At 48.0% G+C, this 57,671-nt stretch carries 36 protein-coding genes and 3 tRNA genes (2 of these 39 running past the window's edge); 27 read left to right on the top strand and 12 right to left on the bottom strand.

Annotated features, from left to right (window positions below; translation table 11 throughout):
• From HZC01_01405 to HZC01_01350, 12 genes are all read left to right on the top strand, one after another.
• A protein-coding gene (locus HZC01_01405; GenBank protein ID MBI5037352.1) for a hypothetical protein crosses the window boundary here: on the top strand, nt 1–2,064 show its end. 7,200 nt of this gene lie to the left of the window's left edge; 2,064 of the gene's 9,264 nt are visible here — the last part of the coding sequence; the start codon falls outside the window, past its left edge; it ends in the stop codon at nt 2,062–2,064.
• Between the two features lie 35 nt (nt 2,065–2,099).
• Nucleotides 2,100–5,435, top strand: coding sequence for a hypothetical protein (locus HZC01_01400; GenBank protein ID MBI5037351.1), 3,336 nt, complete (start codon nt 2,100–2,102; stop codon nt 5,433–5,435).
• Between the two features lie 2 nt (nt 5,436–5,437).
• A complete protein-coding gene (locus HZC01_01395; GenBank protein ID MBI5037350.1) occupies nt 5,438–6,709 on the top strand; it encodes a hypothetical protein in 1,272 nt (423 codons plus the stop codon).
• 302 nt (nt 6,710–7,011) lie between these two features.
• The gene (locus HZC01_01390; GenBank protein ID MBI5037349.1) at nt 7,012–8,334 is read left to right on the top strand and encodes a hypothetical protein; all 1,323 of its coding nucleotides are present in this window, start codon (nt 7,012–7,014) and stop codon (nt 8,332–8,334) included.
• Nucleotides 8,331–8,942: an HAD-IA family hydrolase gene (locus HZC01_01385; protein ID MBI5037348.1), complete on the top strand. Its 612-nt coding sequence runs from the start codon at nt 8,331–8,333 to the stop codon at nt 8,940–8,942. The genes HZC01_01390 and HZC01_01385 overlap by 4 nt, the downstream gene beginning before the upstream one ends.
• Before the next feature lie 5 nt (nt 8,943–8,947).
• Nucleotides 8,948–10,000 carry a hypothetical protein gene (locus HZC01_01380; GenBank protein MBI5037347.1) on the top strand — a complete coding sequence of 351 codons (1,053 nt, stop codon included), beginning with the start codon at nt 8,948–8,950 and terminating at the stop codon, nt 9,998–10,000.
• 804 nt (nt 10,001–10,804) lie between these two features.
• The gene (locus HZC01_01375) at nt 10,805–11,590 is read left to right on the top strand and encodes a hypothetical protein (protein MBI5037346.1); all 786 of its coding nucleotides are present in this window, start codon (nt 10,805–10,807) and stop codon (nt 11,588–11,590) included.
• Between the two features lie 261 nt (nt 11,591–11,851).
• Entirely contained in the window at nt 11,852–13,171 is a 1,320-nt protein-coding gene (locus tag HZC01_01370) for a hypothetical protein (GenBank protein MBI5037345.1), read from the top strand.
• A 39-nt stretch (nt 13,172–13,210) separates the two neighbouring features.
• Complete coding sequence (locus HZC01_01365; protein ID MBI5037344.1) at nt 13,211–13,795, top strand: hypothetical protein; 585 nt, start codon at nt 13,211–13,213, stop codon at nt 13,793–13,795.
• Nucleotides 13,796–13,974: 179 nt separating this feature from the next.
• A complete protein-coding gene (locus HZC01_01360) occupies nt 13,975–15,225 on the top strand; it encodes a hypothetical protein (protein MBI5037343.1) in 1,251 nt (416 codons plus the stop codon).
• A 2-nt stretch (nt 15,226–15,227) separates the two neighbouring features.
• The gene (locus HZC01_01355; protein MBI5037342.1) at nt 15,228–16,313 is read left to right on the top strand and encodes a hypothetical protein; all 1,086 of its coding nucleotides are present in this window, start codon (nt 15,228–15,230) and stop codon (nt 16,311–16,313) included.
• Nucleotides 16,314–16,735: 422 nt separating this feature from the next.
• A complete protein-coding gene (locus HZC01_01350) occupies nt 16,736–17,836 on the top strand; it encodes a hypothetical protein (GenBank protein MBI5037341.1) in 1,101 nt (366 codons plus the stop codon).
• Nucleotides 17,837–17,876: 40 nt separating this feature from the next.
• Here HZC01_01350 and HZC01_01345 read toward each other — a convergent pair whose 3' ends face one another.
• Nucleotides 17,877–18,704, bottom strand: coding sequence for a hypothetical protein (locus tag HZC01_01345; GenBank protein ID MBI5037340.1), 828 nt, complete (start codon nt 18,702–18,704; stop codon nt 17,877–17,879).
• 157 nt (nt 18,705–18,861) lie between these two features.
• Here HZC01_01345 and HZC01_01340 point away from each other — a divergent pair, with 157 nt between their 5' ends.
• The 10 genes from HZC01_01340 to radA are packed head-to-tail and all read left to right on the top strand — an operon-like array spanning nt 18,862 to nt 30,054.
• A complete protein-coding gene (locus HZC01_01340) occupies nt 18,862–19,815 on the top strand; it encodes a PEP/pyruvate-binding domain-containing protein (protein MBI5037339.1) in 954 nt (317 codons plus the stop codon).
• A gap of 11 nt (nt 19,816–19,826) precedes the next feature.
• A complete protein-coding gene (locus HZC01_01335) occupies nt 19,827–21,158 on the top strand; it encodes a hypothetical protein (GenBank protein MBI5037338.1) in 1,332 nt (443 codons plus the stop codon).
• A 2-nt stretch (nt 21,159–21,160) separates the two neighbouring features.
• Nucleotides 21,161–21,592, top strand: coding sequence for a PrgI family protein (locus HZC01_01330; protein MBI5037337.1), 432 nt, complete (start codon nt 21,161–21,163; stop codon nt 21,590–21,592).
• Nucleotides 21,593–21,597: 5 nt separating this feature from the next.
• Nucleotides 21,598–22,275 carry a hypothetical protein gene (locus HZC01_01325; GenBank protein MBI5037336.1) on the top strand — a complete coding sequence of 226 codons (678 nt, stop codon included), beginning with the start codon at nt 21,598–21,600 and terminating at the stop codon, nt 22,273–22,275.
• Between the two features lies 1 nt (nt 22,276).
• On the top strand, nt 22,277–24,175 hold the full coding sequence (locus HZC01_01320) for an ATP-binding protein (protein ID MBI5037335.1): 1,899 nt from the start codon (nt 22,277–22,279) through the stop codon (nt 24,173–24,175).
• Between the two features lie 31 nt (nt 24,176–24,206).
• Nucleotides 24,207–24,860 (top strand): hypothetical protein, encoded by a 654-nt coding sequence (locus HZC01_01315; GenBank protein ID MBI5037334.1) that lies wholly within the window; start codon nt 24,207–24,209, stop codon nt 24,858–24,860.
• A gap of 15 nt (nt 24,861–24,875) precedes the next feature.
• A complete protein-coding gene (locus HZC01_01310) occupies nt 24,876–25,955 on the top strand; it encodes a hypothetical protein (GenBank protein MBI5037333.1) in 1,080 nt (359 codons plus the stop codon).
• Nucleotides 25,956–25,961: 6 nt separating this feature from the next.
• Nucleotides 25,962–27,227 carry a PD40 domain-containing protein gene (locus tag HZC01_01305; GenBank protein MBI5037332.1) on the top strand — a complete coding sequence of 422 codons (1,266 nt, stop codon included), beginning with the start codon at nt 25,962–25,964 and terminating at the stop codon, nt 27,225–27,227.
• Nucleotides 27,228–27,229: 2 nt separating this feature from the next.
• On the top strand, nt 27,230–28,642 hold the full coding sequence (locus HZC01_01300) for a lytic transglycosylase domain-containing protein (GenBank protein MBI5037331.1): 1,413 nt from the start codon (nt 27,230–27,232) through the stop codon (nt 28,640–28,642).
• A gap of 53 nt (nt 28,643–28,695) precedes the next feature.
• Nucleotides 28,696–30,054, top strand: a complete 1,359-nt coding sequence (gene radA, locus HZC01_01295; protein MBI5037330.1) for a DNA repair protein RadA — start codon at nt 28,696–28,698, stop codon at nt 30,052–30,054.
• Here radA and recG read toward each other — a convergent pair whose 3' ends face one another.
• From recG to HZC01_01240, 11 genes are all read right to left on the bottom strand, one after another.
• Complete coding sequence (gene recG / locus HZC01_01290) at nt 30,055–32,121, bottom strand: ATP-dependent DNA helicase RecG (protein ID MBI5037329.1); 2,067 nt, start codon at nt 32,119–32,121, stop codon at nt 30,055–30,057.
• 55 nt (nt 32,122–32,176) lie between these two features.
• A complete protein-coding gene (locus HZC01_01285) occupies nt 32,177–32,908 on the bottom strand; it encodes a class I SAM-dependent methyltransferase (protein ID MBI5037328.1) in 732 nt (243 codons plus the stop codon).
• A gap of 42 nt (nt 32,909–32,950) precedes the next feature.
• A tRNA-Arg gene (locus HZC01_01280) sits at nt 32,951–33,022 on the bottom strand.
• Nucleotides 33,023–33,063: 41 nt separating this feature from the next.
• Nucleotides 33,064–33,576, bottom strand: coding sequence for a hypothetical protein (locus tag HZC01_01275; GenBank protein ID MBI5037327.1), 513 nt, complete (start codon nt 33,574–33,576; stop codon nt 33,064–33,066).
• A gap of 34 nt (nt 33,577–33,610) precedes the next feature.
• Nucleotides 33,611–33,697 (bottom strand) — tRNA-Ser (locus tag HZC01_01270).
• Between the two features lie 201 nt (nt 33,698–33,898).
• Nucleotides 33,899–33,987: transfer RNA gene (locus tag HZC01_01265), tRNA-Ser, on the bottom strand.
• 34 nt (nt 33,988–34,021) lie between these two features.
• Nucleotides 34,022–34,690, bottom strand: a complete 669-nt coding sequence (locus HZC01_01260) for a ComF family protein (GenBank protein ID MBI5037326.1) — start codon at nt 34,688–34,690, stop codon at nt 34,022–34,024.
• A gap of 54 nt (nt 34,691–34,744) precedes the next feature.
• Nucleotides 34,745–37,249 carry an ATP-dependent Clp protease ATP-binding subunit gene (locus HZC01_01255; protein MBI5037325.1) on the bottom strand — a complete coding sequence of 835 codons (2,505 nt, stop codon included), beginning with the start codon at nt 37,247–37,249 and terminating at the stop codon, nt 34,745–34,747.
• A 208-nt stretch (nt 37,250–37,457) separates the two neighbouring features.
• Nucleotides 37,458–38,342, bottom strand: coding sequence for a M48 family metallopeptidase (locus tag HZC01_01250; protein ID MBI5037324.1), 885 nt, complete (start codon nt 38,340–38,342; stop codon nt 37,458–37,460).
• Nucleotides 38,343–38,406: 64 nt separating this feature from the next.
• Complete coding sequence (locus HZC01_01245; protein ID MBI5037323.1) at nt 38,407–38,964, bottom strand: LemA family protein; 558 nt, start codon at nt 38,962–38,964, stop codon at nt 38,407–38,409.
• 27 nt (nt 38,965–38,991) lie between these two features.
• The gene (locus tag HZC01_01240) at nt 38,992–39,507 is read right to left on the bottom strand and encodes a hypothetical protein (GenBank protein ID MBI5037322.1); all 516 of its coding nucleotides are present in this window, start codon (nt 39,505–39,507) and stop codon (nt 38,992–38,994) included.
• Nucleotides 39,508–39,692: 185 nt separating this feature from the next.
• Here HZC01_01240 and HZC01_01235 point away from each other — a divergent pair, with 185 nt between their 5' ends.
• The 5 genes in view from HZC01_01235 to HZC01_01215 are tightly spaced (at most 8 nt apart) and all read left to right on the top strand, a layout consistent with a single transcriptional unit that may run on beyond the window.
• Nucleotides 39,693–43,649: an exo-alpha-sialidase gene (locus HZC01_01235; GenBank protein MBI5037321.1), complete on the top strand. Its 3,957-nt coding sequence runs from the start codon at nt 39,693–39,695 to the stop codon at nt 43,647–43,649.
• Between the two features lie 3 nt (nt 43,650–43,652).
• On the top strand, nt 43,653–47,345 hold the full coding sequence (locus HZC01_01230) for a hypothetical protein (protein MBI5037320.1): 3,693 nt from the start codon (nt 43,653–43,655) through the stop codon (nt 47,343–47,345).
• An 8-nt stretch (nt 47,346–47,353) separates the two neighbouring features.
• Nucleotides 47,354–49,729 carry a hypothetical protein gene (locus HZC01_01225; GenBank protein ID MBI5037319.1) on the top strand — a complete coding sequence of 792 codons (2,376 nt, stop codon included), beginning with the start codon at nt 47,354–47,356 and terminating at the stop codon, nt 49,727–49,729.
• The gene (locus HZC01_01220) at nt 49,726–51,186 is read left to right on the top strand and encodes a hypothetical protein (protein MBI5037318.1); all 1,461 of its coding nucleotides are present in this window, start codon (nt 49,726–49,728) and stop codon (nt 51,184–51,186) included. The genes HZC01_01225 and HZC01_01220 overlap by 4 nt, the downstream gene beginning before the upstream one ends.
• Nucleotides 51,183–57,671: the 5' portion of a hypothetical protein gene (locus HZC01_01215; GenBank protein MBI5037317.1), read on the top strand. The gene runs 5,316 nt beyond the window's last position; only the first 6,489 of its 11,805 coding nucleotides appear in the window; the start codon lies at nt 51,183–51,185; its stop codon lies off the right edge, out of view. The genes HZC01_01220 and HZC01_01215 overlap by 4 nt, the downstream gene beginning before the upstream one ends.

The following is a 57,671-nucleotide window of genomic DNA, read 5'->3' as shown; positions in this document are numbered from 1 at the left end:
ATGAAGCCAGTTTTGCAAACGAAAGAAAGCGACCAGGGGTTGTTATCGCGAGATTGTCGTTTATTCCCTGGAGTCGATTCGCCCTATTGTACCTACACTGACGAAAATAACACAACCCATAAAGGCTGGGAAGGTTATTGTCTAGAACATGATCCTCGCTATCCGAAATATTGCCTTAATTGGTGGCCGGTTGATTTATTGAAAGGTGATTCAAGCGCATTTAGCTCACTGAAAATTACTGGCTACTCCGGCCGTCGCCCACTCTATATGTGTCTGGGTGCGGAAGGGAATTATTCGACTCCAAAAGATATTCGCGGAGCAAATCAGACAACCTTTTCCGGGGCAACGGTAAATTCAGATAGTGCGGGCACTACCCGGGGTAATTGTGGCATTTCTTTCCCCATCTCCCCCTTACTCAATCTGAGCTATCGGTACCGCGGCCCCATGTCGACCATTATCGTTAATCAGTCTGGTACGGGTGAGTGTGATGAGGCGGGTAATATGGCCGGAACGGTGCCTGCATCAAATTGTCAATTTAAAACGGGAGTTTGTGGCGCGTGCGATGCAGGTGATGGAGGGACGTGCAATGCCATTAATTCGACCTACAATGCCGCAGTGGGGGATCAGTATTATAAATGGGAAGTCCGGGATATAAATTTTGTTATGCAACGATGGGCACATACGGATTGGGATTGCAATACTACGGCTACCGATGAAGGTCGGTCAATCTTTATTCTCAATGCTAGAAATAATTGGGATGCCACTTGGTCGTGCTCGGGTAACAGCATTCGGGTACGGGTAAATTGGGCAGCAAATAATCGATTGCAGTCATATACGGTAACCATGACCGATGGCAATAACGGCGGTGGTGCTTGGGTGCAGGGAATATTTAGACTTAATGAAATGTGTACGTCGATTGCCTCAGTGGTAACCTGGGATGATGACAAAGCGTGGTTTGAGCGCACGAACACGAATTCACCCTATCTATTACCTGATTTACTGTATCGCTATCATCAGCACACGACTCCGTATGGAGGCATCATTCAGCCGAGTCCGGCGATTTCGACACCCTCTGCCTGGCGCTGGGATAATGGGGTAGGCAGCGGACCAATTTATATTGAAAATAAATCTGATGACACGCTGGCACATGGAGGGTCATCCTATAGCTGTCCCAGTGGTGGCTGTGCTGGCCGTATGTGCAGCTGGAATTTAGATAATGACTGTTCGACCCAATCGCTGCAGCGAGCCTGTCTCGAGGGACCCGATCCGGATGATTCGTCAGATGATGGATATTGTCTCGGGTTGGGTGAAGGGTTCTGCTCAAATAATGCAGAAATATATTGTCGGGTTAATTCAGATTGTCTTTCGGGAGTTAATGATTTTGGTCCGTGCCTCTTGGGCGGTGGTGGTGCTTCTCCTATCACTACTATTCCCCAGGGTAATGATCGACTCCGACGGTTATTTGCGCGGCCTTTCCTGGCCTGGCGCTGGGATAACGCAACGGCTGGGTATGTCGAAGATACGACCAATTTAGTTGGTGCAACAAATTTGCCGGCGACCTGGATTGGCCAATATGCGAATATGTCCGTCTGTCCGTATAGTGCGCCTAAGGGTGCCGCTGAGCGTCCGTTGTATCCCAATGATTATTGTGGCGTGCCTCCAGTGATTGATACCGTCTTGTGTGGTGCGGGCGGACAGCCATCAACCAGCGGCTGTCAGAATGTCAGTGTCGGACAATTGGTTCAGCTGACCTTCAATGTCAATGCCGATCCGAATCAGAAGCCGGTTAAATTGATTGAAGTAGACTTCGACAATGACGGTAATGCTGATTATTCCTCAGTGGGAACCTATGATTCTGGCACGGTGTTTGTCACGCATGAATATACCACTGGCGGAGCCTATCCGATCCGTATCAGGGTGATTGATAATTGGGACTGGTGCGGCGTGCTCAAGGGCACCGGTTCGAGCTGTCCAAGCGGTGATTGCCGCTATCAGGTCGATGGCTCGCCATGTGCCAACCAGGGCTGGTTTGCTACCGGCGTGACTGCCAACGTGAATCCCTAAGAAGACTGAAATGATTTTGTTTGAATAATATTCGTATGCGCCAATTCGTGCATACCATCATGAGCTATATATCTACCCGTCCGCGGCTGAAAATTACCTTGGCCATCGCGGCGGTTTTGGTATTTGTGGTTGCCGGAACTTTTGGCATTGGTTGGCAGGCCATCGCGCAGACAAAAGAGCCAACTAATACAACCATTGGCGGTATCGTTACCAGTGCGTTAGCGTCTGCATTTGCTAATGTATTATTGTGGGTCGCGTCACTGCTCGGGAAATTACTGATTGTGATTATCGACATTATTGTTGACATCGCTCAATATAATGATTTTTCGACATCGCCGGTAATTGAACAAGGCTGGACTGTCGTGCGAGACGTGTCGAACATGTTTTTTGTGTTAGTGCTGCTCGTTATTGCTTTTGGTACTATTTTGAAAATTGAGTCATATCGCTATCAGCGATTATTGCCGAAACTCGTCATCATGGCCGTGCTGATTAATTTTTCGAAATTGATCGCTGGTTTCTTTATTGATTTTGGTCAGGTGGTGATGCTGACATTCGTCAATGCATTTGCCGATACTGCCGCGGCTAATTTTACCTCGGTCTTGAAACTGCGGGATATGTTGAATTTTTTGGGTAATAACCCAAATCTTTCAAGTGTTACACCATTTGAAATGGTGGCGGCGCCAGCCCTCGCGGTTATTTTGCTGATTGTGGCACTGATGGTCATGGTGGTCATATTAGTTATGTTACTGATTCGATTGATTGCGCTATGGGTACTCGTTGTCTTATCGCCGCTTGCCTATTTAGCAGCATCGTTCCCCATGACGTCCAAATACAGTAGTCAGTGGTGGAGCACGTTTGGCAAATGGGTGACGACCGGACCAATACTTGCCTTTTTCTTGTGGTTGTCCCTAGCGGTGATGACGGCTCATCCAAACCTTATTGGTTCGACTCAGATTGGGGAAAGCAATGTTATTGATTCGACTTCAACTGTGACCGCCACCATCTCGGATGTTTCAAATTCTCAGAATATGCTCGGGTTTATTCTGGGCATATCTATGTTGGGTATTTCATTGGCAGTTGCCTCAAGTTTGGGTGGAACCGCTGGTCGGATTGCCGGACAGTTTAGCGATAAATTGAAGAAAGCGGGTTCGTCGTCATTGCGCATTGCTGCCGCTCCGGCTAAATGGGCGGGCGACGGGGCAAAAGCGCTTGCTACCAGCCAGGGTCGACGCGTACGGCGCTGGTATGAGGATCGAGCGCCGGCGGTGATGCAGCCGTGGAACATCGTGAAAGGTGCTCGAGAGCGTGGTGAAGAACTTGATCGAATGACTCGTACGGTCGCTCAGGCAAAAGGTCGTCAGTTTTGGGAACGCGTTTCAACTGGCGGCAAAGTAAAGATTCCGCACATAGACCGGGCTGAGGCGGCGCTGGAGTCCCAATTTGCCAAAGATTATCACGGCATGAATAAAGAAGAAAAGGCGGAGTCAGCTCGACTACTGTATGAGGGTTTGCAAAAGGATCCGAAGAAATCGGAATATCAGCGCCGTATGCGCTCATTGATTCGGATTGCAGCTGAAGGAGGGCATTTAGATGACATCATGCAGGATGAATATTTTCAAAAGCACGCGAAGTGGAAGGATGAAAACGGCGTTGAAAAGGTGGGATTTGCAGATGAGAAGGGGTTTTACGGGCGTGAAAAGCTCAATCTATTTTTACGTAATGCTCTCGGTGGTCCGGATGGACACGATGAGCAAGGACATCGTTTGGTGTATGAATTAGAGGAAATTGGTAAGAAGGTCAAGCACGAGGAATATGGAGGGCATAATACCTACGATGCCAAGACTGGTCATTATAAATGGCTGGCCAAAGATGATGTCAGCAAAGCCATGAGTGAATACAAGAAGGGTACGGGCCGTGCTCAGCTTGGCGCATCACCGCATACATTTACTAATTTACGCGAAGTTAAGAAATTCTTAAAGGACGATAAGGGTAATTTTGTTAAAAAGAATGGCCGTTTTGTGGTTGATGAATTCATGAGGGATAAAGATGGCAAGGTTTTGAAAGATGAAAAGACTGGCGAGCTAGTGAAGGATCCAAACGCCAATATACGTCGGATGACAGGGGGCGAGATGGATAGCTTTAATGAAGCGGCGTTTCTCGCCACGTTCCGCTCTCAGCCAGCCAATAAGATCAATGAGCACTCCCAGGTTCGTACTGCCAGCGCCATGATGGGCGGTACTGATGAAGAAATTGACAAAGAAACAGGCGCGATGCTGGGGGATAAGGTTGATAAAGAGCGTATGTTCCATATGATTGATGAGTGGTATCAAGCGCCAGCAGGATTCTGGAAGAAAATGGGCGGTGATGGATTGGTGAAGTTCCAGGAAATAGATTATGAAACTGGTGAGGTAAAGGGTAACGTGCAGAATATTTTTGATTTAATTATTGAAAATGCTCAGAAAAAAGCAAAAGATAAGAATCCTAACGCTGACCTACAAGTTGATAAAGCTACTGGAGTAATCAGCGGGAAAGACGTTTCTGATGAAGAAAAGCAAAAACTCGCCGAGCAACTAAAAGCTGTTGCTGATTTCTATCTCGATGGTAAAGAAGTTGGCAAGCTAGGTGATAGTGAAAAATCAATTGCTAAAGCATTTACCACTGAAAAGTCAGAAGATAAGAAAGCAAAAGATGATAAAGGCAAAAAAGAAGATGGTGGAGATGACGAGACTGATGCAGGCGCTGACAATGAAGAAGGTGAAGATACGAGCGATACTGGCGAAGAAACATCTAAGTCTAAGAAAAAATCTAAAGCCAAACCGAGCGCCCCGCAACCCAAGGTGGAAGTTGTACCCGGCGGCCCTGGCACGAGCGGTTCATCAGCAGAAGGACGTGATCAACTAGTGGCTGATGTACCTACAGAGGATCTCGCATTACCGGATGAGGCGTATGATAATCCTGAAGTTCAAGCAGCTATGTCTCCAATGCAAGCCTTGAACGCTATGGTTTCCCGCATGGATCAGAGTGTGGTGTCACAGGATCAGATGGTGGCAGCATTGGATAAAGCCCAAGAAGCGCTTGAGAATATTTCCAAGACGCTTGGGGATATGGGTACGGAGAAATTTGGTGCCACTGCCAAGCGCATGCAAAATGAAATGATTGACCCGCTGCGGAATAAACTTGATGGGTTAAGCCAAAATGATTTCCAAGCATTCCGCCAAGCGCCCCAAGGTGAACAATTGAAGATTTGGCGCGAAATGAGAGATTTGCTAAGAAAATTGCAGCGTCCTGGTCAAAAAGAGAAGGCAGGGGATGCGACTGAACAAGAAACAGAAGATGAAGACGACGAGGAAACTACATCATCTGAATCCTAAGTATGCTTGAACCGAACGATATATCAGTAAGTTCAATTCAACAGACTGATTTCAGACGGCGATTACGCGCGGCAGTCGACGAGTTTCAGCATAATTATTTGGTTGGTGATGCCCATGATTTATACTTGGCCTTGGATCGGACGCTCAGCAACCCAGCCTTAGCTCGTGCCGAAGAGGTAAAAGAAGCTATTGGCGATGATTTTATCGTACTGATGTATCTTGCTTTCCCCCTCCTTGATGAAGCGCCTGCATTGCGTTTGCTTGAAAAACATTTATTACTCGCTTTACGGAGAGGCGTTATCATTGAAGAATTGATTGGTCGGCGGTTACGGTTGTATCGCGATGTCGAGCTGGATAGTGTTCTGGTCAGAAAGATTGTTGAGACGATATCGCATAATACTGAGGAAGTGCGGACTCATGAGACGAAGGTAGGCGAATCGGTATTGACCGTCGCTGAGTGGATTAAGAAGCTGCTCGGCACTCATAGTTCGACGAAAGCCATTAGCACTCTGGAGATTATCCAATTCCTTGAATCTCAAACTGTATTGAGTCACGCGCCCAACCTCAAAGATATGGTGCGACGTTTACTCATGCTCTTTGCTCGAGTTCAATCGGTGTTTCTCACTGGCTTACTCGATGTTCTCTTTACGCCATTACTTGAGCACTATGCACTCGAGGACGCAGAAAGTGAGCTGATTAAATCTCCTGCCAAAAAGCCAGGGATTAACACCAACGTAGAAACATTATCAATGCTTAAGAATTTGTATGCGCGATATTGGGAATCACGAGCGCCCGTATTGGAGATAGAGGATCGGCTGATGGCCACTACTCAAGGGGATGTGCAAAAAATTAAACGCATACTCTCCGCTGCTTCACGCGAGCGTGACACAAATACCTTGGTTGCTGCATTGAAATTGCTGGCACGGGAGGGGGCGCTGGTGCCAGCGCTCCAGTCTAGTCCCGCCTGGTTGCAGGCAGTGGCAGAGTATGTCGACACAAAATATCGAGGCGCATCTGCTCATAAGGATCGAGCGCGTTGGGTGGCAAGTATCCGGGCTGGGGCAGTCAATATTCCGTTAGTTTCAGAATTTTTGCAATATCTCCTCAAAGAAAAGATAGGCTTGTCAGAAAACGCTTCCGCATTGGTGGGGGTAGAATTGGGCAAATTACTCGGCCATGATTACGAGCCGATTGCCTATGGTAATCAGGAGACCGGAACCTTTATGTGGTCTACGTTTCGTCTCGAAGGGGGAAAGCTGATACCGGAGAAATAGCACTCATGTGAGGTATTAGCGGTGCGAGACCGCGTGTCTGGAGGGCGCTCATGTGCCTTCTTTTTTTATTGAAAAATAAGGGAGAATTTGATACCATGATTGTATAATTGAAATGAGGAGCATCTCATTATTAATGTAATATTATGTCGTCTGCTGTTGCCCGATTTGGTCCATGGAGGATTAAGCCGTCTAGCAAGTTGCCGATTTTTTTGCGTTTCACCATTAATTCTTCTTTTGCCAAGGAGATAGCCCGGCGCGTAGGATTTAGGCATTATCTACTGAATCGCGTGTACCTGCATCATATGATGTATTGGCCGGCAAAGGAATATGATCTATTCGAAAAAGAAGTGATTGGTCATCTGCGGCGTAACGATGGGTGGATTGAGCGCTATTGCCAGCGCGAACTCCGCAAATCTGAGCGACTGTATCGGTGGGGCCACGTTCTTCAAAAAATTAATTGGCAAACCAAGAATACGGAGTATCTGCGGCGCACGCTTGACCGGCTGCTTACCTTTTATCGGGAATTAATGTGTCCGTGGTATGCGCAGTATCCAATTGATATATTTTTTGAGGATGCAATTGAAAGTCAATTAATTCGATATGTACCAGCAACCCATCCAGATTTTCGAAAGATTGTTTTGATCTTTACCGATCCGAAGGCCATGACTGACGTGGCGCAGGAGAAATGGGAGCTGATGAAATTAGCTCAAAAGCTCAAGCAGTCCGGAGAGCGACTGTCAGCATTGTCAGCAGCTGGTCGACGCGCCATTGAGCGACACGTGACGCGCTATGGGTATATTAATCGAGGACTTGCAACGAGTAAGCCGTATACGTCTGCTGATATAGTTAGTCGTATTCGTTCCGCTTGGCAAGACGCCAAAGGTATAGATCAGTTGATACGCGACGCCTCTCCTCGCAAAGCACTGCATGAGTATCGGTGGGCAGTCGGACGGGTGAAGCCCGATGCTGATTTCCGCAAGCTGATTACGCAAGCACGTCTGCATTCCTATACCCGCAATCGCCGTGTTGAAGCATTTTTTCTCGGCGATTATGGTGCCAGTTTCATGTATCATGAAATCGCACGCCGGTCACATTTCAATCCGCATGAGATAATGGAGGTGACGGTGCCTGAAATGTATGACGCCCTATCAGGGAAGCCACTTCCCACGGCTTCGGAAATGAAGCGCCGGCATCGTAATTATGCTATGGTTGTTCGCAATGCTACCACTCGACTTATTGTTGACCCTCAGGCGATAAAGAAACTGGAGAAAAAATATTTTGTGAAAGTTGAGCGTGTCAGGGAGGTGCGCGGTCATATGGCTTGCCTGGGAGGTATTATACGAGGCCGCGCTAAAGTATGTTTGGATAAAAAAGAAATTGGTAAAGTTAAAAAAGGTGACATCTTGGTGGCGCAATTCACCACTCCCGACTTTGTGCCGGCCATGGAACGCGCCGCGGCAATTGTGGCTGACCAGGGAGGGCTTTCCTCTCACGCTTCCATTGTTTCGCGTGAGCTCGGCGTCCCGTGTGTGATCGCTACGGAAAATGGAACCCGTGTTATCAAAGATAATGACCGTTTAGAAATTGACGCACGACACGGTATCGTAAAAATTTTAGGGCGATGATTAAAGTAATTTTTTTTGATGTTGATAATGTTTTGTATCGTAGTGGATGGAGACCGGCAATAGTGGCGAGCGAACGTCGACATAAATATCCACGAGGTCGTTTGTATGCCTCGGCACACGACCGGCCGTATTGGAAGGCTTTTACACTAGGGCGCATCACCGAACGGCAGTATTGGCAATCAGTGGCACGAGATTTTTTTTCGGTCACCGGCCAGCATATCAATCAAGCGGAATTGCAGAGTGATTTTCGGCGACACACTCGGATGATTCCCGGCATGAAAGTATTATTGCAGCGTTTGGCAAAGCATTATAGGGTGGGTATCATCTCAAATTATCCCCGCGAATGGCATGTGTGGGCAATAAAGCATTTTAAGCTTGCACCGTTTGTGTCATGTACTGCGGTATCGGGGGTGCTCCATATCCGAAAACCTGACCAACGCATTTTTAGGAAAGCACTTCGCTTGGCTCGAGTGCGACCAGCCGAAAGCCTCTATATAGATGATCGGCCAGAGCGGGCAATTGGCGCTCATCAGATTGGCATCCCGACTGTCGTATTTCGCACAAGTGCCCAATTAAAGAAAAAATTACATCGCTTACATATTATTTAATGCCTATGAACCGCTTTGAACAGCCTCCCCATGAACCAACTAGTTCGATTGACGCACGAGAAAATGAACGCACACCGCGTTTGGAGATATGGATTACTCGGCATGCCAACCGAACTCCTGAGGGACAATTAACCGATGAGGGCATCGCCGCGACTACTGCTAAGGGCCGCTCATTGGCCCGCTCTGCTGAAGTGGTGAAAGGGCGCTCCAGTAGAGAAAAAACTGACCGAGCTTATAAAACCATTGACATGATTGCTCAAGAAAGCGGCACTCAATCACCATTAACTGAGGAGCGCTACGGTACTCGCCGGCGCGAGGGTTTGTATTATGATGTGGTTGGGCCATTAGAAGATCGTATTGCCGCCCAATCAGCCGCTATTGATTCGGCAATACTACGAGATCGTCCTGACTATGATCCTAAAGATCCGAAGTGGTCAAAAATTCGAGAACAGTATCAGTATATTGGTCTCCATCGGGCACTGCTCGACAAAGAGCTGATGCATCCTATGGCAATGGGAATGGCAAGTGCTATTAACCAGTCAGAAAAGATTGGCACTGAGTACATCCGTCGCCGTACCCAGGCAGTTGCTGAGCATCAGGATCAAGCGCGGCCGATTACTAAAGATGTTGTATTGCCGGTGGGGACGCATGGTGCATTTCCTGAAGCATTGCTACAGAAAGCACTTATTCGAGAAACCACGGATGGAGTACAACGTGGGTTTGCTGTCACCGAGGATGAACAGGGTGTCGTGCATTTAGAGGATGCAATGGGGAGTACTATTGCTCCCACTGAGTCTATTCATTTGGGCCATGATATTAGCGAGCCCACGCCAGAGCGAATACCGATGCAATTCGAAAAAGAACGCTTCGTCGGTGAACAAACGTTCCTGGATATGCCGACCGTCGCCAAGCTCGCTGAACAGTATCAGACGTATCAGGATATGTTGAGACGGTGGCGGGCCGGGGAATTATCAAAAGATGATTTTACTTCGGAATTGCAGACATTGGTTAAAGAATATGAGACGTGGGAGCAGACGGAAGATACGTTAGCTACTTGATACAGACGTCCGCTTTGGTAGATTGTGGAACATACTATTATGCATCGATTGCCCACCTATCCATTCCGAAGAATACCCATGACGTCCCATACGGTCAAGCGTATTTTTTGTGCCACCAAACGATGGGTGATACAGGGTGGGGTTCTGGTACCATTTACCGCCACTTCCCCGGCTCACGCGATTACTTCGCACTTACATACACACTTTCGAGAGTTGGCAGCACGCGTTATTATCAGTATTTATTCAGCAAAAGGGGATAGGTGTTACTGGGTATATGATGAGGATGAGTTTATCCGGAAGGGATATTGGTGTTTTCGTCATCCGCGATATATTACTCGGGCATATCACCAGTGGCGACGGGATGTGCAGGCGTATTATCGTTTTTTGGGGCGCTTAGAACGCCGCGGGATTCAGCGCCTGAGTCACGATTTTGAAAAATTTTATTCACTGTACCTGCGCGAATATTCTATCCCGCTGTGCACCGAGTATTACTCATTGGGTGGCGATGATTTGGTGAGGCGGTTATTAGTTAAGTACGGTGCAACAGCTGAGGTACAACAATGGATTGAGGTATTAACCAGGCCGCCGGAGCTTTCATTTTTGCAGCGGTCTGAATTAGCGTGTTTACGTATAGCACTTCGGTTAGCAAAACAAAAAACAACCATTCATACGATACAGCAATTGCGCAGACGGTTTCCTAATGTATCTCTGCTACTACAAAAGGTTCAACGAGATTTCTTCTGGATACACAACAGTTATCGGGATACCAAACCGTTAACGCAACAATTCTTTTTTGTCAAAGTAATGCGCTTAATTAACAAATATGACAGCGCCAGCATTCAACAACAGATTCGACTTTTGGAGCAGTACCCTCATCGTATTCGCAGTGAACAGAAAATGATACTGCAAAATGTCAGATTAACTCGCCGAGAAATAGAATGGCTACAAGGGGTAGGGTTTGCCGCTTCTTGGCAGGACGATCGTAAGCAAGCAAACTTACTTGGTAATTATTGGGGAAATGCATTTTTACAAGTAGCGAGTAAGAAATTGAGTTGGCCTTTTGCGTCATTACAATTTATTTTACCACAGGAACTTATTGTTTTGCTTTCGGGCGCGACACCGGTGACTCAGTTGGAGGCAGAAAAACGCATGAAGGCAAGTTTTTATGCAGTGTTCCCCACTGGTGAAGAGTCTTTTGTTGCGGGGAAACAAGCTCGACAGCTTATGCGTCGCGTACTCTCGGCAAACGTGCCATCATCGGGAGCGAAAATTCAAGGCATTGGCGCAGCCGTAGGTATCTATCGTGGGAAAGTGCGAAAGATTGAGTCTCCGTCCGCTGATGGGCATAAACTTCGGCCGGGTGATATACTGATGACGTATATGACTCGTCCCGACTTTGTTCCCTTAATGCACCGTGCGGGGGCGATTGTCACTGATGAAGGTGGTCTCACCTCGCATGCTGCCATTATTTCCAGGGAAATGAAGATTCCTTGCGTTGTTGGTACGCGGTTTGCGATGCGTATTTTTAAGGATGGTGACTTTGTGGAAGTAAACGGCGCGACCGGGACGATTAAAAAAGTTACCTCGTGATACGATAGTATGAAAACATTTACTCCTGGACTTATCAAGCGCGATGTTGAACGATTACACAGCAAGGAATGGTATCATCAGCGGTTTGATGGATGTCCGCATTTTATTTATTTCATTTCTATCGGCGAGATACTTCGAGAACAGCGAAAAAATGGTTGGCATGCTACAAGTCATTTTGGCATTTTTGAAAATGACCGTGCGGATTGGTATATTGATCAGGCAGACATTGACCGCGTTTCATCGGGGATTACAGGGGCAGGGATGCGCAAACCACATTTTTCAAAACTGCTCATGAAGCGATGGGCAGAGGATGAACGATGTTTTTTTACATTTTGCCAAAAATTGCATGACCAAGACTTCCAACGCCTAAAGCTGAAACAACTTCGTACGTTGTATCACACCTATGTACAATTAAATGTACGGGCAGTCAGTTCTAGTTTCATTATTGATGGATTTGCATTAGGTACTGACACCATTATTCAGAAAGAGCTACAGAAATTTTTGCGGGGCAAGGGGATGGAACGAGAGTTGTCGCGTTATTTTTCAATCCTTACCGCGCCGGTACACCATTCGTTTGTAAATGAAACTGAAGTTGCCTTATTTCGAATTGCATTCATGATACAACGAAACCGTACGTTGGTCGCCGCTTTCCGCCGATTGCCCGTTCGGCAATTAATTACGCTCGTGAAAAAAAATGCGGTAATTCATTCGTTGTTGCTCCAGCAGGAGCGGCAGTATTTTTGGAGTAAGAATAATTATGTACATGATAATTATTTAGGATTACCGGAATGGATTAATGAACTGAAAGCTATTTTTAAATCCGGCTTTGACATTGTCGAGCGTATTCGGCAAATTACGACCACACCCAGACGCAATCTTCGGGAAAAGAAGAGGCTCATGTCACGGTTACAACTTCCGAAAAAGATACGGGTACTCTTGGAAATATCCGAAGATTTTACCCATTGGCAAGACAGCCGCAAACTACTCACCTACTGGTCCACGCACTATGGTAGTATTTTACTTAAGGAAATCGGTAGTCGTTTTGGTCGTACACTTCACGAAATGAAGTATCATGCTCAACCGGAAATTGAAGCATTATTTAACGGGCTTGCAATTCCGGTGCCCGAGATTCGTCGGCGAATGAAATTTTGTTTATGGTACCAGCATGATAGTAATCAGTATGAAATCGTGACCGGCGCTCCGGCGAGGCGATTATATCGAGAGATTCTCGGCGTCAGTGAACAGAAACTGGTTAATGATTTTCGTGGTTTGTCTGCTTGTCGAGGCGTGGCTCGGGGACGAGTATGCATTGTGAAGTCAGCCACTGAAATCAAAAAGGTTAAAGCAGGCGATATTTTAGTGGCCATTATGACCCGGCCTGATTATATCGCCGGCATGAAACAAGCAGCTGCGATCGTAACTAACGAAGGCGGTGTCACCTGCCATGCGGCGATTGTTTCACGGGAGCTTGATATCCCGTGCGTGATTGGCACAAAAATTGCCACTCAGGTGCTGAAAGACGGCGATATCGTAGAGGTAAACGGTAATCATGGAGTGGTCACGGTTATTAAACGGACGTAAATGGGCAGCGTATTTTATTTATGGGATCTTGCCAACACTTTGTTTCCTGAAGAGTGGGATACTCGTAGCAGCGGCTTCCCGGATTATGATGCGTACCTAGAGTCATTGGGCTATGATCTACGGACTATTTCAGCGTTTGATTATGAACATGCGTATGAGCGGCCATATCGAGAAGGCCTCTTTCGACTTTCATTAGCACCTGGATTTGTCGAGGTGCTTCGCTGGACACGGCACAATGGCTACTTCACTACAGGGAATCATGAGCAGTTGGATTGGCGGGCAGAATACATTCAAAAGCACTATCATTTGGATATACGCGACTATTTTACTTATCGATTTAGCACTTTTGATTACGGAAATACAAACGTTAAGACCAGCACCATGCTGGTAGATGTATTGCGGCGGATCGTAGCAAAAAAATTTTCTGAAGTGGTGTATACTGATGATAGAAAGCAAAATTGCCAGTTTTTTTTGAAAGCGGTTCAACAAGCGCGCCAGCAGGGAGTAGCGGTCCCCGGTCGGGCATACCACTTAACTACAGCCGCTGCGTCGACGCCGCATGCTATTACGCCAGTGCGTGATCTATATGGCGTTAAGGAAGCTGAAAAACACCTAAGAAAGTAGCTCGCATGACTATCACCCAACGATTTCAAATAGCTTTTAAAAAGCGCTGGTACACGCAGGGGTTTACTGGCGTCCCGATTTTTCTCGGCATGGCCGGTTACAGCGGCATGAAAATGAAGGGACACATTGGATTTGGATATTCTTCATTCTTATATCGATATCACGATGGATATGGGGAGATGCATTATTTACAGACGGACCTGGAGCGTATTTGGCGTGAGACTAAGAAGCGACTCAAAAAGAATCCGTTATATTTAAAACAATTAGAACGCCGATCAAACCGTATCATGCAAAAGCACGAGATTTTTAATCGGCGTATATCACTGAAATATCTCCGTACAATTACTGATACTCAATTATTGGCACAGCTAAAGCGTGTGGCTGGCAGCCTCACGGATGCCGTGGGCATTGCTCACATTCTTGAATCAATTTCGATCGGAATTGAGCGAGAGTTTAAACAGGCGATTACGCGGGTGGTACCACCGAATGACGTAAATAAAGTTTTTATGGAGCTCGCTACGCCCACTCAACTTTCTTTCGTTACCCAGGAGGAGCGAGCGCTTTTTAGAATTAAAAAAGATAGCGGTTGGCGTCAGGCAATTGCCCGCCATGCGAAGCGTTATTCATGGATACAAAACAGCTATTCGGGGCCAGTCCTCCCTGCTGTTCAGTGGTTTATGAAGCGGTGGCGAATAGCGCCGGAAAGATATCGATCATTAGCAGAGATTAGGCATACAAAAAATCAGCTTATGCGGCGGTATTATCTCGGACCTGAGATTCAAACAATGGTCAGCGTGATTGATCAGGCCGCCATCTGGCAGGATAACCGAAAACAGCATATTTTAAGAACGATTGGATATGTGGGTCTGGTGATTCATGAGATACACCGTCGGGTATCTATTGATGAGCGTTACTTGTATCAGTTAGGTGTCAGAGAGGTTTTAGAGCTACGCGCTATCCGTGAATTGAAGCGAATTCGCGGGGTACTCATTGAGCGATATCGGTCTGGATGTTTTGTCGTTACTGAGGGTTTACAGGAGTATATTGCGAGCGGTCCGCAGTACCGTCAATTAAATCAGCGCTATCAACATGCGGCAACTACCACAACGAGCAATGACCTTCATGGTTCATCAGCGACAATGGGCACTGCAATTGGGCGGGCAGTCATTTGTCGTAATCTCGCCTCATTAAAGAACGTCCGTCGGGGTGATATTATTATTGCTTCAATGACGCGACCTGAATATATGCCAGCCTTGCGAAAGGCGGTTGGTATCGTTACCGATGAGGGCGGTATTACCTGCCATGCCGCTATTGTTTCCCGCGAGTTGGGGATTCCGTGTATTGTCGGAACGCAGTATGCGACAAAAGTATTCAAGGATGGTGATATGATTGAGGTACGGGCAAATCATGGGATTGTGAGGAAAATATAATTATGAACCCTGCTCAGTCAATTATTCATTATCACCTTTCTGCCGAGGGCGGGGTGCAGAGGAAATTATCTTTGTTTACTTTGAGTTGCGTCAGTAATGGGTATGGCCGGCGGATTAGTCGTTTAGCGGGTATGACGTATGGCTCGTTGGGTGGTATTGGCACGGGTAATCGGTGGACGTCACTACTCAATATCCAATCTGTCATACGACGGATAGCGCAGCAGTTACGGCGCCATCCTGCTTGGCTCAATCAAAGTCGGAGGAAAGCATATGCTCGGTATGAGGACTTTGTACGTGCGTATGATCACCAGGCACCATTCGCCACAGATAATCCGTTTCATTTTTTACAATTTTTGATTCGTCGCTACCCCGATTATTTTGCTGCTATTGGTGTGTATAATTATTTTTGGCGGTATTTAGAGTTTGCAGATCGATTGATGCCGTCTATGCCACACAGCGAACTTCGGCGCCTTGCCCGGGAGCGCAACCGTATCGCCGCGGTATATCCGCGCATTGAAGTGCTGCTTCAGCAGATAGCTCGATTAGTAGCTCGGGCATTAGGAACTACACCGCGATTATTACTTATGATGACTCGGCCAGAATTATCTGCTACTCTGAGGAAGCGGCGGTTAGTTGTCTCACCTCGCACGCTTGAGTCTCGTCGCAAGGGGTATGTGTATTTTTATGGCGTGCGAAGGGAAACAGTAGACGGTCGTACCCAAGAAGTTAGCCGAGTGAAGAAAAGTTGCGTATGGCCTAGGGTAATAGATAGTGCGAGGGTAGTTCGAGGAACGTCAGTATTTCGGGGCAAACGTAATGGCACCGTTATCCGTACGTTACGTCCCGTGCGGTGGCCGAGACATCCTATTTACGTTAGTGTTAATACTCATCCTAATGATGTGCCTTTACTGAAAGAAGTTTCGGCCATTGTGGTTGATGAGGGTGGCGGCGTTCTGAGCCATGCGGCGATTGTCAGTCGTGAGTTAAGAATCCCCAGTATTGCCGGTACAAGAATTGCCACCAAAGTTTTCAAAGACGGCGACCGGGTGGAAGTGGACGCAACAAGCGGAGTTGTTAGAAAAATATGAAACAGTACAGGCGGTTATCTCCATATACTATTCGAACGAGAAATCCTCGTCATTTATGGCTGGAAAAAAATTACCCAGGATTCTTACATACCATTTTTATGCAAGGTACCCATGCCGGGGTATGGTTGCAAAATCAGCGGTATTCACCTGCAATTCGACAAAGCTATTTATTTATCCGCACTATGCCATCTGAGCAAACGGAATTATTTCACTATTGGGATTTGCGAGATTTAGCTTTGGTGCGGGATTATTTCGTGCGTGGTTGCAAACGGAGCTTAGCGATTTTCCGTAAATTTTATCGACGGTGGGAGCGGCATGCTGACGCAAATCTCGCTGCCTATGCTGCGGCAGAAGCAATTGACGTGCGTATACTTACTGATCAGCAGCTTTATGCATTGTATCATAAGCTATATTGGGCAAATATGGACCAGGCCGCTGAAGGATATATGGCTGATTGCTGTTTGACTGCAGGAACTGAAGATTGGTTGAGCCAATTTATTAGTCGCCATATTGCTGATGCGGCCAGGCGCCAAAAGGCTATTACAATTCTGACAGCGCCCACTATCCCTTCATATACCAATGAGGAGGAGATCGCATTACAACGCCTCGCTCGCAAAATTCGGGGACAGTGGCGAACGTTTCCTGATTTTTTTAGATTTCTTCAGCGTACTCCAAGGTTTTGGAAGGCACTTAAGCGACATGCCCGACTGTATTATTGGGTTGAGAATAATTATTACGCTAAGGTGCTCACTGAACGCTATTTTGCATCGAAACTTTTTCGACTCGTTCGGCAGCCATTCATGGGGGATCTGGCTACGGTGTTGAAAAAAAATCGAATAGAGAAAAACAAATTATTACACAGACTCCATAATCCTTGGCTGTCACATGTGGTGTATTTTTCCGAACAAATGACGCACATGCAAGATTATCGCAAGATGTGCCTCATTCGCTTCAGTCACTTTCTCCGATTAATTTTTTCTGAGATGGGCAAGCGGGTTGGCTTGGATTTGAATGAGATGTATAGCGTTGTGGAGCCAGAAGTAGCGAAGGTTTTTTTAGATCGTAATTTTGATCCTCAGGAATTGCGGAGCCGCCGCCTCCGAACGTTTGTTTACGGTACTCGACGTGGGTATGTATTATATCATGGTCGAACTGTGTCGCGGTTTGTACACGAGAAAGATTTCGAACCACGAAACAGTGCTGCGGACTTAATTGCCGGCGTTGCTGCCAGCCCAGGAATAGCGCGAGGGGTCGTTCGGCTCGTACGGAATGCTCATCAGCCTGGCCCCTTTAATAAGGGAGATATTTTGGTAACTAATAATACCACACCTGAGTTTGTCCCACTGATGAAAAAGGCGGCGGCGATTATTACCGACCAGGGTGGGATTACGACCCATGCCGCTATTGTCTCACGTGAATTAGGAATTCCCTGCGTGATCGGTACCATGATTGCCACTCGTGTACTGAAGACCGGCGACCGGGTCGAAGTGGATGCAACTAAAGGAATTGTAAAAAAAATATAGCACTCATAATGTGCTATACGGATATGGGTCACCTAAAATATTAGGCGGCTTGATTGTATTGGGCCTGTTCCCCTGAATCCTCTTCAGCCGCTTTGAGTTCCTCCATATTTTGGTCATGCTGATCTCCAGCCGCTTCCATTTTCTTGAGTCGTTTATCAGCTGCTTGTTTAACTAAGAGTACGCTGATAATCCACCAGGGAAAAAAATTAAGTATAGGAATAAATTCCAGGATGATAGCGCCTAGAAACCTACTCCACATTTTTTTTAGTAACCAGCGACGAAACCAGATTCCTTGAAACATGACCACAAATAGAAGTGCGGTAGTAATCATGATATTGAAGAGTGTGCCAGCGAACCCGATCGTAAACCAAATAGTGCCGAAGTCCCAGAAGTCTTTAATGATCGCCAATGACAAAGCAAATAAAAATCCTTGCATTCCTCCGGCGGCGATGCGGTGGCGGAGGTCTATACCGATTTGTGCACCAGTTTTAATGGCATTTACTTTTGATCCCTTGGTCAGAGAATGCTGCATTTTTTTTAGATATTGGAGATTTTGATTATCTTCCATATCTAAGTCAGGGTTTTCTAAATTACCCAGCATGCGACCGATAGTGCCAGTCATTTTTTTTGACTGTTTGAATTGGTTAACCCGTTCCTGTGATAACGTTTGACTCCACTGGCTTTCTCTTTCGGTTTGTCCCGAAGGCATTGCTACCGGTATTGAGATATTATTGCTGGGCATGCGCAATGGACTCCCCATGGGCTTGGGGGGCTCCGTTGTGGCAGGAGATATTGTTGAACTAAAAGGTGAGGCCACGGTTTCTCTTTGCTGGGCTACTTTGATTTTCTTGACCTCCATATCAGCCATAGTAACGTTATTTTACCATTTTTTTGCGTTTTCTTCAACAATCACTTAGATATTTGCCGATGATTTTCGTGGTTTGATTTTATCGGCAAATTATGCTATAATGTAGCCATGATTTTGAATGCTCATTATATGATTTTTTTAAGCATAATCGATCATCATGAAGTCATCGAAAGCCTTTGTATCCCCCTTCAGCAAGCTCGATAAGAAGAGCGTCAATCTCGCGGGCGGCAAAGGGGCAAATCTTGGCGAGATGACCGCACATCACATCCCGGTACCTCAGGGTTTTGTGGTATTGCGTACCGCATTTGATCAATTTATGCGTGATACGGGGATTGATAGTCTCGCCAGCCGCATGTTACGCACGGTCGATCCGAAAGTTTTAGCCAGTATCAACCGAGCCTCCCGTGAACTACGAAGGAAAATTCAAAACGCATCATTCCCCCCTGAGTTAGCGCGAGAGGTGTTCGCCGCATTTACAAAATTACATAATACTACGGTCGCCGTCCGCTCATCTGCGACAGCCGAGGATTCTTCGACGGCATCATGGGCAGGGGAATTAGAGTCGTATTTATTCATACGAAAACCACAATTACTGAAAACGATACAAACCTGCTGGTCCTCTCTTTTTACGCCACGAGCAATTTTTTATCGTTTTGAGAAGAAATTACATACCATTCCCGTATCAGTCGCCGTGGTGGTGCAGGAAATGATTGATTCTGAAGTGGCGGGTATAACCTTTACGGCGCATCCCGTGACAAAGAATCGCCAGCATATGGTTATCGAGGCTGGCTGGGGGCAGGGAGAGGCGGTTGTTTCCGGACGCATTACGCCCGATACCTACGTCGTCGATCGGAAATCGGATGCTATTCTCGATATTGCTGTCTCACGGCAAGAACGGATGATACAGCGCAAGGGAACGCAGGGAACCCGTGAAGTAATGGTTCCGCTAGCAAAACGCGAGAAACAGAAATTGAAGAGTGCTCAGATTATGAAAATAGCACGATTGTGTGCAACAATCGAGAAGCACTATGGTACGCCACAGGATATCGAATGGGCGTGGTCACACAATAAATTCTATATTACGCAAACTCGTCCAATCACGACGTTATAAAAAAACAAACAATGGCTGATGATCAATTAATGAATGAGTGGCAAGACGGCTTCCTGGTTAAAGACCCAGGAGGCACCTTTTCTCGTGTGCATCATAATGAATCAATTGATGTAGATTCAGGTTCGCTGCCCACCCCACCGCCTCCGGCAGTAGCTCCAAAGCCCGCGTCAGTTTCGCCAACGCCAAAAATCGTTGCTACACCGGTTGCTGCCCAGCCAGCAGCAAAGTCGGTAGTGCCGACTCCCTCACCCACGCCATTTCGCCCGAGTCCGCCGCTTAAAGATTTAGGCCCGGCACCCGCGGCATTTATTGATAAAAGTGATGAAGAGGAGATTAAACGGCATGCCGCTGAATTGCAGAAAATGGTGACGCAGCCCGCCTCAGATCCTGCGCAAACCGTTGACGCAGTCGTTGAACGAGTCATTCGCAAGCACAATCTGACATTTGATAGCGATCTGATGCAAAAACGATTTGCGAAGGTGCTTGAGTCTTTCATCCGTGGTTTGCGCAGCGCCATCGAAGTAGAAGACGTGCTGCAACGGCAGACGAAGATTGGTGGGCTGGGTTTCGCTGCTCCAGTGGCTACTGCGGTTATTGAATCGGTCATGGTTGAGTCAGACACAATGCGCCACGGTAAGCCTGCCGCTCAAACTCCAGTGATTAAAAAACCAGCGTCGCAGCCTGCTCCAGAGCGGGGTATGTATGCGGCTGCTCCACCTGCTTTTGTACCCCGCCCAGGCGGTGCCGCACCTGTCTCGCCGGTTACACCCACCATGCCAGCTGATATGGCGGCTGCATTGGCAGCTATGAAGCCACCCGCCGCGGCGATACCGCCCGCGCCAATCGTATCGCCAGTTCCTCGACCACCAGTTCGTCCGGCTGTACCTATTTCCGAGACACCACGGCCGGTTGCGCCTGCTCATGAATTGTATGGTCAGTCTGATCAGGCGATGCCGCGCATTCGTCAGACGATGCGTCCGGACAAACCACAAATGATTGACATCCGCCAGCCTGCGGGCGTGGTTGGACCTGTTGAAGAAATTCATCAAGTTGATTTGCAGGAATTCCGCCGCTTGGGTACCAATCCCTCAGAATCAGCGGATAAAGTGTATGAAAAAATTGAATTACTGGAGGAGGAGTCGTGGGAAATGCGGATGCAAGCAGTTCAGGCCTGGCGTACTTCGCCTCTTTTTGCACTGTACTTGGCGATTGGCCGAGAAAGCATGGAGCAGAATGTGCCTATTGGTGAGATTGTGAGAAAACGTCGCGAAAGTCAGCAGCCATTTCTCTTGACGGAAGAATTTTTTGCCATTAATGCGCTCAATGCGCGACTCGTCACTTAGGTATGCAGCAATTTATTGTTCCTCAATTCCTCGATGTTGAGAATAAAATTATTGGCCCCTTAACGGTGCGCCAGTTCATCACTTTTTTAATCGGTGCCGGCATGATTTTTATTGTTTTTAAACTCGCCAACTTTTGGGCGGCCGCCATTGAAGGCGTACTCATTTTTGCTCTGACTGGTGTATTTGCTTTTGCGAAAATTAATGGGCGACCGTTTCACCATTTTTTATTAAACATGATGCAAACATTGCGTCGGCCGACCCTGACCATCTGGCATAAGCAGTATGATAATAGCAGTGTTAAAGAGGAGAAGGAAAAGCCCGCACCGCCCCCTCCCTCCAAGAAGCAACGCTTAACTGAATCGCGATTGACCGAGTTATCGCTCGTGGTCGATACAGGCGGGGCGTATCAGGAAGGACTTGAGCCAAATAATTAATCATCATGGCTGAAGAAAAAATCAGTAAAAATAATCTCGCGGCCGCTACTCAGCAATACATGAGCATTCTTGAAATCAAGGATAACACGGTTATCCTGAAAGATGGGACGCTGCGTGCAGTTGTACTCGTTTCGTCGATCAATTTTGCTTTGAAATCTGAAGACGAACAAAATGCGGTTATTCAAGGGTATGTTCAATTTTTGAATACGATAGAATTTCCCCTTCAAATATTGATTCAATCTCGGAAACTAAATATTGACGATTACCTGGAGCGGCTGAAAACGGTTGAGAAAGAGCAGACCAATGAGCTGCTCAAAGTGCAAACCCGGGAGTATCGCCAGTATATTCAGGAATTGGTTTCACTGGCAGACATCATGAGCAAGCGATTTTATATCGTTGTGCCGTACGCCGCCGGCAATATAAAAGCCAAGGGGTTTTTTAGCCGAGTGAAAGAGGTGCTGTCGCCAACAAACGTTATCACCATTAAACAAAAGAAATTCGAGAAAAATCGGATTGAGATGCAGAAGCGCATTGAGTACATTATTGACGGTTTAAGTTCGATTGGTTTGAAAGCGGTCCAGCTAGACACGCAGAGCTTGATCGAATTGTATTATAATACGTACAACCCTGACACATACGACCAGCAACAATTAGTCGACGTGAGCAAACTCAATATCGAATAGTATGGTTGAACTCTATCGTGCTACGCAATCCATCCCAACTGAACGACCACCCGAATTAACTCCTCAGGAAAAGGAGCAGCTGGCGCGCGAACAACTTGAGGAAAAAAAGACACTCCTCGAATCAGAAAAAGCGTATCGGCGCGGCGTGGTGACGGTGCGCGATTTGATTGCGCCGGCATCAATGAGGATTGAATCGCGTTATCTGGAATTGGGCTCCCAGTTTGTCCGGACCATATTTGTTGTGGCATATCCACGCTATATCCGTGTCGGATGGTTTGCGCCGGTGATCAATCTGAACGTTCCACTGGACATTGCCATGTTTTTCTATCCGGTTAATTCGGAAATTATTTTGAAGCAATTGCGCAATAAAGTGGGCGCCCTGGAAGCTCAAATATTAGCCGATGCGGAAAAAGGTGCCCCCCGCGATCCGATCCGTGAAACGGCGCTTCGTGATATTGAAAAGCTACGCGATGACCTGACGCAGGGCATTGAACGGTTTTTCCAGTACGCGCTGTATATTACCATGTACGCACAACAAAAAGATGAGCTGGATAAGATAACGGAAAAAGTTGAATCGCTGTTTGGCTCGCGACTGGTGTATACCAAGCGGGTGCTCTATCAAGCGGAGCAGGGCTTCATGTCCACCTTGCCGCTTGCGACCGATGAATTGAATATCACCTTCAATATGGCCAGTTCGCCGGTTGCCTCATCGTTCCCTTTTATTTCGTCCGAGTTGACCAGCGACAACGGTATCCTGTACGGAATTAATCGTCATAACAATAGCCTTATATTATTTGACCGATTTTCTCTGCAAAATGCGAACTCGGTGGTTTTCGCCACCTCCGGTGCTGGTAAAAGCTACGCCGTTAAGCTGGAAATATTGCGCAGCATGATGCTGGGCACTGACGTCATCGTGATTGATCCAGAAATGGAGTACAAATACTTATCCGATGCCGTGGGCGGTACCTATATTAACATTTCATTGAGTTCAGAGAGTAAGATTAATCCGTTTGATTTGCCGCGGCCGACGCGCAAGGATGAAAAAACGTCGGATATTATTCGGTCGGCGGTCATCACTCTGAAGGGTCTGCTTCGGCTGATGCTGGGTCAATTTTCCCACGAGGAAGACTCCATCATTGATCGAGCTTTGATTGAGACCTATGCCAAGAAAGATATTACGGCAGAAACAGATTTGACTCGCGTCGAACCGCCGCTCTTCCAGGATTTCCAAGAAGTGCTCGAGGGCATGGTCGGTGCTGACCAATTGGTGACCCGCCTCAAGAAATATACGGAAGGAACGTTTGCTGGTTTACTCAATAACCCGACCAACGTGGAAATGAATAACCAGTTAGTGGTGTTCTCAGTGCGTGATCTTGAGGATGAATTGAAGCCCGTCGGTATCCAGTTGATCGTTTCCTATATCTGGAATACGGTACGTTCCCAATTGAAGAAACGCCTGATGGTCATTGATGAAGCGTGGTGGTTGATGCAGCAGGAAGATTCCGCGAAATTTATTTTTGCTCTGGTGAAGCGATGTCGTAAATATTACCTGGGTGTCACGACTATTACCCAGGACGTGAATGACTTTTTGCGATCGCCGTATGGACAGGCAATCGTGAATAACTCCGCGATTCAGTTGCTGATGAAACAGTCACCAGCGGCGATTGATCTGATTGCCAAGACATTCCTGCTGACCGAAGGAGAGAAATATCTCCTGCTTGAGTGCGGGGTGGGTGAAGGCATTTTCTTTGCCGGCTCGAAGCACGCCGCTATAAAAGTGGTTGCTTCATACACGGAGGATCAGATCATTACCTCTGATCCGCGCCAGTTGCTGGAAATAGAGCAGGCCAAACGCGAGTTTGTCGCTTCGCAGCGCGAAGGAGCCGAGGCATCGGCCTAAGTCAATTATTAAAGGTTAATCTATATATTTTATGGCACGAATCAACTTAACTCAGCGCCAGTATCTCTTGATAGCAGGCGGTGCCATCGTGGTGTTACTGGGGGTATTGGCTTGGTTTTATTTTCAGTCGGCCGATGATGCCGTGACGCCGACGAATACGACAAATCAAGCGGCGAATGTGGCAGTGGTCGACGTGACCACGAATGTAAATACCAATCCGGGGACGGCGGTGGATCCGGTGACCGTGGATGCGACACGCTTGGCCCAATTTTTTACTGAGCGGTATGGGAGCTATACCTCAGAATCAGAATTTGTGAATATTACTAATCTGAAGCCGTATATGACCGCTCGGATGCAGCAATCGGCAGATGATTTTGTGCGACGGCAGTCGAGCCAGGCCACCAGCGGGGCATTCACCGAGGTGGTGACTAAAGTGCTGAGCACGTCAATTACCGCTCAGGACAGTGGCAATGCGACTATTCGATTATCCACTCAGCGGATCGAAACTGGTGATACGACGGAAAGTCAGGATATATACTATCAGGATATTATTCTGAGATTAGCCTATGAAGGGGAGGGGTGGCTCGTGGATACTGCTTCATGGCAGGAGAAGGGTATTGCAGCACCGGAATCATCCCCCACGAATAGTGTTGTATCACCCGAGGACTTGATTAATCAATTGTAGTCTCCCTTTTAAGTTATGGTTCGTTGGCTCAAATCACATCGCATTGTTTTCAGGATAGCTATCGTAACCGCGATGGTCATTGTGCCATTGACTACATTTGCCCAAGGAGCCAATCAGACTGATCCATGCGCCATAACTGATTTTACCAAGGCAATTAAGCTCAGTATTGAAATACCCGGAGTGACCGTTAATCATGACGGTGGGCACTACATAAAAAATCTTGGCTGCTACATTGTCGGCATTTATCGGTATTTTGCGGGGGTGGCTGGTATCTTGACCACGGTTTTCGTTATGTATGGAGGATTTCGGTATGTCATATCATTTGGCAATCAGTCACAGATTCAGAGTGCCAAAGAAACGATTTCCAGCGCATTGATTGGGTTATTATTGGTGGTCAGTTCATACACCATACTGTATTTTATCAATCCGAATTTGACTCGTTTTGATGTGATTGATTTTACTCCGATCGCAGAATTTGGAGCGGGTTGGTGCGAGGATCGAGAGGGAACCGCAACGCCGAAAGTTGAGGGCTCGGTGAACTGTGGTGACGTCGGAACCGTCGAACGTACGGGGGTGATTGAGAGCGCAGACAGTAAACAGTGTGTGTATAAGGGCTCAAATTGCACTGACGGGGAAACCTGTCAGGTCATTGCTGATGACGGCCGAGAAAAAACATATGGTTGCGTTTTGAGTTATGGGGATCGTAAAGTTTGCAAGGAGAAATTGTTTCAAACCTGCGGGTTCATTTGGCATGAAGGACAAACGGATGAGTGTATTGGTATTACGTGTGGGGAAAATAAGGTGTGTGCTGCCGTGGAGGAAGATGGCAAGTCTACATTTGAATGCATTGATCAATGGCCGATATTAAATCCTACTGATAATCTTATTTATAATGCGCATATTTTAAACGATCTTGACTGTGGGATGATTAAGGAAAAAACAGTTCCTCATAATTTGCTGATTGGCAAAGTATGTGAAGAGGGGAAATCATGTGTCATTATGCCCCAAGCCAGGTTTAATTTTTTTGGCCCCGGTGATATTCGTCCGCCTGACCAGAGTATCGTGGGCGGATTCGTGCAGTATTTTTGTCAATAAGAAACTATGAATCGACGACTATTATTCATTACGCTCTTTATCTTGATTGTCATCGTGTTTGGCGCGCTGATATATTTTGTTTTTTTGCGCGACATTTTTACCTCGGGAAATGGAAATGATAATGCAAACCAGAATACGAATCAAGTAACGAATGGTGGCGTATTGCCAAACTCTAATGGCGCAGTAAATATTCCTCCTACCAACGTCACAAATACAAATCGCTTCACGAATACCGCACCAGCGGCCAATACGAATACCGGGCCAAGCCCGGTAGCTCAGGGAGGTGAAACTATTGCTGATATTGTGGCGCGAGCCAATGCCCTTGGCGTGAATACGACCCCGGACGGCAACGGGATTCGTTTTTACGATAAAGATACCGGGCAGTTTTTTATGCTTGATGCACTAGGTAAGCAAGTTGCACTCTCCGATCAAATATTCCCCCAGGCCGATACGATTGAGTGGTCACCAGTTGAAAATAAAGCGTTGATTACGTTTCCCGATGACACGAAAATCATCTACGATTTTGATTTGCATAATCAGCTGACGATTCCGCGCACCTGGAATGACGTTGAATTTTCTCCCAATGGCCAGAAATTAGGCTTTAAAAATGAGTCAGACATCGAGGATGAGCGCTGGCTAGCGATTTCCAATTCCGACGGTTCTCAGGTCGAGGCGATTGAACCGCTCGGCGACCAGAGCCAAAACGTTGATATTAATTGGTCTCCCTCGAGCCAAGTGGTAGCTACTTTCCGTGAGGCGCAAAATGGAACTAGTCAGGAAATATTTTTGATTGGCACCCAGGGAGAAAATTTCAAATCAATCACCACCACCGGGCGTGGCTTCGAAGGCACTTGGTCACCCGACGGCAAACAATTACTGTACAGTACCTATAATGCCAGCTCTCGCTATAACCCTGAGTTATTTCTGGTTGATGCGAGTGGGGATACTACGGGAGGCAATACCATTGAATTAGGATTACAAACATGGTCGTCAAAATGTTCATTCACGCATAGCGAGTCATTTGTTTATTGTGCGGTACCAAAATTTTTGCCTGAAGGTACTGGGATAGTCCCATCAGCTGCTACTAATACCAATGACTTAATTTATAAAATAGATACTAACTCAGGCTTGCGCACCCTGGTTGCTTTGCCCACGCTCTCGACTGGCAACAAGGAGTATACCGTTGTGAATTTAGTGGTTTCCAATGATGACAATCGGTTATACTTTACCGACGCCAATACCGGAAACGTGTACACTATCCAATTGCCATAGTTATGCGACGATATCTTTTCACGCTGATAATCATCGGAGCGGGGTTATTTGTTGTGGCTCCGAGTGTAGTCAGCGCTCAAGGGTTGCCTGAAACTGAACGATGCTGTGTCAAAGGTCCAGGTGAATGCTATTCACATACCAATCCAGAGACTGCTCAATGTGAGGCATTTGGTTATGTCATGCAATCTCAGCCCTGTGATCAGATTAGTACTTGTCGGCAAAGGCCGACCGCGACCGTGCGCTGCTGTGTCTGTCCACCGCATGAGGGAATCGAAGGGCAATGTTTTGTCGTCAAACCAGATGAGCCGCAGGGTTGCGCTGCCACGGTGTGCAACGCAAGCGGAGAGGTCTGCACTGAAATTGACCAATGTATTCAGTGGAGAGGCGAAACTCAAACGACACCTGAGGATAATCCTCGTCGACTCGTTTCGTTTATTCCGCAAGTCTCTATTCCATTTTCCAGCATTTTTAACGAGGGGAGGACTGTCGTTATCACGGGTGCGACACTCGGGGAATATATTATTGCACTCTATGTATTTCTGGTGAGCGTGGCTGGTATTCTTTCCACCGTTTTTGTGATGTACGGCGGGTTCCGCTATATTATCTCTTTTGGCAATCAATCGCAGATTCAGAGCGCCAAAGAGACTATTTCCAGTGCGCTGATTGGGCTGCTGATTGCGGTTGCCTCGTATACCATACTTTTGACGATCAATCCAAATTTAGTCAAGTTTGATGGGATTAAAATTGAACGACAATTTCCGATTCGAGAATTTGAAATCAAAGAAACGCCGGAAAAAACTTCAAGTGGGTTTGCCGTAACCGCAAATACCAGTACCTTTGATAATTGTTTGACTGCCGAAGCGGCAAATATCGGCATTGATCGTGATTGGCTCAAGGCGCTGATGCTGGTCGAGTCATCGGGTAACCCAAAGGCAAAATCGTCCGTTGGCGCCTGTGGACTCATTCAATTGATGCCATCTACCGCAGCGAAATATTCAGGCGGGATAACCTGTGAGCAGCTACTCAATCCAGCGACTAATATAAACATTGCCGCACAGTTGTATCGGGATTTGTTGAATGGCACGTGCCCCAAGTCAGCCACCTATAAAAGTGGGAAAAAAGCTTCGTGCTTTCCAGAGCAAACACAGTGTAAAAATGGTGATCATAAATACGCGAACGCGGCCTATAATGGCGGAGTTGGCGCAAATTGTTCGAGTGTGACGTGTCCGGGTCAAACCTGGTGGGAGTGCGTGGAGAATCCTGGCTACGCGGAAACCAGGAATTACGTGGGCAAAGTCCAGGCTGCCTACGAAAAGATTATTCAGTCAAAGAATAATCCTGGCCAATTTCCTGATTATGTCTGGCAAGATGCGACTACGCCAACCTGCGCCGTGCTGCGTACTATGACTTTTTGAGGCATCGCCACCTTGTGTTATGATGGTACTAGCTAATCCAGTATTTTTTTCATATTCCTAAAATAAAAACAATTTATTCCTGCTCAAATTGCGATGCGCAATTCCCCAAGTGGGTGGGGCGTTGTACTGAGTGCGGCCAATGGGGAACAGTACAACAGCAAGTGCAGACTGTGCGTCGATCGATTGCCCGGCCTGGATCGAGCGCTCCGGCAGGCACTGTCCAATCGCTGACCGAAATCAGCGATGTGCATGCGGTTCGGCTCTCAACGGCATTGCCAGAATTTGATCGGGTTTTAGGCGGTGGCATTGTTTTAGGCGGCGTTATTTTACTCGGTGGCGATCCCGGGATTGGCAAATCGACCTTGATACTCCAGATCGGCGGTCGTATCGCCGACCAGAATAAAACAGTACTGTATATTTCCGGCGAAGAATCCGGCAGTCAGGTCAAGGGGAGATTTGAGCGCTTGGGCCTGCGCGCGGCAGGCTTAAAATTTTTAGGCGAAACAGATTTAGATATTATTGAAAGTACGGTGCGTCAGCATACGCCGGGGCTGGTCATTCTGGATTCTATTCAGACCGTGGCCACGCCGGACGTTTCCAGTGAGCCGGGAAGTGTTAGCCAATTGCGCGCCGCGACTGGACGGTTGGTTGCCCTGGCTAAAGAATTGAATATCCCTATCATTGTGATTGGCCATGTGACGAAAGAAGGTTCGGTAGCTGGCCCTCGTTCTCTGGAGCATTTGGTTGATGTCGTGCTGTACCTTGAGGGTGATCGCCACCATGCCTTTCGGGTATTGCGCGCAGTGAAAAACCGCTTTGGTTCAACCAATGAGATTGGAGTTTTTGACATGCATCCTGATGGGTTACATGAAGTGACGAATCCCTCTGCATTATTCCTCGCCGAACGATCAAAGAGCCAACCGGGGTCAGTCGTGACCGCCGTTGTTGAGGGCTCGCGTGCGTTTTTGGTTGAAATACAGGCGTTGGTTACACGCACCAATTTTGGCTACCCTCAGCGTCGCGCAGTTGGTTTTAGTCTGAATCGTTTGCAGGTATTGATAGCAGTTTTAATGAAGAAAGCAGGCCTCTTTCTGGGAAATCAAGATGTCCATGTCAGCGTGGCCGGCGGTTTCCGGGTCAATGAACCAGCGGTTGATCTGGCCGTGTGCATTGCCATAGCTTCAGCATTAAAAAATAAAGCCATTGCTCCAGAGACGATTGTCTTGGGAGAGGTTGGCTTGGGTGGAGAAATACGATCAGTCGCTACGTTGGACAAGCGCTTAGCCGAGGCAGCCAAGCTGGGGTTCCGCGACGTGGTCATGCCCGCCACGCGTGATGCGAGCGCTACGGCGGGATTACAAGTCATCCCTGAGTCATCGGTCAGCGATGCGATTCGGAATATTGTGCTGTAGTTATTCGAGATGGACTGATCGGCTGGATTGTCTGAGCTGCTTCGCGAGCAGCTCATTTTTTGACAAATCTGGGTCATCAGTCAGGATTTCCTCGGCCATTGATTTTGCGAGCATGATGAGTGGTAGGTCGGTCAGGGTGGCAATTTTAAGTTCAGGGAAACCCGACTGCCGTAAACCGTATACTTCACCGGGTCCTCGCATTTCGAGGTCTTTTTCCGCAAGAATAAATCCATTTTGGGTCGTGGTCAGTGCAGTCAGCCGCTCGATCGCTTTATCGTTAGTGGCGTCGGTAAAGACGAGACAGTAGGATTGATGAGCGGCCCGTCCTACTCGTCCGCGGAACTGGTGCAACTGGGCGAGGCCAAATCGATCAGCGCCCTCAATCACCATGACCGAAGCATTGGGCACGTCGATACCCACCTCCACTACCGCAGTTGCTACCAGAATATTGGTTTTGCCAGCACTGAAGTCGTTCATAGCATGTTCTTTTTCCTCAATGTTCATTTTTCCATGGAGCAGGCCAATCTGCAATTCAGGAAAGATGTCTTGTTGCAGTCGTTTGTGTTCGTCCGTTGCCGCTTTCACCCCGAGCTTATCCGATTCTTCGATGAGCGGGCAAATGACAAATGCTTGTCGTCCAGCGCTGATTTCTTTTCGAATAAATTCATTGGCCGCTTCTCTTTTTTCAGGTGGCACAACTTTTGTCATAATTGGTTTGCGACCGGGTGGCATCTGGGTAATAGTGCTGACATCCAGATCGCCATAGACCGTCAGAGCTAGTGATCGAGGAATTGGCGTCGCGGTCATGGACAGTAGGTGCGGTATGGTTCCTGAGTCTGATTTTTGTTTGAGCTGTTTACGCTGGTCCACACCAAACCGATGCTGTTCATCAATAATTATGAAGCCCAGTTGGGCGAATTTCACCTTATCCTGGATCAGGGCATGCGTTCCGACCAAGATGTCTACTTCATGCTGCTCTATGGCGCGATTGAATGTGGCGCTGGTGGCAAGTTTTCCTCGCAGCATTTTTTTTGAGCGGGTCAGCAGGGCAATCCGCGCTTCTTCTGGTGCAATAATCGTGGTGATGGTCGCGTAATGTTGGAGCGCGAGGATTTCCGTGGGTGCCATCAGGGCTGATTGGAAGTGAGCTCGGCTGGCATTGAGCATAGCGATGGCCGCGACCACCGTTTTTCCCGAACCGACATCGCCTTGGAGCAGTCGATTCATTGGCGTGGTTTTCTGTAAATCCTGGAGAATAGTCCAAGCGGCACGGCGCTGGTCGTCGGTGAGGGTAAAGGGGAGTCGGCCAACAAACGTTTTAGTTAGGGTCTCGTCAAATGGTATCACGGGCGCGGTTTTGCTCTGGAGAGCGGCGCGGATCAGCCGCGATTGGAGCTGGAGTAGGAGGAGCTCATTTATCTTGAGTCGCGTCCGCGCTTGCACCAGCGTATTTTTATTAGTTGGGAAATGAATTTCGCGCAGCGCCTGGTGCAGGGGGATGAGTTTATGGGTACGGCGCAAAGATTCCGGCATCCAGTCCGGGATCTGTTCGGCCAATGGCAGGACGAGTTTAATCAAAAACCTGATTTGTTTCTCGGTCAGGCGTTCGGTTAATGAGTACATCGGTACAATCCGGGCGGTATGGGTTTGTTCCTTTTTAATCTTTTCGTACTGTGGACCGACTAGTTGCAATCCAAATTTAGTCATTTCAACGGTTCCAGAAAAATAGGCGAGGTCACCTTGGGCCAGCAGCTTGGTGATAAATGGTTGGTTAAACCAAACTGCTTTGATACTGCCGGTGTCGTCGGTGATGATGCATTCGGTGATGAACATGCGCCGACGGAATACTCGCTTATTGGCAATCAACGTCACCTGCCCCTTAATCGTTACTTTTGTGTCGGTATGAATATCTACGATGGGTGTGATGGTGCTGTAGTCCTCGTAGCGAAATGGATAGTACCATAATAAATCGGCTACAGTTGTGATACCGAGCTTATTGAGGCGTTTGGTGAGGGCGGGACCAACGCGAGGTAATTCTCCAATGGGAGTATTGATGCTAATGCGCATGGGTATATTGTAGCACAAAGCAGTGCCCTCGAGACTTTATTTGTGCTTTTTGTTTCTACTCCTTGGTTACAATTGGCGCGAGCATGGTATCCGCTTTCCAATACTGACAGTCGGCCGGTGGGTGCATCGGGATTACTCTACCATTAATGTCTTTTCTTTTAAAACCTGCCGCAATCAATTTTTTTAGGTGAACAGGATGGTAATCATCAATTTCATCAGAGTAGTAGGTAAATACTCCGCCCGACTTTAATTTTTTAAATGCTGTTCTGAAAAATCCAAAATGATTTTTATGAATTTCAAGCTCAGATAATGGGTAGGTGTCAAATAAAATTCCATCAATGCTATTATCCGCTACTTGATCAATAACTTCTTCCCAGAGACCTTCTAATACCTCTACGGGATGTGGGGCAGTATGCGCAAATTCACGTGCTTTTTCAGCTACCTCGTGGTTTGCTTCGATGACAATATGTTTGAGGATTGCAGCTTGTTGAATAAAGTTTGCCGAGATGCCCATGCCATACCCGAGTTCAAGGATTACGCCGCCATTTTTTGTTGCTATGGTTGCCAACTCTTTCATGTAGGGTGTTTCCCAATCTTCCATGACCGGGTGGCCAAAAATTTTGAGGGTATGTGCATCAAATACTGCAGGAGCATTTTTCCACGTTTGGCGATCCTTGAACCCAATATCAATGCGTGTCTGGTGGGTGGTGTCCCGAATATCTCCCCAGGGCGGCGGCGGTGCAGCAAAATCTTCATTCTGGGGTAAATGATTCTTAGGATCAGTCATATTGGTTTAAGTATTTATTAGTACTTCCCTACATTGTCCTCATGCCCTCGCGTGGAATCGAACCACGATTACAAGATCCGCAATCTTGCGTCCTATCCGTTGAACGACGAGGGCGCGCACGAGGACAGTGTAGGGAAATTTTTTACTGCAATGGTTTATATCTTGAATATCCTGCCAAAACCATCTGAGAATGATTCATTTTCACGTTCGGTATCTTCGATCAGGTGCCCTGCCAGTAGGTTTCGTACCTCTATCGGATTTTGATCTTCAAGCGAAATAGACATAGTTGGCCGCAAACCTTTGAAATCAAGATAGAGGTTTTTTACTTCTGGCGGTTCATAAATAATCCAAAAAGCCTTGAGGTCAGCCCAGCGGTAAGCGTTGCGATCACCTAGTTGAATGCCTCGCTCTTTGATCTGGATTGATAATTCAGCGGGTTCGCGACGATCTCGAAAATATATAATAAATCCAGTCAGCACAATCAGAACCATGAATATGTAATTTTTCGCAACAATTGAATATATGAGTAGACCGATAATAATAATCAAAGCCATGACGTACCACCACATACCACGACGGTATTGGACATACTCAGGGAAATCCCACCTGAGTCTTGTTTCGCCCAGATTCGGCTTGTTGACTGAGGGGCTCAGCTCTTCTTCGTTCATAATGGTAGCTTATTTATTAGGGCTGTTGTTCATTCGGAGGCGGAGGGATTCGAACCCCCGAGACCCTTGCGGGCCTAGCAGTTTTCAAGACTGCCCGATTCAACCACTCTCGCACGCCTCCATGACATTGTTTTGGAAATACTGATCAGGTCGGAGAGTACAGGATTCGGTCACCGATAGAATTCCTGACGGAATTCTTCGTCGACCCCGCCTCGCGGCGCTCGCCTTCTCTTCGGGAAACTCGCGCATCGCTGCGGCTTTCTCATCCTGTCGCGAGCACAGCAGTGTGCTCGCTACTCATCCTCGTTCATAGAATTCACTTCGGAGAGTACAGGATTCGAACCTGTGCGGGGCTTTTTAGACCCCCGCGGTTTAGCAAACCGCTGCCTTAAGCCACTCGGCCAACTCTCCTCGGAATCCCCCATGGGTACTCAATAGTGTGATTTCAACGATTTCCATGTGCGATGACAAACCCCCAAACAGCGCGAGTCCCGTGGGTTTTGAGGATCGTGGCACAGGCCGCGAGCGTCGCCGTAGTAGTGGCAACATCGTCTACGAGTATAACATTTTTGTTGAGTTTTTTAAAGTCCGGTCCGATACTAAAGGCGCCATCGATATTGTGCAGTCGCTCAGCGCGATCAAGTGATGCTTGGGGTACTGTATATTTGCTTCGGATCAGCGCGCCTGGAACTACTGGTATCTGCCGCATATCCCCAACATGCTGGGCAAGTAACAACGATTGATTGTAGCCACGTTCGCGCAATCGCCGGGGGTGCAGAGGAACTGGGATTATCGATGAAGTATGAAGTATAGTGTGCACGGAAGAATTGTCAATGTGTGAGCATAACTCTACGAGTAAAGCGCCTAGATGCATGTGTACGGTCGCAACACCATTATATTTGAGATAGTGTAGCAGGGCGTTGACGATTGGATTGTCATAGTGGGTGATGGCCCAGACACCGTCGAGGGGTGGACGATGTGGCACTGCATGAACCGATCGTGGAATACGTGCTACACAGGTAGGACAGAGCCAGGTGTCTTCTCGGCCGCAGCCAAGGCAATTGAGAGGAAAAATTAATGATAGTATTTCTTTGAGCAATGATTGAATAAACATAAAAACCTTCCCGTTTTGGAGGGAAGGCCATCTGCCAAATAGAATAAAAAAATACTACCCCACTGTCAAGGCACCATTCGTAACTGTAACTTTGACACGCTCGCCGGCGTGGAGGGTGCCGGACAATAGCTTTTCGGCAATGACATTTTCAATATGCTCCTGAATATGGCGACGCACGGCGCGGGCGCCTTGATTTGGTTGGAAGCTTTTTTCCGCAATAAATTTAATCGCTCGCTTCGTAACATTGACCGTGAGTTGTTGGGCGCGCAGCTTTTCCTGGAGCGCAGCGATGTGAAGCGAGACAATCTTTTCAATCGTTTTTTTGGTGAGTGGGCGATAGACAATAGTACTGTCGATACGGTTCAATAATTCAGGACGGAACGTTTTTTCTAAGTCTTGTAGGACACGCTCTTTAATATGTTGATATTGTTTCTCTGCTTCGGCTTTATCAGCGGGGCTGTCAGCAGCAAAACCAATCTCAGCGCCCTTCGTCAGGTTTTGCAATCCAATATTTGACGTCATGATGACAATAGTGTTTTTGAAATTGACTTGTCGGCCCGTGGCGTCAGTTAAATGGCCGTCTTCCATGATTTGTAGCAATACATTGAAAACTTCCGGATGCGCTTTTTCAATCTCATCGAAGAGTACGACTGAATATGGTTTGCGGCGAACGGGCTCGGTAAGTTTATTACCCTCTTTATAACCAACGTATCCAGCCGGAGCGCCTAATAGTTTGGACATATTAAATCCTTCGGCAAATTCAGACATGTCGATGCGGATCAGTGCGTGCTCATCTTCGAAGACCGTGCGAGCTAGCACTTTTGCCGTCTCAGTTTTCCCTACGCCGGATGGTCCGAGAAACATAAATGAAGCAATCGGACGATTTGGATCAGCCAGGCCGACGCGGGATCGGCGAATGGCATTGGCGATAGCTTTGATCGCTTCGTCCTGGCCAATGATTGATTGTGACAGTTCCTCTTCAAGGTTTAGGAGTCTTTCCTTTTCCTCTACCACCAGTTCTTGGAGGGGTATTTTTGTCATCCGGGAAATGACCTCGGCAATGTCCGTTCGCGTTATTTTCCCCACGAATTGCAGGTTGGACTGGGATTGTTTTTGGCGAAGGATGGCTAATCGCTCAAGCAACTTATTTTCCTGCGCTTTATATTGTAAGGCACGTTCAAAATTCTCCTTATTAACTAGGGTGTTTTTTTCTTCACGGACTCGGTTGATTTCTTTTTCTGTTTGATGGATTTCTTTGAGTAAACCGTCGCGCTTCTGGGAAATCTTGATTTTTGAGGCAGCCTCGTCGATCAAGTCGATTGCTTTGTCAGGTAAGAATTTGTCCTGAATGTAGCGCGCGCTCATTTCTACAGCTGCCCGGATAGCGTCATCGGAAATGTGCACCAGGTGATACCGTTCGTAGTTTTCTTTGATGCCACGCAAAACCTCCATTGTTTCTTCGGCGCTTGCCTCCTCAATAATAATAGGTTGAAAGCGTCGTTCAAGGGCTGGATCAGATTCGATGTGTTTGCGGTATTCATCCAGCGTGGTGGCACCAATGGTTCTCAGTTCTCCTTTTGCTAGGGCTGGTTTTAATATATTTGCTGCATCCATAGAGCCCGCGGCTGAACCAGTACCGATAATGGTATGGAGCTCGTCAATAAAGACGATGATATTTGGATCACGCTTAATCTCGTCAATAATTTGTTTGAAACGTCCTTCAAATTCACCACGATAAATCGTCCCTGCAACTACCAAGCTGAGATCAAGTCGAAGGATTTTTTTATTGAGCAGCATATCGGGTACGTCACCCTGCAATATTTTTTTTGCTAAACCTTCAACAATGGCTGTTTTACCTACGCCCGGCTCGCCGATTAACACGGGATTATTTTTTGTACGGCGAGAAAGAATGTGGATGAGACGGTTAATTTCGTCTGTGCGACCGATGACCGGATCAATACTTTTCTGTTGTTTCGGGTCGGTCAGATCAGTGGAGAAGAAATCAAGTGCGGGTGTTTTTGATTCATCTTTCGTTTTCTCTTCTTGTTCAGCCTCTTTTGCTTGCTCAAAAATTTGGGTTAAATCAGGGAAGCGCGAGGTGCTGCGCATGACAGTTTCGAGTTGCTCTTCAATACTATTGAGGTTAACTTTATTTTGCTCCCAGAGCTCGAGCATAGCGGGAGTATTGATCTGCGTTAGACTCATCAGCAGGTGCTCGGTTCCGATATATTTATGGTTGTTATGATGGGCGATCAAAGCAGCTTTTTCGATGGTTTTTTTCGTATGCACCGAAAAAGAGCCTGTGGCCGCCGGCTTGGCTGTGAGCGAATCATCAAGTACGCCCTTATTATTTTTTAGAACGATCGTACGGATACGTTCCGGGGTAAGTCCTGATTTTGTGAGAATTTCGGCGGCGATACTGCCTTTTTGCATGATCAGCCCGTAGGTGATATGTTCGGGATTAATAAAAGTCGTGCCCATGGATGCGCTTAATTCTCGCGCCTTTTTCAGGGCGTTTTTGAGGTGGGTGGTAAATTTATCGGTAATTTTATTATCCATAGCGCTTGTCTAGTATACGGATCCACTAGTATATACGCAAGTGATTTGCTGATTGTGTGCGTCTGTGAACTAATTACTCATCACGAGACCGGTCACAATTGCGATAATCGCGACAACCCCGCTGGTAATGAGGATGCCCAGTGATATTTTTGTTGCCAGACTAGTTTTTGTAGCGACCGTAGTGTCTATTTCTTTTCGTGGCATAGGATTATTGGGTTATGGATCCCATTTGACGGAGGCGCTGAACGCGATCCTCAATGGGCGGATGCGTGGAGAATAATTTTGAGAAGCCGCCACCCAAGGGGTTAGCAATATAGAGATGAGCAGTCGACTTAGTGGCGCGTTCAATTCGTGCACCCTGTGCATTAATTTTTTCAAGAGCGCGGGCTAAGCCCTCGGGGTAGCGAGTCAGTAGCGCGCCTGATGCGTCAGCTAGGTATTCACGTTTGCGCGAGACGGCAAGTTTTATCAGCTCGGCAAACAGCGGCGCGAGTATCAGCATGACGAGACCGATCAATAGGATAAGGCCGCCGCCGTTGTTGCGGTTATTTGAGCGGCCTATAAAACGGGTTCGCCAGAACATGTCAGAGAGTACAATGATAGTTCCAACCACAACAATAACCAGTGTCATATAGCGAATGTCGTAGTTTCCGATATGGGAAAGCTCATGTGCCAGCACACCTTCCAGCTCTTCATTTTCTAATTTTTCAATCGCTCCCTTGGTGACTGCGATTGAGGCGTGCCGTGGGTCTCGTCCAGTGGCAAAGGCATTAATATCATCATCAGGAATGATAAAAACTTTAGGCATTGGCAAGCCCGCGGTAATCGCGAGATTTTCAATCATGCGAATGACGTAGGGGTTTTGTTCTTTAGTGATTGGGATGGCCCCCGAAGTCCAGAGGGCAATTTTATCACCTCGGTAATAGCCGATCAAAGCGCTGATGGTCGCGTAGATGACGGCTACAAACGACCAGCCCCATGAACCATTTCCGTACACCTGGTCGATCAGGTAGCCAATGCCAAATAAAATCATGATGCACAGTCCCATCAATATCCACGATCGACGTTTATTGGCTGCAATATGAGTGTAGATAGTAGGCATAGTTGAAATCGCGCGTCTTACTGGTAAGCCGCGCGATTATTACTGAGTTGACTGCTTAAAATTGAACTTTGACTGGTTCTCGCTCCGCCGCTTCCTCTACCTCAAAAAATTCATACGGCTTAAATCCCATCGTGCTGGCTACCATGTTATTGGGGAAAACTTGCAGCTTCGTGTTGAAGTCACGTACATTGCCGTTGTAAAATCGGCGAGATGCTTGAATCTTATTTTCCGTGTCGGACAATTCATCTTGTAATTTCAAAAAGTTTTGATTTGCCTTCAGATCAGGATAATTTTCAGAAACGGCAAATAAACTCTTCAAAGTTTCCGATAACATGTTTTCCGCTTGGCCTTTTTGAGCAATGCCGGTAGCGCTCATTGCTTGCGAACGCGCCTGAGTCACTTTTTCAAAAAGTTCACGTTCATGCTTGGCGTATCCTTTGACGGTCTCAACTAAATTCGGAATGAGGTCATAACGTCGCTTGAGCTGTACATCGATGTCTGACCAGGCTTCACCTGTTTGGTTACGGAGTCGAATTAAACCGTTGTACACGCCAATCAGCCAAAGTATGGCTACGGCGATGATACCGACTATGATCCAGAGAAAAAGAGGCATAGGATATATACGTTAGTTATTAAAAAATTAATTAGTAAATGGGGTAATCATCTCAGTTATGGCCTGAGCATTTACCTGGGTATTAGTTTGGATGTCGTCTTCTGTTTGAATGGTTACCTGGCTTCCCGCTTGAATATCATTCAATGTTATACGAACGCGTTGTGCACTTTCTGTTTGTCCAGCAGTATCAGTGACATCCCAGCGAATAATTTCAAGATCAGGATCAATGCTGACCGTAATTTGCTTCTGTTGAAGCGCTCCGGTATTATCGCGGTATGTCGTTTGTATAATAAGTTCGTTGTCAGATGAATTGTTTTCGATGACGACACCATTGAGGTTAAAAATTTTAGCTCCCATAACTTGCGGTGACCGATCAGAGAGTTCGATAACTGCGATCGGGGACTGAGCCTGTCTTACATTATGGCGTCCAACAAAATATGCGGTGGAAGCGACACCTAATATGAGCAAAAATGCTACAAAAGCCCCATAGACTGCGTTACGGGACCAGCCAAAGAGGTCTTCTTTATTGGTAATGTTTTTCATTTTTTTATTTTGCCTCATTAGTTGACTGAATGGCAAAATTATGTTACTATTAAATAGAAATAATTTGCACTCAATATCTCTGATTATTGCAAATACTGGTCAAAATGTCAATTTGCTGATTTTTGAGCAGCATTTTAAATAAAACTAGAAAATAAACTTCAAAAGTCCTATACGGGAGGAAATTTGTGAGTATTTTCAATAAGAAAACTAAGCGTCAGTATAATAAATTGGCTAATTTTAGCCTATTTTTTATTTCCTTTGTAATTGCTGGCTGTATTTTCTTTATTAATGGCGGATTTGCCGATGCCTTACCTGACCCTAGTGCTCCGCCGCCTGAAGACAATACCCCAGAATTACTGAGAATTGACGAGTCAAATCAGGTAAAAAGCGGTGCACTACGTTTCGGAACAGATGATCAAACTTCACCATATGCCTATCAGTTAGAGGTGCTCGGCAGTGGCGCTCGTACTACTGAGGGTATCATCGACAATACCTTGAAAGTTAACGATTCTTCTGAAACATTGTTTGTTGACCCTCTCAATAATCGCGTCTGTGTGAATAGCTGCGTGTCGGGAGACTCGGCAATATTGCAAATCCCGAGTGGACGAATGCGCGTGACTGGCTTGGATGAAGCGGGTGTTCGCGCGGTGAGTGCTGATAGTGAGGCACTCTATGGGTATGGAGCGACGTACGGAGTGCAGGGGGTGTCGAGCAGCACGTCGGGCTATGGTATGTGGGCAGTAGCAAGCTTGAGTGCTGCTCTTGAGGGGGCGCATACAGCTGTTACCCCTTTGTATAGTGCGGTAGGTGGATTTAGCTCGACGGGTATCGGTGTCTATGGAACAAGTTTGAACTTGAGCAACCGCTGGGCTGGGTACTTTACTGGGTTGCTCGAGTCCAATGAGATTGTTTCAGCTGCAAAGATTCTTCGAACTACAGAGCCTGAATCGCTGATCCCCTATACCGAAGGTCAAATTGCTGCGCAATTATTTCCTGAATTGTACCCGGCGCGCATGGCCACTGATGGGAAATGGCTTTGGATCGGTCAGGCGGGAAATGGCCATAACGATTTGTTGCGTGTAGACAAAGGAACCGGCGAGGTAACTGCTCGCTACACACTCGGTCCAGCTCAAGATCTCATGTATGATCAGCCGAATGGATATATTTGGCAGGCATCTGATACGTACTCGGGAAAAATCGCTCGCGTCAACATTGCATCGGGGATTGCGGAATCAAGAAGCGTGCTTGATGCGGATGCTCATGGCACATGTCCGTATGGTTTTATTGTTCAGGATCCAAACGATTCTGATATTTTATGGGCGTTGCATGCCGGTGGAGATTGTTTTGGACGAGATTATCACGATCGGCTCGAGCAATTCCGAATTTCCGATTATACAGATGATAGCGTGAACTGGCAGCCGATTGCCCGCTATGATATAGAACATGCTGAATCGATGACCGCGCCGTATTCACAGGGACCTCGCGCCATTACTTTTGATACTACGACTAATAGCTTATGGCTCGCTTTTAGTAATAATGATGCAGTATATCGGATAAACTCAGTCAATCCAGGCGGGGGTGATGCGACCATCAGTGCGTCAGATTATACTCGTTTCAGCGTGCCGGGACCAACTGATTTAGTTTATGATGGTAACCGTCATTACATGTGGGCCTCGGCCGATGATAGTGGTACTGGCAGTGATGGCGCTTATTACATCAATATTGGTTCGGGGACTGTCTCCTCGAGGATTGCGACGTATGCGGGGCCCGTTGGACCGCAGGCGATCACCTATGATGGTACAAATATTTGGGTAGCGACCACGAGTGGAGCACCGGCTGGTTATGTCGATCGGTTCCCGGCAAATAATCCCAGCGCCTTGTCGCATTTCCCCGCAAACAGCAATCGGTCGTATCGCGATATACTATTTGATCCATCAGTCAATCGCGTGTGGGTGCCGAGCTGGTATGGTCGCACCGTGGTTGGACTCGAGAGTAGTACTGGGTCGGTTGCGCAAACGTTTGATTATTCAAAGATTGGTTTTTCGATTTTGTATCATGACAATACGTACGTGTGGCTGTCGCGTGGTTCAGAATTGTGGAAAGTCCGAGCCAGCGACGGATTTGTGGCATATCAGGCAACCCTTGGTGCTGGTATGACCGAGGGATTTCATGATGGTAATTATTTTTGGGTGACCGCGCGTGATGCCGATACCGTTTACAAGGTGAATTTGTATTCTGGCGCAATCGTTTGCTCAAAAGTTTTTGCCAGTGGCACCAAGCCGGTCAGTATCGCTTTTGATGGCCGAAGTTATTGGGTATCTGCCCAGGGCACCGGTGAGATTATCAATTTGAGCAACACCTGCGCTGAATTGAGCCGCACCGATGTTTCCAATGCCGCAAATTCGTTAGGGAAAATTATTTACAACGGCAGTTTTCTCTGGGCGGTTTCTTCGGCAGAGAATGCGGTCGTAAATATGAATCCTGCCACACGCCAAGCAGCGCTCTGGACCGGATTAGTTGGGTTAAATCCAGTTGATATTGTGTATGACAACGTTCATTATTGGGTAGCCAATCGCGGCACGAATTCCGTCACTCAATATTACCTCACCAATAATAAACGTTGCTCGCTGGATCAGACAATTACCTGCTCGACTGACACTGACTGCGCGGGTAATGGCGGGTGCTTCGCGCTGCCACAGGCCGTCGGGACTTTCGCGACTGGTAATGAACCAGTAGGGATTGCCTTTGATGGGACGCATGTGTGGACCGCAAATTATGCGGGTCAGAGTCTCAGCCGATTGCAGGCCGCGGATCCGAACAATCGCTTGGATATTCCGCTTGCCTTCGCGCCACAGAGTTTAGAATTTGATGGTTCCTATTTGTGGTCCACGGGTACTGGAAATTCCGGCTCTGCCGGCGTTGTTAAATTATTTGCCGGGACGGGCTATGGCGACCAGTCATTTGCTGAAGCATTGTCGCTGCAGTCTACGACGGTGCCGACATGGCAACGGGGGAGCTATAGCATTACCGGAGATGCTCGGGTGGGGAATGATGTGCAAATTGATGGCAATGTGGATGCTCTGGGCAACAGTTGGCAAAAGGTTGGCGCGGGCGATGTCCTTACCAATTTTGACGATAGTACGTGGCCGGCTATGGGAGCGCTCGCTAATGCAACTTCGGTGAATGCAATGGTAGAGTCAGCCGCTAATACGTTGGTCGCTGGCGTTAATGGCAGTGTGCGCTGGATACATTTATCAAGTAATCAGGGGACGACCTGGACCCAGCCGGCGGCGACTCCGCCGGGTGATCGGGTGCAAGTCATGCTTCGCAGTGGAACGCGGCTATTTGCTGGGCAGGGCGTGATTACCACGATGTATTATTCGGATACTAATGGGGCGACCTGGCAAGCGGGGGGTGCGCTGTCAGCCGGGCAGGCAAAATTTGACGCTATCTTTCAGGGGAGCAACGGCATCATTTACGTTGCGCGGAGCACCAATATTCACACGGGAGCATTTCGCATATCTCGTTCTACTGATAACGGGGCGTCTTGGTCTGACGTGTACTCAAGCACAAACGGAATCATTTATGCATTTACTGATTTACCGAATGGGACGATTCTGGCTGGTGTGGATAATGGACAGATTCTACAATCGGTTGATTCCGGCTTGAATTGGACGCTTTTAGCTACGCTCTCACCGGCTGAGGCAATCAAGTCGATGACAAGAGCAGCGAATGGATATCTCTATGCTGGGACAGACACGGGCGGTGTTTTTCGTTCAATCAATAACGGGGTTAATTGGACGAAGACCGCGCTGACTGGTACCACGATGGTCAATGCATTAATGCAGACAACGAATGGGTATCTGTATGCCGGCACTGCCGGAGGAAAGATTTTCCGCTCGACTGATAATGGATCGAGCTGGTCGCTGCTCACCACCTTGTCCGGGACGCCGCAAATCAACACCTTGCTCAAAACTGCAAATGGCTATCTCTACGCCGGTGCGGCAAATGGGCAAGTGTATCGATCGGGTTTGGGCGTTTTGGCACCAGGCACCCAGACCTGCCCGAATGGTCACTATATCACTAATGTGACGGTGAATACCGCCGGCGGGGTAGTAAGAATTGATTGTCGTGGAATATAATATATGACTCGTCGAATCAATACAATACATCCATTCATTGCTGGGGCTCTCTTGATTGTAGTTAGCGCTGCAATTTATTTGCTCTGGGTTGCTTCGGTCAAGGCCGTTTGGAATCCGCCGTCAGCCCAGCCGCCAGCCGGAAACGTGTATGCACCGCTCAACACGAGTCGCGATAGTCAGGCAAAACGCGGATGGTTGCTGCTTGATCCGTATTACAATCCTTATGGCGAACTACCTTCGTTTATGTATCCACTTGAGGTGCGTGGAACGCGCGACGTGTTTATTAATAATTTTGAAGTAGCTCCCGCCGGTACACTGCAGGTAGACACCGATACATTATATGTAGATGGAAATACACATCGGGTAGGCATTGGCCTTAATGATCCGGCGACATTACTTGAATTGGATGGCGGTCTATTGATTGGCACTCAGTCCGCTGGTGTGACTGGGTCAGCCTTAGTCACGAGCAGCGCTCTGAATTATGGTGCGCTGGGCACGACTCAGCAGGATGGTCAGGCGGCAGTACGCGGCATCGGTACTGCTGGCCCCGGTGTGTATGGTTTGAATACAAGCTCGGGCACTGGTATCCGGGCGGACAGCCTAGCCAGCTCGGCTGTGGTAGGGAGCTCGAATGCCGCACTCGATCGAGCAGCTGCGATTAAGCGAGCGGGCGTTTACGGCCAGGCGACTGGCGTCGGTGCGTGGGCGGGATATTTTGCCCAGCAGGTGTATAGTTCACAGGAGAGCTATGCTCGCGGATTTATGCCAAATCGATTACAGAATTCTCAATTTCCGTATACGGCTGGGCAAGAATTGCGAGATCTCGCTTCGAGCAAAATTGTCGATCCGTCTGTTATGCTCTTTGACGGAACCTGGATTTGGCAATTAATTGGTGAATCGTGGGACAACTCACCCTATTTTCTTCTGCTTGATCCTTCGAACGGCGCTATTAGCGAAGAATTTATACTAGAGAACAGCAGCGGCACACAAGCTCATGGTACCAGTGAGATGATACTCGGCGGCGGGTATATCTGGGTAGCCAATAATTGGGATGACGCTCTCGGCATATCTCGCGTTGATCCTAATGATCCGACACATACAGCCACCCATTATGCCGTGGGCGCGCATGCGTCGGCCTCTGATGACGGTCCAACTGATCTGATTTATGATCCATACACCATTGGTGGACCATATATATGGACTATCAATGATGCGGGTTTGAGCCGCGATTATTCAATTTCCCGTTTTCGCATTGCGGATCAGACTTATACCAATTTCAAACTGGCACCGAACACAGGTGATCAGTGTCTTTCTTATGATCCGAAACGTTGCTCCGATCGGCTCGATAATGATGGGGATGGGAATATTGATAGCGGGATCTGCAGCAACGCGAGCTACACGACTCAAGCAACCTGTCAGGCTAATGGTGGCACGTGGACACCTGGCGATACAGAATGTATCAATCAAACCCAGGCACCCGGCACCAGTCCTACGGGTGCCTATCCGGCTGGTGATGAGCGGCTGGTTATGGCGTCGGTCAATGCTATCCACGGTATCACGCTTCAGCCAAATACTACCGACCCATCCAGCCCCACTATTTGGGTAGCATTTGACGGACTAGATTCGATGACACCCACGTTACTCTACCGTGGTGAAGGAATTGCTAAATTCTCTGCAGCTGACCCGACTAATACCGCGCTACAAAAAGTATATTGTCCTGGTCCGGCCAGCGAACCGCACGCATTGGCTTGGGGCGACGGGAAAGTATGGATAGGGAAGTCATCTCATTACAGCAAGTATCAGGGCAATGAAGGATTGGCGAGTTTTAATCCGACCACTGAGACATTCACCAATTACGCGTCAGTGACTACTAATCTTGAAAAGGTAGAATATGACGATACATCATCGGGCGGTCCGTATGTATGGGCGCATAATTATTATGATTTTTTCAAAATAAATACCACCGGAACGATCGTCCATAGCTACGAAGTCCCCGATGGAATGGCAGACTTTGATTTTGATCGCGAATCAGGACCGGTTGATTATGTTTGGGGCAGCCACGGGGTAGCCAGCTCAATCAGTCGCAATATGATTGATGCGCCGTATACGACGATCACCTACATCCCCAAGGGTTCATTTTCTCAGGATACCCTGTATGACGGCACTTATCTTTGGTCATCAAATAACGCCGGGAATACTATTAGTAAGTACCGTGCCAGCGACGGACAGAAGGTCGGCGATTACTTCAGCGGCTACTATCCGTCATACTTAGCGTTTGATGGACAGTCAATCTGGGTAACGCATGGCAGCGCCGGCGGATCAAATACTGAGCTGGCGCAAATCCGCGCGAGCGATGGCGTACTGATCGGTGATTATGATTACACTACCAGCTCAAATGAAGATGGTAATGATATGATCTTTGATGGGCAATACCTCTGGATCAGTGATGATAGTACCAATACCCTGAAACGAATTGACCCCATTAGCTGTAGTGGATCGAATTGCACGGCGAGTTCCTTTGCCGTGGCTAATGGGCCAAAATATCTTGCCTTCGATGGCGAATATATCTGGGTGACACGGAAAACTGCCACTAGCGCAGGACGCAATAGTTACTCAAAGATTGACCGCACGACAGGCGCTATATTGAGTACCTATGCGATTTCTACCGCGTATAACGTGGACGATAATTTATATTCAATATTATTTGATGGTACCTACCTTTGGTTTGGTGCGCGGAATCGAGATACGGATGGTAACAGCGTATATAAAGTACGCATCAGTGATGGATCAGTAGCGGCGCGTATTCCGACGATGAATATACCAGGTCGCTGTTCAGGTGGGACTCGGGCGAATCTTTTTTGCACGGCGACAAGCCAATGTACGGGCGGAGGGACATGTAGTGCCACGGCTAATAATGTGAGTGCCCTCACTTTTGACGGGACGCACATCTGGGCAGTCCAGGAGCGGGCGAACTACACACGTGAGTGCGAGGATGGTATCGATAATGATGGCAACGGGCAATGTGATCGGGGTTGCGGCGCTCTCCCGGCAGATACGAAATGTGCCTCAGTCGATGATGCCCATGAGACCGATAGTAGTGATTACTATGGCACCACCACTGATATTGAGTGCGCTGATCGGGTGGATAATGATGGGAATGGATTGTGTGACTATGATGGTGCCCCTGGATCGCCGGGTTGCAGCGGGCGTCCTGATCCGGAGTGTTCCAGCGCTTCTGATATTGATGAGTCAGTTCGTGAGAATGCCGCCTACCTGAATCGGATCAATGCCGGTACCAGCCAGTACCTTGATGGCACTCAATATGGGTACTACTGCAATCCGAATAGTCTTACCTTTGACGGAAGCAGCATCTGGGTGAACCAAACGACAAATAATTGTGATGGATATAATTTGCATCAGTTTTTTTCAGGCACGGGGTTTTCTCATCCCGACCTTGAGGGTTTAGCTAATCTTCAGACGACCATCCCGGGTCGTAATCAAGCGGGGAGTATTTTTTCGTCAGGCCAGGCGTCAATCGGAAGAGAATTGATTGTGACGAATGATTTTCAAGTGATCGCAAATGTGTGGGGCGGTAGCAGCGATGACGTACGCGGGTTTTCCACTTCGTGTCAGGACGGACAATTTGCAAAAGGATTTGATATTACGACTAATTCGCTACACTGTCGTCCATTATAATCATTATCATGGGTAATTTATTTAAAAAGAATCAAACTCAGTTGTATAGCCTTTTGGGCGTGGTTATTTTAATGCTGAGCTTTGGTTTGTTGTGGAGCACGCCTGTCGGTGCTGAGTGGCGCGAGCCGTCGATTCCCCCGCCACAACAAGAATTCCCGGCACCACTGACGACGGGTGCTGAAAATCAGGCGAAGGCTGGCGATCTGCTGCTTGACCCGAGCTATAATCCGAACGAACAGACGTCGCTTAATTTTGATCCATTACGCGCTCTTGATGTGCGCGGTACTGGAATACACCTAGCCACACCGTCGGTCTTTGCTGATAAACTGACTGTTGATACCGATACGCTATTTGTTGATGCATTAGTAAATTGGCTGGGCATTGGTACTCTGACTCCGGCCGCTGGGTATCGGGTAGTGGTTGATGAGGGGACGGTGCAAATTGGAGATGTAAATACGCCGACATCAGGATCGGCAGTTCGTGCCTATAGCGTTGATAGTGTTGGTATTTATGGTGACGCGGGAGCCACTGGTCAAGCCGGCATCTATGGCATTATTGATATGCCCACGGGTTGGGCGATCCGCGGTGAAAGCTCGGCAAATGTCGGTGTGCGCGGTGAAAGCGTCAGCGGTACTGGTATATATGCGACGACTCAATCGCTTACGGCACCAGCGGTAGCGGGAACTAATACCGCTGACGGGTGGGCAGGGTATTTTAATGGTCGTTTGGGCGCCAGAGCCGAATTGATTGCCGATCGATTTGTGGCGACGTATATCCAATCCTCGCGCATACCTTTTGTGCAGGCGAAGCGGATTGGTTATTATTCTGTTTCAGATGGAGCTATCCAGGGTGCCTATCAACCCAGTCTCGCATTTGATGGGGCGTATGTGTGGGCCAGTAATATTATGCCTGATGCCGCGGGTAATAATGTATTCAAGATTCGTGTCTCTGATGGTGCGCGGATTGCCAGCTATCGTGTTCAGGGCGCCGCTGCCACACCCAGCGCTATGGAGTATGACGGGCAGTATCTCTGGATAACAAGCACCGGCACGGGCGATAATTCTGTACTCAAGTTTGATCCGCATAGTGGGCAAACGATCGCTCGCTGTGTCACCTCTGACTCAAGTCGGCCGAATGGCGCTACCTGGGGTGACAACCCAGCCCGGATGACCATCGCTACCGAAGCAGGCGAGCCATATATTTGGACGGCTAATTGGCTGGGTGGAGATGTGAGTAAGGTTGATCGTAATTGCCAAGTGATTGGAACGTATCCGATTGGGACGCATGGCACCGGCACGAACCTGAATCGCCTCAATAGTGATGGCTTCTTTATGAAGCCGGCTGATATCACTTTTGGCGATAATGCTATATGGGTAATCACTCCGGCGCTGTGCGGCTCGACCGCGCCGACAACTTTTGATTCGTGTCGGGTTGATGCTTCGTGCGTATCAGGATCATGCCGATTGAATCCGAATAATTTAATTAAAATAGATCCAGCCACAGGCGCGGTGACGGCACGCTACGCAACAGGCGTAGCTAATCCGTGGAAAATGTATTTTGATGGGATCTATATGTGGGTCATATCAAATAGTAGCGTCGCTGGTCCGAAATCAATTTCAAAAGTTCGCGTGTCCGATGGTATGATTATGGCAGGGTATCCAAAGGAATTAGCATCCTATCGAGTGGCCATGGAATTCGATGGGCAGTATCTCTGGTTAGCGGGTACCCAGGGTGGGATTAACAAAGCGAGCCTGCTGCGGATTTCTGTGGCAACTGATGAGATGAAAGAATTTGGGGAGGTACTCTCGACCAATTATTGGGATTCATCATTAGTTTTTGATGGAGCCAATCTCTGGTCGCTCTCAGCCTGCGATGCAAATTGTAATGCGGGTGGCACTCGCCCTCTAAAGCTGACGAAAGTTTTTATAACCGGTACGACTGACCATCCGGATCTCAGTACTGTCGTCCAATTTGCTCATACCACAGGCACGTGTTCAATCACGACAACCCGGCAGTGTCTGTATGATTGGCATTGTCCGACAGCAGAAACATGCAGCGTCATCAATCAGACGCAGGCAGGACATATGCGCATCTCCGGATCATTGACCCTGAAAAATGGTTATTGTAAAGCGGGGGGAGCGGTATACTATAATCGACCGTGTACCAATAATGGTGCCTGTAGTGATTTGGCGGGTGGTGCCTGCGCATCAGGTGACCTACGGATAGGGGCAGACATTGAAACGGTCGGTAATACCTGGTCAAGTCTAACCGCGTCGGTGCCCGTAACTGGCGGTATTGCCGATTGTCCTGATGGTCAGTTTGTCGCCAGTGTTACCCTGGATAGTAATAGCAAAATTAGCCAGATAACGTGTCGCGGATTATGATTTCATTTTCTAAAATACACTACGTTTTTCTGATAGTTCTGGCTGTGCTTTTACTCGGCTTCATCGGTTGGTATTATTTGCTATATGATGGAGCATTGAATAATGCTCAGTCATCCCAGGCTATTATTTTGGATCACACGATGCTGGAGGCCGGGAAGAATTATATTGATCAAGAGAGTTCCTCAGGCACATTTATACGATCCGTGTATCCATTTGCTATGCAATACCGTACAACTGAAGGGTCGCTAGTGCCTATTGACTCGTCCTGGATTGAATCAGAGGGTGGTTTTGTGAATACTGCTAATATTTTTTCTACGCGTTTTTGGATCGATCAAGGAGTGCCATCAGTGACGGTTGAGGTTACCGAAGGGCGATCTTTCACTATCCAATATCCTCAGGCTCAAGCTGGCGCTTGGGAGCTGAGTGACGCAGTCGTGCGCTATCAGGGGGTCGCTCCAGAAACTGATGTTGAGTTTCGCCTTGACCATGATGTTTTGATTGAACAGACAATATTTCATAATCCTACCGTTGAGACATGGTCCTGGCAGCCACGATTAGCCCTGAATGGATTATCCTGGGGTAGACTGGGAGATGCACAGGGCATGTTGCAGGATGCCGATACTCACGAGCTTGTTTTTTCTACGATCTCACCAACGCTATTTATTCCTATGACCGATGAGGAGCTTGATCTCCAGTCAGGGGAATTGACTACCGATGTGCGGCTTACCTATGCGCAGGACGCGCTTCAATATTCGCTGGGCGAGGCGGGAGCCGAATGGATATCGCTCGTTAGCCGCCCAGTTGTTTTGGAACATCAATATCGTTCGCCGTACTCGACGCCAGTGACTGGCCAAGTTTGGCGCATTAATTCGTCTGCGCCGCAATTAGATACACGTGCACAAAAATATAAAATTGGTGCTTATCGGTTACCCGATGACAATGGGTTACTGCGTGCTGCACCATCACTTTCATTTGTCAGTTTACTCTCATTCGTTAATGTTGGTGATGCGCTCAACACGTTTGCTGGTGAGGGAGCACCCCTTGTCCGACTGGTACTGGGGCTGCATCAATCCGGTCAGGTCAGCAGTGAAGAGGCGCCTCTATCAGATGCGACAATTCAACCGATTGCGAGTGTATATGATCAAGTCTTGCCTAGTATAGTTACTCGACTTGCTTCGACTGGAGGTACATTGCTTGACCGGATTAGCTTGGCGGCATTCCCGACAGACAATCCGAAAACAACCACAATCTGTCGGACCGATAGTGCGGCGTGTATAACATCAGTGCCGCTTTCCGAATCAGTGATTGCTGGCGCTCGGGTTCACCTACTGCTGAGTATTGCATTGACAACCACGGCTGTTCCAGTGACTGATGGAAAATTTTCCGGAGCATACGTGATTGGGAATGTTCCGACCGTTGAACCCCATCTGGAGATTAGTTATCCGCTACCCCAATGATGTCCCGTTCTCATTACATCACTATACGAATATTATTTATTGCCGCACTGGTCGGTAGTATTGGCTTGGCCGGTTTATTAGGCTGGTATCACATACTGGTTAAGGATCAGCAGCATAGCGCCGTCAATCCTGAATCGATATTTGATCAGTCTGGTTTCGAATATGTGAGTTATAAAAGTGACCCCGTACTTCATGAAGACGGCACTGCATCGGTTATGTTTTCTCCGGAGCCAGTGCAATACCTGACGCCTAACCCCGGAGAGTATGCACCGATTGATACCGCGCTGGTGCCCGCGGCGCAACCCGAGTATGCATTTGAAAATACTACCAATATTCAGAAAGCGTATTTTAAAAATGATGTTAGCAGTAGTAATTTTATTGTGTACCAGAGTCCGGATGGCAAACGGCGGATCGAGACTACCTATCGAGGTGCTCAGGATAGCGTCTGGACTGCGATCGGGGACCAGGTCACCTATGCTGATATATATCCTGGCATTGATGCGCGGTATTCAGTGGGGAAAGGGAAGCTCATTGAGGAGCTGATTGTGGACTCAGCCACGACTGCTGCGACACTGCCGTCCTTGACCCAGCAGTTGGTATTAACCGGCTTGTATCCAAAATTAGAACCGGATGGTTCGATTACTTTTCATGATACGACAACCAAGCACGTGGTCTTTATTTCTCCTGCCCCCGTCATGTATGAATTAGCAGAAACCGATCCGGGGGCCAGTTATGACATTGCTTATCGCATCACGCAGATTGATGAGCGAGTATATGAAATATCGAAAGTGATCAGCCCGAGTGGCGAGGATTGGCTGGCGCATGCCCGGTATCCACTGGTTATTGATAATTCGTATTTTGGCACACAGGCATTTGGATTGTACGGCCAGCTTCAGGATTCATATGCGTACCCATCGTCTCCGGTTGTCCATACTTATACTTTTAATGGCACGCCCACTGGTGCATATTGGCTGACGGGGACTCGAGCGCAGGGCCCGCCCCAGAGCTGTAGCTCATGCCCGGATACCCGCTGGGAGTATCGTCAAATCCTAAGTTTCTACACGGGCGATGCGAACCAGCCGGGTGGGTCAGGCTTTGATGATGCGCAGGTCCAGGGAGCACGATTGTATCTCAATATGTACCGCACTGGCGGCGTGGCTGGCGAGCAAACATTTACCGAGGGGAATAACGTCACGGTCTATTCTGGTGCGGACAAATGGACATCAGTAAGCAATCCTTCCGCACTCTGGGCGCTGACCTCCAGTATGACCAATGAGGGGTTGATTAACACCACCGGACTGCCAACGAGCGCCACTCAGAACTGTGTTGCCGCCCCAGCAAACTGCACGCGTATTATTGATGTCGAATTAAGTTCGCTGGGTTTGGTGGGTGCTTTAGCGCTTACTCAATTTCAGCTGGATATTCCCAGTGAGATATTTTATGGACCAAATTGGGGTGTGCGGACCGGTACTGAGGTGCAGACAACGCCGCTTACCCAGCCGTACGCCTGGCTGGAGATCGTTTATTTCCCGCGTCCGGTAATCAGCCGGGTTGATCCCCAATCCGACAGTAGTATTTCAACTCTGGAGATAGACATTGATGATGATTTTGATGATGAGACGAATTTTCGTCTGGAGCGGTCGCTGACCTCATCGACTGGACCGTGGACCGAAATCTGTACTACGTTGACGACGGGGGGGTCGGGCACTTGTACCACGGGTGTTACCTATAATTGTACTACCACTTCAAAAGCCGGCACGACGGGTATTTGTACCATCACTGACAATCTGCAGACCAGCACGAGTCTGACACAGTACTCAGATAAGCACGTCTGGTATCGCGCCCGGGTACAGCGTTTGGAGGCACCCGGCAGTTATATTTCAAATTATAGTAATGTACAAGATGACTATACATATGCGGCGAAGGCTATCCATCCACCCTCGGTAACCTCTGAAACGTGGTCATCGATTAAAATTTGGCCGGCGGCGGGGGTCGGTGATGAATATACCAATCAGCGATCGTATTTTGCCTCTGATCCGGAGCCGACCAGGTATTGTATTGGCTTAATCACATTTGCTTTTTCTCCCAGCTGGAATTATTCGCCAACTGCCGATATCCGGTACGTTGATGATCCACCCTCGGCTAATAGTACCGTTTATACGAATTTTCCTGATGGCGTGATCGGCACTCGCGATTGGGTAGCTAATGGATCCTCGGGCGGTCAGGCTCGCTGCCTCACGTTCAATCAGTGGATAAATATCCCGTTACTAACGCCATTTTACGCCTCAGGGGAGTATTCTGCGTTTGCGTATTTGAAGCCGAATGCATACTACGCGGCAGGAACTTTTTCACAGAACACAAGAAATAATACGGTTAATGATCCGGACATTACCAATTACGTGGACATTTATACTCGAGCGCGTACTCCATCTGCCCCGAGCAATCCCGCGAGCGCCAATAACACCAGTACTTCTTTTCAGATAGCATTGAATACGACTCCACAGAATGCGCCCACCACCTCGCCCTGGCTGAATCCGAGTAGTACCCAGTATGCGATGCAGATATTTCAGGGCGGAAGCTGGCAATACTTTTCTTCGGCTGGCGGTAGTACGCGATTTGGTACTGCCCAGTGGGCGACTGATACGACCTGGGGGGGAGCAACTGGAATAACGCTTACTGGTTTAAGCGCGGCGACGTGTTACGATTTTCGGGCGCAATCGAAAAATTCGACTGGTGTGATTGGTGAGAGCGCATCATCAGTTTGGTCCAATACCGCGCAGTATTGCACACCGCTGAATACTCCTGCCACACCGGACGTGGTGTGCAATTACAACACGACTGATGGGTATTATTGTGATGTCACTATCCGCGATACGGTAAATCCTTCGCCGCCATACTTCTATAAAGTGCAGCGGTCATATGATGGTGCGTCGGCCTGGACTGATGTTCAGGGGTATATTCCCGGTGGCGCACTGGGTACTTATAATGCTCAGAATTGGTCGCAAACGTTTCAGAATGGACAGACGGTTCGGTTTAAAAATTTAAGCTGCACCAATGCCACAAACACACGGCTCTATTTTCGGGTGTATGCCTCAATGACTGGCAATAATGCCTCAACCACAAATTCTGCCGCTTCAGCAGTCAAGGATGATACACTGCCACCGTGTGCACCTAGCGCACCAGTGCTGTGTTCAATTTTAGTATGCAATCCAAACAAAGGTCATAACTATATCAAATGGGATTGGACGGCTCCGTATACGCGTGACACCGAGGGGCTGTATCAGGTTGATTTTCAGAGTTCTATTTTATATCCGAATATCACTCCGGCGGGGAATGATCCATGGACACAGTCTAATCTCAGCCCAAATCAACAGTATACGGTTACGGTGCGGGGGTGCGATAATGGTAATGCCAGTAACGGAAATGTGGAGCGGTGTGGTCAGTGGTCAGGTTCGGGCGGACCGGTGCGGACCTATGCTGCCCAGCCCAATGTTACCGTGGCATGTAATCATGTGGATGGCGTAGATGACGATACCGATGATTATTATTGTGCGGTCACTATCACCGAGCAATCGCCGGAAAATCCAAGCGACACCACCTCGTATCGAGTGTCGTATTGTACCCGTCCATTTGCAGACGATTGTGAAGGGGGGACCTGGACAGCGCTACCCTGGGAAACAAAAAGATGGATCGGCAGTACCGTCAAAACATTTAATGATAACATTATCAATTCTTGGGTGGCGTGTTCACTTTCTCATACCTATCAGTATTATAAGGTAGAGGTGCGCAATTCTAGCAGTGAGGTCACTCCGTTGCTACTTTTTATTCCACCATCTGATACGCTTCCGCCGTGTGAAATTACGTACCAAACGCCGAATCACGACAGTCAAACGACTAATAGTCTGCGCTGGCTGTGGAATGCGCCTGTCGGTGGCGCGCCGGTGGTTGATTATACGGGTACCTATAATCAATATTGTCGGAGTACGCCGCTTGCCTTCAATACCGCGGGGACAAATTATATCCATTCGAGCAATGATGGCAATGCCGGTACAAGTGATGCAAATCAACGATGCACTATTTCGGTGCGCGCCCGTGACAGTCGAGGCCGCCTGGGTAGAAGTAATCCGTTAACGGGGAGCATTGGAGCCTATACGTCGATTGAGACGGTTGGTTCGATTTCGTTTACCGATGTTCAGACTAACCAGATTTCAGTGATGGCGAATTCGAGTGGTAGCACATTTAATAATCTGACTACGCCGAACTCAGGAATTTCGTTTGAAAATAATCCATCAGCACCAGGCGGTGGTGGTGAGGCTGGATTTAGCAACCATACGACTCAATATATTACTTCCAATAGTGTCACGGATAGTGGTTTGTCAGCCAATCGGAATTACTGCTACCAGGCGCGTTCCGCGAATGCCGATCGCCTGGTCAATGGTACCGGGGATATTAATTCATTTGTTCCCGGCGCTGGCGTGACCTGCCGCTATACGCTAGCGGCTATTCCAGCTGCGCCGATATTAGTTCGGGCAGAGTCAGGCACCTCGGCAAATGTAACCGTCCGCACTACCGATGGCAATCCTCAGGGTGGTGCCGGCATTCCAGAAACCCAATACGCTCTGTGCGTCACTAAATATGATAGTAATGGTAATGTTGAGTATGAGCGATACGCCCGGACTGATGGGAGTATTGATATGTCAGGCGGTAATTTCCAGTGTGCCTCAGGCGACAGCTCAGGCATCTGGGCGACCTATAGCCAGTGGGGCAGTAATAATGGTATTGATGTAGCGCTGGATCCCTCGAGTAAATATGATTTTGCCATGAAAGCCCGCAACGGCGACGGTCCGACCATTGTTGCCAGCGGATGCGTGGCAGGGAATACCTGCATTGAAACATCATTTGGGCCTAAGGCCACTCTATTCTTAGTGCGGAATAACATCGTGGGTTGGGCCTGGTCATCAAATCTTGGCTGGATTTCCACGAACTGCCTCAATCTGTATAATCTCACGGGATTTGGCTTTAGTTGTGGCACTTCCGAGGACTGGGGGGTCAATACCATGTTCGAGGAAACGCGCGACGTCAATCCAGTGACCGGGTATGCCTGGTCCTCATCCGGTCGGAGCATCCCCGAGGAGCAGTGGAGCACCGTCGAGACAGTGAATACGAATAAGCCGGCGCAGACCAATAGTGCGAATTCATCGGATAAGAACATTGTTATTGACGCATTTGGCCGGGTGCATCGGGTGTGGGCAGAGGCTTGGCCGAGTGCGGGCAATACCAAAGATATTTTCTACCAGCGATGGAATGGTCGCGAGTGGGTGACGGCTGCCGGTGCGCTGGGAGCGGATAATATTTCTCAGACCAGCCTTGATTCAATGCAACCAACGCTGGTGTTTGATGAAAATGCGAATCCCCATATTGCCTGGGCCGAGAAGGTGGCTGGTATTTCAGATTATTATCATATTTGGTATCTCCGCTGGAATCCGGAAGCGCAGAATGGATTTGGCGCTTGGGTAGCGCCGACGGGCACTGTGTATCGGCCTGGCACGACGAATGCCACGAATGAAAAAATTGACGTATCCACGAACGTGATCACGGGGAACCTCGATGATTTGTATCCCTCGATTGCCATCGATGCACTCAATCAGGCGCATATCGCCTTCAAGAAATCGAAAGTCGGTGGCACCTATGATGTCTACTATACCGAGTGGGGTGGCGCTGATTGGGTACGGCCAAATGGCGGTCCGGATTTCGATGATATTGCCAATACGACATCTACTGATCATCAGCCGTCATTAGCCGTTGATCCCACCACAGGCTATCCGTATGTGGTGTGGGGTGACGCGGCTAATCAAGTACTGTATCGATATTGGAATGGTAGCGCCTGGTCTGCTGAGGTTGCCGTCAATGGCGCTACGACCGGAGTTAAAAGTCCAAAGATTGTGCTTGACCGGAATGTTACGCCGCATATTGCCTGGGCAACGACGAGTGGCGCGCGGTATATTACCTGGAATGGTTCAGCCTGGGCAGCGGCTGACGGCACCGTGCCCGCAGATACTAGCGCGACGTATAATCCCGGCGTAGGTGGAAACGTGTCTGCCATTGATCTGAAGGTTGATCGTCAACGTCATCCGCATGTGATGGGGTATGAATCTGGCAATCCTCAGATTATTCGGTATCGTAATTATGATCCGGCCGCAAATAGCGGCGCCGGTGCCTGGATAACTACCAGTGGCGCATACGGCGGAGGAAATAATGATGCCAATCTCGAAGCGGCTCGACGCACCGGATTTGATATCCGTGGCCTGGCGTTTGACATTGATGGGGAGGGAGATCCGTATCTGCTGTGGAGCGAGTCCGATGGTCTCACGCCAAACGACTGGAATGTGCACTACCGATTCTGGGATGCGGGATATGGCGAAGCGGGTGTCGGTTGGATTACATTTAATACCAATGTCTGTGCTAATAATACCCAGCAGGCGTGC

This window comes from Candidatus Kerfeldbacteria bacterium (assembly GCA_016214565.1).
Taxonomy (GTDB): domain Bacteria; phylum Patescibacteriota; class Patescibacteriia; order UBA10025; family JAHIVO01; genus JAXDBW01.
Note: the sequence above shows the minus strand (reverse complement) of the source record. Positions and strands in the feature narration are given on the sequence as shown.

What these genes read in the sequence shown, in the direction of transcription:
- HZC01_01245 (MBI5037323.1), bottom strand. Translation starts at nt 38,964, where the DNA reads ATGCCTCTTTTTCTCTGGATCATAGTCGGTATCATCGCCGTAGCCATA.
- HZC01_01370 (MBI5037345.1), top strand. Translation starts at nt 11,852, where the DNA reads ATGCGCAAACCACATTTTTCAAAACTGCTCATGAAGCGATGGGCAGAG.
- HZC01_01400 (MBI5037351.1), top strand. Translation starts at nt 2,100, where the DNA reads ATGCGCCAATTCGTGCATACCATCATGAGCTATATATCTACCCGTCCG.
- HZC01_01325 (MBI5037336.1), top strand. Translation starts at nt 21,598, where the DNA reads ATGGCTGAAGAAAAAATCAGTAAAAATAATCTCGCGGCCGCTACTCAG.
- HZC01_01340 (MBI5037339.1), top strand. Translation starts at nt 18,862, where the DNA reads ATGAAGTCATCGAAAGCCTTTGTATCCCCCTTCAGCAAGCTCGATAAG.
- HZC01_01390 (MBI5037349.1), top strand. Translation starts at nt 7,012, where the DNA reads ATGATGTATTGGCCGGCAAAGGAATATGATCTATTCGAAAAAGAAGTG.
- HZC01_01395 (MBI5037350.1), top strand. Translation starts at nt 5,438, where the DNA reads ATGCTTGAACCGAACGATATATCAGTAAGTTCAATTCAACAGACTGAT.
- recG (MBI5037329.1), bottom strand. Translation starts at nt 32,121, where the DNA reads ATGCGCATTAGCATCAATACTCCCATTGGAGAATTACCTCGCGTTGGT.
- HZC01_01330 (MBI5037337.1), top strand. Translation starts at nt 21,161, where the DNA reads ATGCAGCAATTTATTGTTCCTCAATTCCTCGATGTTGAGAATAAAATT.
- HZC01_01335 (MBI5037338.1), top strand. Translation starts at nt 19,827, where the DNA reads ATGGCTGATGATCAATTAATGAATGAGTGGCAAGACGGCTTCCTGGTT.
- HZC01_01355 (MBI5037342.1), top strand. Translation starts at nt 15,228, where the DNA reads ATGAACCCTGCTCAGTCAATTATTCATTATCACCTTTCTGCCGAGGGC.
- HZC01_01260 (MBI5037326.1), bottom strand. Translation starts at nt 34,690, where the DNA reads ATGTTTATTCAATCATTGCTCAAAGAAATACTATCATTAATTTTTCCT.
- HZC01_01360 (MBI5037343.1), top strand. Translation starts at nt 13,975, where the DNA reads ATGCATTATTTACAGACGGACCTGGAGCGTATTTGGCGTGAGACTAAG.
- HZC01_01275 (MBI5037327.1), bottom strand. Translation starts at nt 33,576, where the DNA reads ATGAACGAAGAAGAGCTGAGCCCCTCAGTCAACAAGCCGAATCTGGGC.
- HZC01_01375 (MBI5037346.1), top strand. Translation starts at nt 10,805, where the DNA reads ATGCGCTTAATTAACAAATATGACAGCGCCAGCATTCAACAACAGATT.
- HZC01_01225 (MBI5037319.1), top strand. Translation starts at nt 47,354, where the DNA reads ATGGGTAATTTATTTAAAAAGAATCAAACTCAGTTGTATAGCCTTTTG.
- HZC01_01240 (MBI5037322.1), bottom strand. Translation starts at nt 39,507, where the DNA reads ATGAAAAACATTACCAATAAAGAAGACCTCTTTGGCTGGTCCCGTAAC.
- HZC01_01300 (MBI5037331.1), top strand. Translation starts at nt 27,230, where the DNA reads ATGCGACGATATCTTTTCACGCTGATAATCATCGGAGCGGGGTTATTT.
- HZC01_01385 (MBI5037348.1), top strand. Translation starts at nt 8,331, where the DNA reads ATGATTAAAGTAATTTTTTTTGATGTTGATAATGTTTTGTATCGTAGT.
- HZC01_01320 (MBI5037335.1), top strand. Translation starts at nt 22,277, where the DNA reads ATGGTTGAACTCTATCGTGCTACGCAATCCATCCCAACTGAACGACCA.
- HZC01_01310 (MBI5037333.1), top strand. Translation starts at nt 24,876, where the DNA reads ATGGTTCGTTGGCTCAAATCACATCGCATTGTTTTCAGGATAGCTATC.
- HZC01_01285 (MBI5037328.1), bottom strand. Translation starts at nt 32,908, where the DNA reads ATGACTGATCCTAAGAATCATTTACCCCAGAATGAAGATTTTGCTGCA.
- HZC01_01255 (MBI5037325.1), bottom strand. Translation starts at nt 37,249, where the DNA reads ATGGATAATAAAATTACCGATAAATTTACCACCCACCTCAAAAACGCC.
- HZC01_01345 (MBI5037340.1), bottom strand. Translation starts at nt 18,704, where the DNA reads ATGGCTGATATGGAGGTCAAGAAAATCAAAGTAGCCCAGCAAAGAGAA.
- HZC01_01350 (MBI5037341.1), top strand. Translation starts at nt 16,736, where the DNA reads ATGGACCAGGCCGCTGAAGGATATATGGCTGATTGCTGTTTGACTGCA.
- HZC01_01380 (MBI5037347.1), top strand. Translation starts at nt 8,948, where the DNA reads ATGAACCGCTTTGAACAGCCTCCCCATGAACCAACTAGTTCGATTGAC.
- HZC01_01230 (MBI5037320.1), top strand. Translation starts at nt 43,653, where the DNA reads ATGACTCGTCGAATCAATACAATACATCCATTCATTGCTGGGGCTCTC.
- HZC01_01305 (MBI5037332.1), top strand. Translation starts at nt 25,962, where the DNA reads ATGAATCGACGACTATTATTCATTACGCTCTTTATCTTGATTGTCATC.
- HZC01_01315 (MBI5037334.1), top strand. Translation starts at nt 24,207, where the DNA reads ATGGCACGAATCAACTTAACTCAGCGCCAGTATCTCTTGATAGCAGGC.
- HZC01_01220 (MBI5037318.1), top strand. Translation starts at nt 49,726, where the DNA reads ATGATTTCATTTTCTAAAATACACTACGTTTTTCTGATAGTTCTGGCT.